The sequence below is a fragment of the Chryseobacterium sp. SSA4.19 genome (genome assembly GCF_022601875.1).
Classification (GTDB): domain Bacteria; phylum Bacteroidota; class Bacteroidia; order Flavobacteriales; family Weeksellaceae; genus Chryseobacterium.
This window is the reverse complement of the sequence record NZ_JAKVIP010000007.1, coordinates 57,672-115,342: the sequence shown is the minus strand read 5'-3', so window position 1 is coordinate 115,342 and position 57,671 is coordinate 57,672. Positions and strand designations below refer to the sequence as shown.

Below are 57,671 nucleotides of genomic sequence, written 5' to 3'. Positions count from 1 at the left end.
AGTTTTATCTTTTGCTGCAACTGTAGGTCTTTTATACGTGGCTTTTATTCCTGAATATATGAATGAATTTTATATTTTCATCGGATTAGGAGTAGCAAGTATTTTAGCGGCAATCGGCTATACGATCGGGAAAAAACCTTACGGATATATGGGATTAGGCGATGTGTTTGTTTTTATCTTTTTCGGACTGGTTTCGGTTTGCGGAAGCTATTTCTTATTTACAAAATCGTTCAGCTGGGACATGCTGCTGCCGGGAACTGCTGTCGGTATGATGAGTATGGCCGTGCTGAACTTAAACAATATGAGAGATATTGAAAGCGACAGGTTATCAGGCAAAAACAGCTTTGCACTGAGAATAGGCTTTAAGAATGCCATGATCTACGAAATGGTTCTGTTGCAGCTTCCTTTGATTTTAATGCTGGTTTTTTTCGGAGTAAACGGATTCTTTCAGACGCAGAACTATTATGTATTCATTGTTATGATTTTACTGCTTCCGTTAATGAAATTAAGAAGACAGATTATGGCAGTAAAAAACCCAAGGGAACTTGATCCGTTTTTAAAGCAGGTTGGAATTATAACTTTTATGATGGCCGTTCTTACAGCTTTCGGACTTAATTATTTTGGATGATCAATTACAAATTAAAGCATTTAAATATTCTTTTTTCCATATTGATTCTGCTTTCTAACATTTATTTTATTTCTAAAACAATAACGTTAATTGAGAAAGATGGAGGACCAATGGGATTTGGATATTTGGTTCTTCCATTTTATTTAATTATAAACTTAGGAATAATTCCTTCATTAATTGTTATTTTAGGAAAACAATATAATAATAAATTACTATTTTTTCTAAACTCCACTAACTCAATTCTAATATTATTTCTACTTTATATTTCTTTATAAAATTTAACTAAATGAAAATACAATACTTAGGACAAAACTGTTTTTTGTTTACCTACAAAGACAAAACAATTTTAAGCGACCCTTTTTACAACTACAAAAAAACAGAATCAGGATTTGATATTTCGGCTCAGAAAATAGATTATATTTTGCTGACCCATGCACATGGAGACCATATTGCAGACGTTGAGGAAGTTTTACGGCATCATCCTGAAGCCACGATCATCGGCCAGCCCGAAATATGTGCCTACTTCAAAAATGCCAAAAATAAAGATGATGTCAACTTGGGCGGATCAGCAAAATTAGGTGACCTGAAAATTTCAATGGTTCCTGCTCACCACACCAGCTCGTTTCCTGACGGAAGCTACGGAGGCGTTCCCGTAGGTTATATTTTTAGGCTTCCTGAAGGCAGAAACTTGTATATGGCAGGAGATACCGGAGTGATGGCAGATATGGAGCTTTTCCCAAAGTTATACGGTAACTTAGATCTTTCGATTCTTCCTATTGGAAGCCATTATACCATGTGCGCGAGAAAAGCAGCTTTTGCAGCATCAGAATTACTGAAGACTCCAAAAGTGATCGGATGTCATTTTGATACATTCCCTGCAATTGAAATCAATCATGAAAATGCACTGAAGCATTTCTCAGATAAAAATGTTGAGCTCGTTTTACCTAAGCTTGGTGAAACTTTCGAATTTTAAATAAACAGTTAAAGGAAGGTAATTTGAAAACTGAAATGATGACGGAATGTATAAAAACAAAAAAAGATAATTCTCAGATTACCTTACTTCAGTTTAAAACAAAAAAAATGGCAAGCTACCTAAATCACACCGCTACGACCGATTACCTTTGCTGCGTTCCCACCCTGGAGGATTCTCAGGAGCTGGTTGTTTAGGACTTGCCGTTGCAAAGATAGGAATATTTTATAAACTTAAAAATATTATGAAAGAAAAATAGGTGAAAAAACGCTGTGATCAAGCTAAAAGGCTGAAATGTAGCGGAATAATTTTTCAACTTTTTCTAAAAAATTAATTATGACAAAAAGTCCATTAACACTAGGAATTATCCTTTTTATCGCTACAATGATTGTTTTTTTTGTAGTATATTATTTTTTCTCAGGAGTCAACTATTTTGACATCTCACTGAAGGCCAATGCTTTTGTTTTACCCGTTTTATATGCGGGTGCCGCTTTCTGGTCGGTAAAAACCTATTGGAATAATCATAGAACCGTCAGTTTCAAAGATGCTTTCAAAAGAGCTTTTGTTCCGATGTTTATCGGTGGGGTACTTTCCATTTTGAGCATTTATGCCTATCTTAATTTTGTAGATACCGATGCAAAAAAACTGCTGAATTATCAGTATGTAACCAGACAGAAAGCAGAACTGGATAAAGAATATGCCTCTGCGAGAAAAATTTTAAAACACCAGAAAGATATTGACGAACTGGACCAGAAATACAAAGAAAGGCTGCCCAGCTTTTCTCCGGAAGCAGTGAAAGGAAAAGATATGCTTACCGCCAGTCATTTTTCAGGATATTTTGCAGCAATTCTTATATTTTACGTAGTTTTGTCATTGTTTTTCGGGGCGTTTTTCAGAACCCGAACCGTCTATCAGGAAATAGAAAACCAAGAATAATTTTTACTGACATTTAAATGAATTTATCCATAGTTATTCCGTTATTAAACGAAGAAGCGTCTTTGGAAGAGCTTTTCTTAAGAATTGATACTGTTTGCCAGGCCAACAGTTTATCATACGAAATATGGTTTGTAGATGACGGAAGCACCGATCTTTCATGGAGCATTATTGAAAACATGAAAGTACAGCATCCGCAGATCCACGCCATTAAATTCTCCAAAAATTACGGAAAATCCCAGGCATTGCATGCCGCTTTCGAAAGAACTAACGGAGACGTTATTATTACCATGGATGCAGATCTGCAGGATTTTCCGGAAGAAATTCCTGAACTCTACAGAATGGTGGTTGAAGACAATTATGACATCGTTTCCGGATGGAAAAAGAAGCGTTTTGATAATGTCATGACGAAAAATGTTCCCTCTAAATTATTCAATGCCGCTGCACGAAAAGTTTCAGGCGTTGAGCTTCACGATTTCAATTGTGGTTTGAAAGCCTATAAAAAACAGGTGGTAAAAACCATTGATGTGTACGGAGATATGCACCGGTATATTCCGGTTCTGGCTGCCAATGCAGGCTTTAGAAGGATTACGGAAAAAGAAGTACAACATCAGGCAAGACCTTACGGAACTTCAAAATTCGGAACCGAAAGATTCATAAGAGGATTTCTTGATTTGGTCACTCTTTGGTTTGTAAGCCGTTTCGGAGGAAGACCGATGCATTTCTTCGGAGCAGTGGGAACTTTGATGTTTATAGTCGGTTTCCTGTCTGCGCTATGGCTAGGACTTTCTAAACTTATTGATGTAGCCAGAGGAATTTACGGACATCTGATTACCAATAATCCTTGGTTCTTCATTGCGTTAACCATGATGCTGATGGGAACATTGCTGTTCATAGCCGGATTCTTGGGCGAAATGATCATCAGAACGAACCGTGAACACAAAAATTATAATATTGACGAAGTGATTTAAATAATGATGAATGATAAAAAATTGCCTAAGATATACTCCAAGCATGCTATTTTAGGCTTTTCAATTTTTTTCTCAACACTTTTCGGCGGTATTTTATTATATCAGAATTTAGTTTCTGCGAAGAAGAAAACGGAAGCTTATATTGTATTAGGTTTTTCTGTAGTATTGACCATCATCACCATCATTATCGGTGGGCTTCAGGAAAATCCTAAAAGCACCTATTCGTATATAAGCGGATTATTGGGAGGCTGCCTGCTTTCTTATTTTTTTGTTCCGAAATACTTTCCTGATGAAGATCAGTATTCTAAAAAATCAATATGGATACCATTATTTGTCGGGTTGGCGATCACTGCAGTTTTTGTATTTTTTATTATTTATTCTACTTCATTTGAAAATGGCTAAAAGAAATTATTATGTATTGGTGTTCGTATCCCTTGTTTTATTTTCCTGCGGGAAAGTTTCACCCAAAGGAACTATTGAAAGAAAGGATGTAGACGTCGAAGAATTTGTCAATCTTGACCTGGAAGGGAAATTCCGGGTATTTTATGCAAGAGGAAACAAGAATTTTGTAGAGATTGAAACCTATCCGAATGTTGCGGATAACCTGAATGTTGATGTGGATGACAAAACCCTGTCTATTAAAGAAAAACGGGGGACAAAAGGCGTTGATTTTTATAACATCACCATTTATTCCAAATATAATCTTGAAAAAGTAACCATTTCCGATTCTGTAGAAATGAACATTTCAAGTGAGATTAAAACCGATAATTTTAAGCTTAATTTAAAAAATTATGCTACATTTATGGGATCGGTCAACACGAGGAAGGCAGAAGTTGAGATGCTTAACCGGAGCAGGGCCAATTTCCTGGGACAGACAAAAAATGCGGTGATAAAGATTGCAGACACAGCAAGTCTGATTGCTCCGTACTGGAAAATAGAAAACCTGAATATTGATTCTAAAAACGGAAACTATGCTGAAGTTAATGTACAAGATTCATTGAAAGGCCATGTTCAGAATACGGCAAAATTTATTTATTATAATGATCCGATCCGGGCTTTTAAAATCGATAAAGATGCCCGTGTTGAAAATAAGAAATTAGAGTAAATTAGAATTCAGATCCCAAATAAATTTAATGAATATAACCATGTTAATTATTGGATGATTCCATTCAAACAGATAAAAAATAATCAGAGCCGGAAGCTGAGAAGTTAAAAGCTGAAAGATTTCTTTCTTCTACTCACTTACCAATCTCCGGTCCAAAGAACAAAATATACTTATGACAACATTAGAAAAAGCAAGACTTTGGTTACACGAATCATTTGATGAAGAAACAAGAAATGCGGTTCAGCTCTTAATAGAGGGCAATTCTCCAGACCTGGAAGACTCTTTCTACCGAGCACTGGAATTCGGAACCGGCGGAATGAGAGGTATTATGGGCGTAGGAACCAATCGTTTAAATAAATATACGTTAGGACAGGCTACACAGGGACTTGCAAATTATATGTTAAAGCAGTTTCCCAATGAAGAAATAAAAGTAGCGATTGCTTATGACGTAAGAAACAATTCAAAAGAGTTCGGAAAACTGGTAGCGGATGTTTTCACGGCGAACGGCATTAAAGTACTGCTTTTTAAAGATCACAGGCCGACTCCGGAATTATCTTTTACGGTCCGTGATAAAAAATGCCATGGGGGAATCGTATTAACAGCCTCTCACAATCCGCCTGAATACAACGGATATAAAGTATACTGGAATGACGGAGCTCAGATTGTTCCGCCGCATGACGAAGCTATCATCAATGAAGTGCTTTCGGTAAAATTTGAGGAAATTAAATTTACGGGAAATGACAGCCTGATCGAATGGATCGGAGAGGAGCAGGATGAAGTGTATATTGATGCCTGTATTGAAAATTCAACCTATCAGAATGTTGGAAAAGAAAATTTAAATATCGTTTTTACATCCATCCACGGAACAACTTACACCACTGTTCCGCAGGCTTTAAAAAAAGCGGGCTTTAAAAAGATTGACCTGGTGACGGAACAGATGATCCCAAGCGGGAATTTCCCGACTGTTGATTCTCCAAATCCTGAAGAACCGGCGGCACTGGAAATGGCAATGGATCTTGCAAAAATAACCAATGCAGACATTGTGATCGGAACAGATCCGGACGGTGACAGGCTGGGAATTGCCGTTAGGAACCTGGACGGAGAAATGCAGCTGCTAAACGGAAACCAATGTAACACGATCCTGACTTATTACATCTTAAACGAATGGAGAAAACAAGATAAGATTACCGGAAAAGAATTTATCGGTTCTACCATTGTAACCTCAGATATTTTCTTTGATATTGCCCAAAAATTCGGTGTCCAGTGTAAAGCGGGACTTACAGGGTTCAAATGGATCGGCAAAATGATCCGTGAAGCGGAAGGAAAGGAAAAATTTGTGTGTGGCGGAGAAGAAAGTTTCGGATTTATGACCGGAGACTTCGTCCGTGATAAAGATTCATGCGGAAGTATCGTTTTAGCCTGTGAAATTGCGGCCTGGTGCAAAGCCAACGGAAGAACAATGTATCAATATCTGATTGAAATTTACCAGGAAACAGGAATGCATTATGAAGGTTTGGTAAATCTGGTAAGAAAAGGAAAAGACGGTGCAGAAGAAATCCTGAATATGATGAAAAATTTCAGGGAAAATCCTCCGAAACAATTGGCCGGTTCAGAGGTGGAAGAAGTAAAAGATTTTAAGGAACAGACTAATTTCATTGTTTCCAGAAATGAAAAACTGGTGATGAATGACATCCCAAAATCGAATGTCCTGATCTATTACACACAGGACGGCACGAAAGTATGCGTTAGGCCTTCCGGAACGGAACCGAAAATCAAATTCTATATCTCGGTAAAAGATTCTCTTGCTTCCGAAGCAGATTTTAAAAACAAATTGCAGTCTTTAGAGGAGAAAATTCTGGAGGTTAGAAAAGACCTGCAATTGATATAATAAGTAAATTATGAGTTGAAAGTCTTATGTTATGAGTGATAGCATTGTTGGAAAGAAGAGTTTTGAGTTTGCGGTACATATTGTAAAATTTTATACAAAGTTCAGTGCCGAAAAAAAATATCCTTTCTAGCACTTATTAAGATCCTGAACTTCTGTCGGTGCTAATATCAGGGAAGCATTAAATGCTCAAAGCAGATTGGATTTTGTTCATAAACTATCTATCTCTCAGGGAGAATGTGATGAAACAATTTATTGGCTTGAACTTTCGTATGCAACAGATTATATATCACAGCAGGAGTTTGAAAGCCTTTAAATCAGGCAAAGGAAGTTTTAAAAATAATTAGAAGTATAATTATTACTACAAAGAATAGGACTCATAATTCATAATTATTAACTTATAACAATAATAAAGTAACAATAAATAAAAGTAAAGTGAAAGTTTCAAAATTAGCGGCGAACCTGATCGGTTCTGAAATTGTAAAAATTGGTAACGAAGTAAATGATTTAAAGGCAAAAGGAGCGGAAATAGCAAACCTTACCATTGGTGACCTGAATTCTAATATTTATCCTATTCCTGCAAAGTTAAAGGAAGAAATTCAGAAAGCTTATCAGAATAATCTGACAAATTATCCGCCGGCTAACGGACTTTTATCTTTAAGAAAAGAAGTTTCAAAAGACCTGAAAACAAGATGGAACCTGGAATATTCACCTAATGACATTTTAATTACAGCAGGTTCAAGACCTTTGATCTATGCAGTATATAAAACCATCGTGGATGAAGGTGATAAAGTAATTTATCCTATCCCTTCTTGGAATAATAATCATTATGCATACCTTACATCTGCTGATGCGGTAGAAGTGAAGACAACCCATGAAAATAATTTCCTTCCTACCGCAGATGATTTGAAGCCCCATTTATCCGGAGCTGTTTTATTGGCACTTTGTTCACCGTTAAACCCTACAGGGACGATGTTTACCAGAGAACAGCTGTCAGAAATCTGTGAACTGGTTATCGCCGAAAACAAACAGAGAGGAGAGGATGAAAAACCATTATATTTAATGTATGACCAGATCTATTCCAATCTGACTTTCGGGGCAGAGCACGTTGATCCGGTTTCTCTTTTCCCTGAAATGAAAGAGTACACCGTTTATATTGACGGTATTTCAAAATGTCTGGCTGCAACAGGTGTTCGGGTAGGATGGGGATTCGGTCCGGCTCATATCATGGATAAGATGAAAGCCCTTCTTACACACGTGGGAGCATGGGCTCCAAAACCGGAACAGGAAGCTACTGCAAAATATTTTGAAAACCCGGATGATGTGAATGCTTTCGTAGAAGATTTCAAAGGGAAACTGGAGACGAGCTTAAAGGTGCTTCATAATGGAATTCAGGATCTGAAAGAAAGAGGTCTTTCCGTTGACAGCATTGAACCCATGGGTGCAATGTATCTTACAATCAAGTTGGAATATATCGGGAAAACCAAACCGGATGGCTCTGTAATTGAAAATTCTTCAGACCTTGTATTTTATCTTATTAATGAAGCCGGAGTAGCACTGGTTCCTTTCTCTGCATTCGGAGAAGCTAAAAACGAACCTTGGTTCCGTGCTTCTGTAGGAGGTTTGGCCACTGAGGAAATTTCTGCAATGATGCCGAAACTGGAAGCTGCCTTGAATGCTTTAAAATAATGATTATATAATATACCAATCTAACAGTGTAACAGTTTATTAATTGTCACACTGTTAGATTTTTAAATTTACCATGCAAAATGAAAATACCTAAAAAATATTTTCTTGAAACTAAAATTTTGAATTATTCAGCATTAATTATCATTGTTTTAGTTATTTTAAGTGTTTGGATTTCCGGTATTCATTCTCATAGGTCTTTATTTCAGAATTCTATTGTGTCAACATCAATTCTGGCTGCTGCATTTTTCCTATTTATAAGTTTAGGACTGTTTTATGGCTTAAAATTAAAAGATAATACCGGGCATATTTTAACAAAAGAAAGAATTAAAAAATTATCAGATAAAACTCCTGAAATAGGAAGTTTTGATTTTGATGGTCCGGCATTGGGAGACGGGATCGGAGGTATTATTTTTTCAGTTATTCTATGGATACTGATTTCAATAGTTTTTGTTTTCCTTTTATATTTTCTGGGAATTTTCTTTTGGGCAACAGTTTTATTTTTTACAGCCATGTTATATTGGATTTTTTTCCGAGCTTTACGTTTGGTATTTAAGAATTCTAAATATTGCAGAAGAAATGCATTAAAAAGTTTTTCTTTTGGGTTTGTATATTCATTTTTATATATTTCCTGGATCTATGGAATAATCTTTTTGGTTCATTATTTACGTTAAATAGAATCATCATTAAATTAAAACTAAACTAAAATGAAAATAATAGCCGTCATTCCTGCACGTTACGAAGCAAGCCGTTTCCCTGCAAAGCTGATGCAGATGCTGGGAGAGAAAACCGTTATTACCACAACCTATCAGAATGTCATGGAAACCGGCTTGTTTGATGAAGTATTCGTGGCCACGGATTCCGAGATCATTTTTGATGAAATCGTAAAGCATGGAGGAAAAGCGGTGATGACCGGCCAACACGAAACCGGAAGTGACAGGATTGCAGAAGCCGTACAGAATATTGACTGTGATATCGTCATCAATGTACAAGGAGATGAACCGTTTCTTAAATTAGAGCCGCTCAAACAGCTGATCCAGGTATTTTATAAAGACGAAAATCAGGAAATTTCTCTGGCCTCTTTAAAAATAAAACTGACAGAAAAAGAAGAAATTGAAAACCCGAATAACGTAAAAGTAATTACTGATAACAACGGTTTTGCACTGTATTTCAGCCGTTCAGTCATTCCTTTTCACCGTGAAATTTCCTATAATGCTGGGTATTTTAAGCATATTGGCGTTTATGCTTTCAGAAAACATGCGCTGATCCAGTTTTCCAAACTGGAAATGAAACCGCTGGAAATTTCGGAAAAGATAGAATGTATCCGGTACCTGGAATACGGAATGAAAATCAAGATGATCGAAACCAATTTCATCGGTGTAGGAATTGATACGCCAGAGGATCTCGAAAAAGCTAGGAACTTATTATCTAATTAACTGGTAAATTGTTAAACTGATACATTGGTAAATTAATAAAACCTTATATTTGAAATTATAAATAAATTGAATGAAGAAGTTGCTTTTAGTTTTCGTCCTGGTACTTTCACAATCTTTTTTTGCCCAGACCGCAAAGGAAATCATCGATAAAAACATAGAACTGTCCGGAGGATTAACAAATTGGAAATTATTAAATTCAGTACTGCTTCAGGGGAAAGTAATTTTAGGGGTTAAAGATGAATACCCGATAAAAATTTATCAGCAGCGTCCGAATCTTACAAAAACCGTAATTACCATAAACGGAAAAGATACGGCTATTGAAGGGTACGACGGATCAAAAGGCTACGCTATGAATTATGCCAACAATAAAGTTCAGGAATATGCAGAATATGTCCCGGAGAGTTTTGATAATGATTTTATTGACTGGGAAAGCAAAGGTTTTGCTGCCAAATATCTGGGAAAAGAAAAGATCGGCAACATTTACTGCCATAAAGTGGAACTGACCAAAAATGTGAACAAGAACATCTATTATTTCGATACCAGAACCTACATGCTTTTAAGAGAAATAAAAAAAGATGAAACACTTGATTATTCAGAGTACAGGAAAATAGGGAGCCTTTCGATGCCTTTCAGGATTGAATCTTCCAGTACTAAGAAAGACGGAGATTATGTGATGCTGATCAACAGGATCGATACCAATAAAGTATTCCCTACCAATACCTTTAAATTTTAAATTAAATAAAAATCATTATGAAAAAGTTATTTATCGTGATGCTTTCTTTTGTCGCATTTCTTAACAGCTGTGCCCAGAAAAAAAGTGATGTATCTAAATCAAAAACTAAAGAACTTATGGGAAAATCAATATACGATTATAAAGTTCCGGCCCTGGAAGAAGGTAAGGAGATTAATTTTGCCGATTTTAAAGGAAAGAAGATTCTTATAGTCAATACGGCTTCCGAATGTGGTTTTACCCCACAATATGCCGATCTGGAAAAAGTTTCCCAGGAATATAAAGATAAACTTGTGGTGGTAGGATTTCCGGCAAACAATTTCGGTGGTCAGGAGCCAGGAACCAATAAAGAAATCGGCGCTTTCTGCCAGAAAAATTTTGGAGTAACATTTCCTTTGGCCGCTAAAGTTTCCGTAAAAGGAAGCGATACGGCTCCAATTTTTAAGTATTTAACGGAAAAAGATTTAAACGGGGTTAAAAACACAACCATCCTTTGGAATTTTACCAAGTTCTTAATTGATGAAAACGGAAAACTGATCGATTCTTTTGTGAGCACAACGAAGCCCACCGATGAAGCGATTACAAAATATTTGAAATAAGTCTTCATTACTATAAATTATCAAGGCTCCATTCAATCAATGAGTGGAGCCTGATTTTTATTAAAGGTATTTTTATTTTAATCATTGCTTTTCTCTGCAAAGGCAAAAATATTTCCCAGTTTTACGCTGGAATAACCATTGCTTTTTATTTTAGAAGAATTGATCATGGCTTTGGCTAAGACATCAGTAGGCAACGGTTTCTGACTTTCAAAAAGGCCTATTTTATTGGCAAATTTTATAATCCTGCTTCCCAATACTTCTCCGGTTCGTTCAGAATCTTTTCTTTCCAGCATGCCCGGCTTAAAAATAGTAATCTTCTCAAAATGCAGTTCTTTCACCGCTGTTTCGAGCTCCCCTTTCATTTTAGAATAAAAAATCTTGGATTTAGGATCAGCTCCGTATGCAGACACTAAGATATAATCGTTTACATTGTTCTCTCTGGCAGCTTTTGCAAATTCATACTGGTAGTTAAAATCTACCTTCCTCTGCGCCTCCTTACTTCCTGCGGCTTTCAGGGTTGTTCCCAAACAGGAAAAAGCAACATCGCCTTTTACTGCATTTTTCCACTCTTCAGGATGATCAAAGTTTATTACATGTACTGCAAGTTTATTATGTTGAATATCAACAGGTTTTCTTACAAAAATATCGACCTGTTCAAAATCTGTGTCGTGAAGCAGCTGCTGAACCAGATCTTTTCCTGTAGCGCCTGTAGCACCGATGACGAGAGCTTTCATAATAATCTTGTTTATGATGTGTTGTTTGCTTCTTAAATTTACTAAATTTGGAGCAATAAATGATTAAAGATTTTGAATTAAAATATTTTCAGAATAATCTTTTTATCATTACTTATTGCTTATAATATGGATATCAACGAAATTTTAGAGTATTGCCTTGCCAAAAAAGGGGTTACAGAAAGTTTTCCTTTTGATAATGAAACTCTTGTCCTGAAAGTGGGAACAAAAATGTTTCTTTTGGTCGCTCTGGAAAAACAGCCGTTGGGTATCAATGTAAAAACCGATCCTGAATGGAGTGCTGAGCTCAGGGAACAATATCCGCAAATTACAGGTGCTTATCATATGAACAAGACCCATTGGAATTCCGTTTTAACCGATGGCTTAAAAAAGGATCTGATTTTGCGACTTATCGATCAGTCGTATGAACTGGTATTTAAATCTTTGACAAAAAAACAAAGAGAAGAAATTGAAAATAATTAAAACACAAATTCTTCCGTAAGTTTTTTATCCTCATCCAGTTTTTCAATCAGTTTCTCAAGACCTTCAAATTTAATTTCGTCATGAAGGAAATCCCTGAAACTTACGGTAATGTCTTCACCATAAATATCATCATTAAAATCAAGAATATAGACTTCAACGGTCAGTTTTTCTCCGTTTACAGTAGGGTTTGTGCCAATGCTCAGCATTCCCTTATATTTTCTGTCTTTTAAGAATACTTCTACAATGTAAGCACCTTTTTTAGGCAGAAGCTTAATGGAATCTGTTTCAATATTGGCCGTAGGATATCCGATGGTTCTCCCGATCTTTTTCCCGTGAACCACAGACCCTGAGACAGAATAAGAATACCCCAGCATTTCGTTGGCCCTTTTGATGTCCCCGGCTAGAAGTGCATTTCTGATTTTGGTAGAGCTGATGTTATTTTCATGGATGTTGATCGCCTCCATCTGTTCCACTTCAAAACCCAGTTCCGCTGACAGTTTTTTCAGCAGTTCAAAGTTGCCGCTTTTGTTCTTTCCGAAAGAATGATCATACCCGATAATTAGATATTTAACATGTAATTTCTCAATCAAAATCTGACGGACAAACTCTTCTCCTGTCAGGTTACGGAACTCTTCATCAAATTCTTTTAGAAATAAATGGTCGATTCCATACTTTTCCAGCAGAAATTTCTTTTCTTCCACCGTATTCAGCAGCTTTAAATCTTCATTCGGATTAAAAACAAACCTCGGATGCGGCCAGAAAGTAAGTACCGCCGTCTCCAAATTATTTTCTGAACCTGTTTTTATCAGCTCATCAATGATACTTTTATGCCCGAGGTGGACACCGTCAAACATTCCTAAAGATAATGCTAAAGGCTTATGGGAAGAATAATCTGAGAAATTTTTGAAAACTTTCAAAGCGGAAAAAATTTGACTGCAAATATAGATATAATGTAGCAAACTAACGTAACAATATAGTAATGTAGCAATTTAACAATATCATGCCAGCTGTTTCTGCCATCAGTAATTTGATTGTAAACCGTTAAATTATTATATTACTGCACTGCTTGAAAAAGTATGATAAAAATCTTTTTTTACCAATTGTAGGTTTATGAAGAATCATTATATTTGCACCAAGAAAAAATTTAGCAATGGCAAACCAAATTAAAGGAAAAATTTCTCAAATTATTGGTCCTGTAATCGATGTAGTCTTTACAAATGTGGAAGCAATTCCGAGCATTTATGACGCATTGGAAATTACAAAAGGAAACGGTGAAAAAGTAGTCTTAGAAGTAGAACAACATATTGGTGAAGATACGGTAAGATGTATCGCAATGGATGCTACAGACGGTCTTCAGAGAGGACAGGATGTAATCGGATTCGGAAATCCTATTACCATGCCGATCGGCGATGCTGTAAACGGAAGACTATTCAACGTTGTTGGTGATGCTATCGATGGGCTTCAAAATATTTCTAAGGAAGGTGGTCTTCCAATTCACAGACCAGCTCCTAAATTTGATCAACTTTCAACTTCTGCAGAAGTTTTATTTACAGGGATTAAAGTAATCGACTTGGTTGAGCCTTATGCAAAAGGAGGTAAAATCGGATTATTTGGTGGTGCCGGTGTAGGTAAAACAGTACTGATTCAGGAATTGATTAACAATATTGCAAAAGGACACGGAGGTCTTTCTGTTTTCGCCGGAGTAGGGGAAAGAACGAGAGAAGGAAATGACCTTTTAAGAGAGATGCTGGAATCAGGTATTATTAAATACGGTGATGATTTCATGCACTCTATGGAAAACGGTGGCTGGGATCTTTCTAAAGTAGATGTAGAAGCTATGAAAGATTCAAAAGCTGCATTCGTTTTCGGACAGATGAACGAGCCGCCTGGAGCAAGAGCAAGAGTAGCCCTTTCAGGTCTTACATTAGCTGAATACTACAGAGACGGTGGAGAAAGCGGACAGGGTAGAGACGTACTTTTCTTCGTAGATAATATCTTCCGTTTTACACAGGCTGGTTCCGAGGTATCTGCACTTCTTGGCCGTATGCCATCCGCGGTAGGTTACCAACCGACACTGGCATCTGAAATGGGTGCGATGCAGGAAAGAATTACTTCAACGAAAAACGGTTCCATTACTTCAGTACAGGCAGTATATGTACCTGCGGATGACTTAACTGACCCTGCACCGGCAACTACATTTGCCCACCTTGATGCAACAACCGTACTTGACAGAAAAATTGCTTCGTTAGGTATTTATCCGGCTGTAGATCCATTGGCATCTACATCAAGAATTTTGGCTCCGGAAATTATAGGTGAAGAACATTATAACTGTGCTCAGAGAGTGAAAGAAATCCTTCAGAGATACAAAGCCCTTCAAGATATCATCGCGATCTTAGGGATGGAAGAACTTTCTGAAGAAGATAAATCAGTGGTTTACCGTGCAAGAAAAGTTCAGAGATTCTTATCTCAGCCTTTCCACGTAGCAGAACAGTTTACAGGGATTCCGGGATCATTGGTAGACATCAAAGATACCATCAAAGGATTCAATATGATTATCGATGGTGAATTAGACCATTTACCGGAAGCTGCTTTCAACCTTAAGGGTACGATCGAAGAAGCGATTGAAGCAGGACAAAAAATGTTGGCTGATAATGCTTAATGAATTAGACATAAGATTTTTAGACCTGAGATGAGAGACATTATTTGTCAAGAATCTTTTAATCTTCAATCTTTTAATCTTTTAATCTAAATTATAAAATGAATATAAAAATTTTAACGCCAGAATACGTTGTTTTTGAAGGAGAAGTAGACTCTGTATTGCTGCCCGGTAAGCATGGTGAATTCCACATCATGACGAACCACGCAGGGATCGTTTCTTCTTTAACCGGAGGTAGTGTAAAATTGTATACGAAATCAATTAACGAAACGTATGCAAAATATTTTACCAAAGAAAATGAGAAAGATTCTGTTTTTTCTTATCCTATCACGAGCGGTGTTGTAGAATTTAATCATAATAAAGGAATTATCCTTTGTGAATAATTAAATGAAGAGCTAAATATATTTTCAAGAAAGTGTAACTTTGTTACACTTTTTTTATTTATGTAAGAATCTGGTTTCATGAAGAGAAGTTTAATCATATTATTTACAGTGTTGGGGCTTGTTTTAAATGCCCAGAATATCAAGACCAAAAGGGGAATTGTAAGCATTGACGGAGTGCATGTGGCTAAAGTTGCCAATAAATCATCCATTTATACTTTTATGGACCTTAAAGAGACCCCGATTTATACCATCGAATTTGTTGATAAAAGTGTTGTCGATTCCGTCCGGGACAGCTATATTAAACTGAACAGGATTTACAATCAGGAGAAATCGATCGAGCTGGATTATATTTCACCTTCAGCATTTTCAGGAGAAGAAAAATCGGCGGTATATACTTCAATAAAAGGGCTTAAAATAATTGATGAGCGGGGAATTAACATCAAGAACCTGGATGATCTTTTTAAAAATAATCCGAAACGAAAGCTGGATACAAAAACCAAAGATGCTTACACCACTAGGACTAAAATTGACAGGCTGAATATTACCGTTAATAATGTAGGGGAAATATTAAGCAACGGAAAACCGGTTGGATATTTTACCAATCTGCCGGTGAGCTTTGGTTCAGAAGATACGGTTAAAGATAAAACTTTTGTAGATATAGAAATTTACGATGCCAAGAGCAAGCTCATTGGACGGTATATCACCACAACAAAGCAATTAAAAACAGCAGGAGGAAAAACCTTTACCCTTTTCAGGGAAATGTCCGGGCGGGCTTCGATATTAAAATTCCCTACCTATAAAGCCATCGCTGAAAGAATGGCTATTATGGATCCGAATTTTATTAAACCTCAGGAAAAATTAACGGTCGGTACTGTTACAAAAGATGGGGTTGAAAAATAAATCATACCGGATTTTGTTTTCTGTGCATTATTTTGCTTACACCTGAAAATTTACAGGCTTAAAATAACTCCATTCTCTCTAAGCTGTTGCATCGGCTTTGAAAACCAGAATAATTCAAAATCTTCCAGAATTTCTTCAAAATTAAGTTTAAGCTGCTGAAGGGTACTTTTTTTCTGGTTCCCGGCAGAATACTCTTTAAACATTTCCATCAGCCATTCCGCCTGTTTCTGTTCCAATTCTATGCTTATAATATTGGTTTTTAAATGAACTGTAATTTTAGTATACGAATAAGTATATTTCTTTTTCGTTTTTACGCGATTCTCAGCGATTACGTTTTTCGTGATGAAAAGGACTTTTGAACTCCCTCTAAACTTAAAGTCTTCCTCTTCCAACAAACAATCATGAATATAATCCGGATGAACGGCCGTTTTCGGAATTTTAAAATCAAACCATTCCTGAAGCGGAATCTCAAAATTAATTCCATGCATATAATTGAACAGGGATTTTTTCAACCCGAAACTAAATTGACTGTGATCGATCCCTGTGGTGTCGGTAAAATCAATATCATTATTGGCAAATAAAATTTCCTGTTTCATCGGGATAACCCCAAATTCTTCCGGATTTAATCCGACAGGAGAGTGGGCAGTCATCGCAAACTGATGCCAGAAACCGCTTTGCAGAATTCCCATTTCAAACATCTGGCGAACCATTTCCAAGGAATCAATCGTTTCCTGGATCGTTTGGGTAGGGTAGCCATACATCAGATAGGCATGGATCATAATTCCCGCTTCAGTAAAATTTCTGGTTACTTTTGCAACCTGTTCTACAGAAATTCCCTTATCAATTAAGTTCAGTAAACGGTCACTTGCCACTTCAAGTCCGCCTGAAACCGCAACACATCCGGAAAGCTTCAGCAGAAAACATAAATCTCTGGTAAAACTTTTTTCAAAACGGATATTGGTCCACCATGTTACCACTAAGTTTCTGCGTAAAATTTCCAGCGCGACTTCTCTCATCAGAGCCGGAGGAGCTGCTTCATCCACAAAATGGAATCCTGTTTCGCCCGTGGTCTGGATAAGTTCTTCCATGCGGTCAACCAAAATCCTGGCAGAAACAGGCTCGTAAATTTTAATATAATCCAATGAAATATCGCAGAACGTACACTTTCCCCAATAGCAGCCGTGTGCCATCGTAAGCTTATTCCACCTTCCGTCGCTCCACAAGCTGTGCATTGGGTTGGCAATTTCAATAACGGAGATATAATGATCTAACTGTAAATCCGTATAATCAGGAGTTCCGATATCTGCCTGCTTGTAATCTGTTCTTTTTGAATTGTTTTTATAAACCACCTGCCGGTTCTCAAGCAAAAAAGTTCTTTTGAACTGAGGTTCTTCGCTTTGCTCAGGATGACTTACATATTCATACAGCAGTTCAAGCGGAAGCTCGCCGTCATCCAGAGTGATAAAATCAAAAAACTCAAATACCCTTTGGTCTTTGACTTCTCTCAATTCCGTATTCGGGAAACCGCCGCCCATTGCCGTTTTAATATGAGGAAACTTTTCTTTAATCAGTTTTGCACATCTGAAAGCAGAATATAAATTTCCGGGAAAAGGAACAGAAAAACAAACCAGCTTAGGCTGTACTGATGCCAGGGTTTCCTGAAGTATATTCAGGGTAAGATCATCAATAAAGGAATGACTTCCCGAAAGTTTCAGATAAAGTTCATCAAAAGAATTGGCACTTTTTCCTAACCTTTCCGCATACCTGCTGAATCCGAAATCAGCATCGATGTGTTCAACAATATAATCAGAAAGGTCTTCCAGGTATAAAGTTGCTAAGTGCTTGGCTTTGTCTTGCAATCCCATGTTTCCGAAGGCGAACTCCATATCATCCAGCTGGTTAAAGCGGGAAGCTTCCGGTAAAAAATTCATGGAACAGATCTGTCTCGCCAGCGTAGGGGTTTTTCCCTGCAGGAAATCAATGACCTGATCAATTGTTTTTATGTACTCGTCTCTCAGCATAAAAATACGCCGGGCATTTTCAGAAAGACTCTGAACTTCGGTTTCTTTATTGAAAATATGGTTCATACCGTTCCTTGAAAACAGTTTCAGGATAACTTCTATTCCTAAATCCATCTGAAAGCTTGAAATATTTTTGGTATTCAGAAATCCTTTGATATAAGCCGTGGCAGGATAAGGAGTATTAAGCTGGGTAAAAGGCGGCGTAATGAGAAGCAGGTCTTTCAAAAGAAAATTTTTGCAAAGTTAATACTTAAAATTTACACTGACTTATTTTAGATTATAAGATGCCTCTATCGGAAAAATGTATAAATTCACGGTATGAAAATTATGGGTAGAAATTTAGGCATTATCTTGTTACTTTTTTCAGCAGGAATGCAGGCACAGGAGATTGAAAACGCAGAAACTTTACAACCTTTTACAGAAAAACTTACCCAGAATAAAGTTTCGCAGATCCTTTTCATGGGAGATTCTCATATCCAGGCAGACTGGCTGACGTCATATCTGAGAAAAAAATTCCAGGACGAATATGGAAATGCGGGACGCGGAATGGTTTTTCCTTATAATGTGGCAAACACCAACGGTTCTGATGACTTCACATCAATAAGCAACAGGACATGGGAAACCTTCAGGCTGGTTCATGAACAAAAAATATTTCCTCAGATCGGAGCCAGTGGCTTTGTGATTGGTAACAGGGAAAACTCATTTGTAGAAATTAGCTTTAAGAACCCCCAAGACAGTTTCGATAAGGTCATTATTTACCATGATGCCAAGATGAACGGAAAAGAAATAACGCTTTATCGTGAACAACAGCCTCTTAAAAATTTTGTTCAAAAAAGAACGGAAAACCTGAATCATAGGGCTCTTGCCGGAGAAACTTTTCATGAAATTGTTTCAAAATACAACAGTACGACAACAAAACTCAAGCAGATGAACGGAAACAGAATTCTCCATCCTGCCGAAGGTGAGAATTTTAGAGTAGAAAGAAATTATCTTATATACAATGCTGATTTTGAAAATTATATAGGCCCTCTTGCCCAACAGAAATTAACAGGATTTAAAACCGAGATCAGCGTGAAGGAACCACAAAATGTATTTTTAATGCGTTCCGATGCTTCTTCTTCCGACGCAAATGTATTTTATGGATTCCAGTTTTTAAAAAAAGCAGAGAAAGGAGTTGTATTCAATACGGTAGGAGTAAATGGTGCTACCTATGCAGACTTTTTAAAATATCCGCTCCAGATTCAGCAACTGGTCACCATGAATCCTGATATTCTGATCATTGCTTTGGGAACAAATGAAGCTTTTGCTCCCATTGACAAAGAAGAATTTCAATCCGCTGTTACAGATGTTATTACAAAATTCCGTGCGCAGAATGCCCAGCTGCCGGTATTGTTAATTTCTCCACCGGACAATCTTCCAAAACAATCGCGTGTTCCTGAAATTGTAAGCTGGATCAGGGAAAGTGCGGCGCAGAACAGGGCTGCTTTTTTTAACTTATATGAAGCCAGTGGCGGTAAAGGATCATTCAAAAAAGCACAAATAAAGAAGGAAGCCAATTCGGACGGAGTACATTTTGTAAAGCCCGGTTATGAAAACCAGGCTGAACTTATATGGAAAGCATTTTCTAAATTACTAAATAAATAAAGATCCTAAAACTGCAGATAAATCGGAAGTACCTGTTCGGCAGATTTAAAATACCCGTACACCAGAAGGAAAGCAAAAAATATCACCACATATACAATCAGGGGAATGCTTCTTCTCTTTGAAATGAATTTTTCTGCTGCATTTTCAGGAATGAGATGAATGGCCATCGCCAAAACGATCATCCCTAATACTTCTTTATAATTATCGTAGAAAGGAGCGAAAGCACCGACATCAAAATTATAGAAGATCTGTTTCAGCATAGAAATTGCCGTATCAAAATTTTCTGCCCTGAAGAAAATCCAGCCGAAGCATACAAAATGGAATGTCACAATTCCCATAATAACCTTGTATATAAAACTGTTGTTAAATCCTGAAAAAGATTTTCCGGTAGTAAGCATCCAGATTTTATGGATGCCCAAACCAATGCCATGGATGGCACCCCAGATGATAAAGTTCCAGCTCGCACCGTGCCAGAAGCCGCCCAAAAGCATGGTTGTAAGCAGGTTGAAATTTGCCGCAATTCCTTTTGAATTTTTTGTGATCACTGCCGGAAGGACAAAAATAACCAGCATCAATGCCGTAATCAGGACAGCATAGAGAGGAGCTAATTTAAACAATCCGACAGACGTAAAATAGGTACCGCATAGGAAGGCCAATACAAAAATAATGGATGCAATCGAAAATTTCCGGTTGCCTCCCAATGGAATATACAAATAGTCTTTGAGCCATGAGGAAAGGGATATGTGCCATCTTCGCCAGAATTCCGTAATATTTTTACTCTGATAGGGGGACATAAAATTCGCAGGAATTTTTACCCCGAGCCAAAGTGCAATCCCGATGGCAATATCACTATAGCCGCTGAAATCACAGTAAATTACCATGGCATAACCATACACGGCAAAAAGATTTTCCAGTCCCACATGCAGGGAGGGATTATCAAAAATATAATTAACCAGATTGAGTGTAATATAATCAGAGATGATCAGTTTTTTAATCAAACCGGAAATAATCAGGTAAAAGCCCATGGCAAAATCACGTTCCGATAAAAAATAAGGCTGATTGATCTGGGGCACAAAATCATGCGCCCGGACAATGGGACCCATCATCAGTTTCGGGAAGAAAGAAAGGAATAACAGATAATCCGTAAACTTCTTGGCCGGCTTAAAATCTCCGCGGTAAACGTCAATGGTATAGCTTAAATTTTCAAACGTAAAAAAAGAGATCCCGATCGGAAGCAGGATATTCAGCGGATGGATTTCTGAGCTGGAAAATTCATTATACAACGTGATGAAAAAGTTGGTATACTTGTAATAGAATAGAAGCCCGAGATTAAAAACAATACTCAGTACAAGAAGCGCTGTCTTCCTGGCTTTTTGAGGACTCCTGTCAATCCCGTTGGAAATTATGTAATTGATAATAGCGGAGACAATAACCAATCCCACAAACCAGCCGCTAGCTTTATAAAAAAAGTACAGTGAAAAGAAAGTGAAAACATATCTTCTGGCTGTAAAATTATTTCTTAAAAGATAAAAAAGGACAATAAACAGTGTGAAAAAGTATACGAAAAACCCGTTATTGAACAAGAGCGGGTTTTTACTATCATACACAAACTGGTGTAAAAAAGTTTTCCAGTCAAAAGTTGAGAATAATGCCTCTAGGTGGTTCATTGTACAGATCTTTTTTTAGCAATATAATTTTTATAATCTTTCATCATGGCATGGTACAGTTTTTCTGCAAGGATATCAGTTCCTCTTCCGTTGGGATGCACATAGTCTTTATTGGCGAGAGGAGGCTCTTTCTGGGCCCATGATACAATAGAATTTTCTCCACCCATTGTTTCAAAAAGATTAAAGAAGGAAAGATTGTTATCATAAGCCATTTTTGCCTGGGTTTCCACCAAATTATGAATTCCTTTCGCACTCTGGAATTCGCCGTTATATCTAAAGGCTCTGTCTGCTGTACTTACCATCAGGATATCGGTTTTTGGAAATGCGCTTTTGAATTTTACCAGATTAGGAGTCATGAGCTTTACGTAATAAGAATAATCGGTATCATCCGGCCTGAATAATAAGTTCACCCCGTACTGCATGACGATAAGATCATAATGGTTTCCTGCCTGAACTGCTTTCAGGAAATCTTCATCTATCTTTTTAAATTCAACTCCTGTAATACCGCGGAAAGAAAAATTATCTACAATAACCCCGTTGTCAGACTCAAAACTGACTCCGTAATAAGGAACTGAAGACGTATTGCTTTTAAAAGAGTAAGACCTTACCGTATCATTGGCAAGCAATTGCCTGTTCACAGTCTGCATGCCGTTAAGCATCATGCTGGCTCCATTATAATTTACAGCAGCATTGCCCTGCGGCTGACCGAAAATCAGGAATTTATTTGTTATAATACCGCTGGCCAAGGTCTTATCTGTAAAATAGCTGGTACCTGTACCGCTGAAACTGAACCCGGAAACATACATGTTTTTAGCGCCTTTATCCATAAAATTAATGGTTTTCCATCCGCCGGCTTTTATTTCCGCTGTCTCTCTTACAGGCGCCACTTTACTCTGAATTGGCAGGTAGCCTACACCATAACCTCCGAATTCACTTTGCAGCAATTTGCGGAGTTTACGCGTAAGCAGATCTCCTTCAATCATACTGTCGCCGAAATAAGCAATTCTTATTTTTCCTTTTTTAGTTTTTTTGAGCTGCGCTAATTTTTCAGAGAAATGCACCAGTGCGGTAATACTGTCGCCTTTCGTAAAATCGGTGATCAGATCCGGTTTTTTATACAATTCAAAATCCTTTGCTCTGTTGGCCTTATCTGCTGCAAGATTCCCCAGGCTGTCTCCCGGCGAGGTGTTATCATGTAATTTTTCAGGATGAATAATTTCTGATAATAAATTTACATTTTGTAAAGGTTTCCATTCAAACTTGAAAACATACATCAGAACCGATGAAAGCAGGTAAATAACAAAGCACAGGGAGAGTAAAACCACTACCCTCCAATTTCTGTTTGGATTCATAAAACGTAAGGAAATTTGTTTGGCTAATTTAATCAGATAAATTAGTCCTGACAATATAAATATGAAAAAAAATAAGCTCCAAAATATTGGAGCTTATCAATTATAAGTTTTGGTCTTTTTGTATGCCTGAAAGGCTGTATTTAGTAAAGATCAGGTTTAATCTTCTCATCCATTCCTTCGGGCGGGTAGAGTAGCCTGCAGATGCAATGGCCTTAATCCACTTAGAAAAATCAGTGCTTCCCTTTAAAGCCGTGTAATAGTTCTTTTTTACGATTAACTTACAGAATGCTTCATAGCATTCTCTTGCTGATGAAAAACTTCTGTATTTAGATTGAGGGTTATTTTTGCCTACAATACCGAAATGATTATTGTAAACTGTGGAACTTTTGCTTGTCCCTCCTCCGGACTCAACAAATGCTATGGAAAGAATAACTGAAACCGGAATTCCGTATTTCATTGAAAGCTCAGATGCAACTGCTTTATTTTTTTCTAAATAGGTATGCGTTTGTGCATTACCGACAATAGAAATTAAACTAAACACTAAACTCAAAATTACAATTCTTAAGTACTTAACATTGTGTTTCATAATTGTATGTTCTGAAATCATGAGGGCAAATTTACCCCTACCATACTTAAGAGCCTAATTTTTAACACAATATAACGTTAAATGAAGAGAATATTCATTATATTAGTTAAAATATGTTAAAAATTTGTATTTGTCAATTGTATTTTATTTGAACTAATTTTTAACAAAAAACAGCTGTTAGTACGCACTAACAGCTGCTTTTTAATTATATTGACAATGGGTTACATTTGTTTGTACTCAATGTTCATTTCTTTTTCCATTTCCCTGTACTTTCCGGAAACTAATTTTTCACGGATACCTTCAAACGCGGCAAGTGTCTCGTTAATCTCAGAATCGGTATGTGAAGCAGTCGGAATTAATCTTAATAAAATCATTCCTTTCGGAATTACAGGGTAAACAACAACAGATGTGAAAACGCCGTAATTTTCTCTTAAATCCTTCGCTAGAAGTGTTGCTTCGATGGTTGTTCCCTCAATGAAAACCGGTGTCACACAGGTGTTTGTATTACCCAGGTTAAAACCTCTCTCTTTAAGTCCGTTTTGAAGCTTATTTACATTTTCCCATAATTTATCTTTAATTTCCGGGCGGGTTCTTAAAAGCTCCAGTCTCTTTAATCCTCCGATGACCATGGGCATGGTTAAAGATTTTGCAAAGATCTGAGAACGCAGATTATATTTTAAAAATCTGATGATCGTTTCATCCCCTGAAAGAAAAGCTCCGAAACCTGCCATAGATTTGGCAAAAGTGGAAAAATAAACATCAATCTGATCCTGGCATCCCTGTTCTTCACCTGCGCCTGCGCCTGTTTTGCCTAAAGTTCCGAAACCATGCGCATCATCTACCAAGAGCCTGAAATTGAATTTTGATTTCAGCTCACAGATTTCTTTCAGTTTTCCCTGCATTCCTCGCATTCCGAAAACCCCTTCGGTAATCACCAGAATTCCGCCTCCGTTTTCTTCTGCTACCTTAGTGGCACGGGCTAAATTTTTCTCTAAGCTCGTTATATCATTATGTTTGAATGTAAAGCTTTTTCCCATATGAAGACGCACCCCGTCTACAATACAGGCATGAGAATCGGCATCATAAACAATTACATCATGTCTTGTTACCAAAGCATCAATGGCAGAAACCATTCCCTGATAACCGAAATTCAACAAATAAGCAGCTTCTTTCTGCGTAAATTCTGCCAATTCTTTTTCCAATTGCTGATGCTGCTGAGTTTCACCTGACATGGCTCTTGCCCCCATCGGATAAAACATCCCGAATTCAGCCGCTGCTTTAGCGTCTGCTTCCAATACTTCCGGATGATTACAAAGACCTAAATAATCGTTTGCACTCCAGAAAATCACATCTTTCCCCTGAAATTTCATTCTTGGGCCGATAGGTCCTTCCAGTTTGGGAAAAACAAAATATCCTTCAGCGTAATCTGCAAATTGCCCGAGAGGTCCTGGGTTTTGTTTTATTCTGTCAAAAATATCCAACATTTTATTACTGTTTTTTTAAGTAAAAAAGCCTTTTGTGATTACAAAAAAGGCTTTATTTGTATAAATTCTTTTATTCTTATTTGATGAATTCGGTTTTAAAAACTTCATCGTAGTTATGAACACAATTGTTGATGAATCCCTGTTCAGCCATCCATTTGTCACTGTACACTTTGGTAATGTATCTTGAACCATGGTCGGGATAAATAAGCACAACCAGATCATTTTCAGAAAACTGGTGGGACTGTGCATACTGGATAAGGGCTTGGGTGACAGCACCTGTCGTATATCCTCCCATAATAGCTTCCTTTAAGGCAATCTCACGGGTCCTGTAAGCGGACATTTCATCATTCACCCTCACAAACTCGTCTACTTTATCAAAAAGCAGGGCAGAAGGAATCAGGTTTTTACCCATTCCTTCGATCTGATAAGGATGCACATCTTCTTTATGGATTTCTCCGGTTTCATGATAGCTTTTCAGGATAGACCCGTCCGCGTCAACACCGATAATTTTAATCTCAGGATTTTTTTCTTTCAGAAATTTAGCAGATCCGGATAGTGTCCCTCCGGTTCCCGTACACGCAAAAAGATGGGTAATCTTTCCTTGGGTCTGTTCCCATATTTCAGGGCCTGTAGACTGGTAATGCGCATCAATATTAAGTTCGTTGAAATATTGATTGATGTAAATAGAGTTAGGCGTTTCCAGCGCTATTCTTTTGGCGACTTCATAGTATGACCTCGGATCACTGGCTGGAACATTGGCCGGGCAAATGTATACCGTAGCTCCCAAAGCTTTAAGATAGGCAATTTTTTCAGGCTTGGTTTTGTCGCTTACTGCAAGGATACATTTATATCCTTTAATAATGCAAACCATTGCAATTGAAAATCCTGTATTTCCTGAGGTAGTTTCTACCACTACGGAATCTTCTTTTAATAAACCTTTTCTTTCAGCGTTCTCTATAATATGAAGTGCGATTCTGTCTTTAGTGGAATGTCCAGGATTATATGATTCTAACTTGGCATAAACGGTTGCAGGAATATCTTTCGTCACAGTGTTAAGCTTCACCATAGGAGTGTTTCCTATTAGGCCAAGTATATTATCGTAAACATTACTCATTATTTGTTATTTTTCCAATAAAAATCTGTCGGCAAAAATACAAAAAAATAAATTGAGTTCTAAACTTTTGTTTGATTTATGCTGTTTAGTACAGATAAATTTATTTTTTGAAGATGCTCTCAAAAATGAAACTTGTCAAAAAACGAGCCAAAACCTTTAAATTTTGTTAAAACCCGGATAAAATCATATAAAAGCCTTATTTTCGCGTAATTGATTTAAAAATATGAAAAATTGGACTTTCAGGCAGTGGAACACCATTCTCGGATGGGTGATTTTCGCCATTGCATTTATTACCTACTTGTCCACTATAGAACCCAATTTCAGCTTTTGGGACTGCGGCGAGTATATTTCCTCAGCGGTAAAACTTGAAGTAACGCATGCTCCCGGCGCGGCATTATTTCAGATTGTGGGTGCCGTGGCAGCCATTTTTGCTTTGGGAAAAGGCGAAAATTATTCTATTGTGATTAACGGGATGTCTGCATTATTCAGTGCATTCACCATCCTCTTCCTGTTCTGGACCATTACGCACTTCGTAAGAAGGCTGCTGCATAAAGATTTTGAAGATGTTACCAAGCATCAGGAAATCTCCATCCTGTTTGCAGGTATTGTAGGAGCATTATGTTTCACTTTTTCAGATACCTTCTGGTTTTCTGCCGTGGAAGGAGAAGTATACTCGATGGCATCTATGTTTATCGCGCTTCTGGTATGGCTGATCACCAAATGGGAAAACGAATATCAGGCGGCAGATAATGAACGTTGGATTATCCTTATATTCTTCATTTTAGGACTTTCCGTAGGGGTACATATGATGTGTATGCTGGCAATTCCTGCGGTTTGCCTGGTTTATTACGCAAGAAAGTATACATTTACATGGAAGAACTTTATTATGGCCAATGTTATTACATTGGTTATTCTGGCCATTGTCTTTAAAGGAATTTTCCCTCTGATCATGACTTTATTCGGAAAACTTGAAATTTTCTTCGTTAACGGATTAGGTCTGCCTTTCCACTCAGGAACGATTGCAGGTTTCATACTAATGATTGCAATCTGCTATTTCCTGATTACCTATTCTCAGAAAATGAAAAGAAACCTTTATCAGACCATTGCTTTATCAGTAGTGTTTATGATGATCGGTTTTTCATGCTGGATGGTGATTCCTATCAGGGCCAATGCCAACCCGCCGATGAACCTTAATGATCCGGATAACGCCATCGGCATGCTGGATTATTATAACAGGGAGCAATATGGAGACTGGCCGACTATTTACGGTCAGAATTATACGGCTTTCCTTACTTCAGACGGGATTGAAAAAAATGAGGACGGAAGTTTCAAAACCACAAAGACAGGGGAAACATATGAAAAGGATGAAAAGACAGGAACGTACAGAAAAACCGGAGACCGTTTTAAATATGTTTTCAATAAAGCACATGTCGGTTTTATGCCGAGAATGTTCAATGAGGATAAAGATGTGATGTCTAATTATATCTCTATGTACGGAGCACCTGATTTTTCATTCAATTATGCTAATGAAGATGTAGCGAACAGTCCGGAGGCCAAACAGATTTTTGATGAACTGAGGCAGAAATATGAAAATAAAACCATTACGGCCGCCGATTATTTAAAAGTTAAACCTTATAACTTAATTACAATCCAGAAGCCTTCTCTTGGGCAGAACTTAGATTATTTCTTTACCTTTCAGAACGGCTATTATTTTGTAAGATATCTGATGTGGAACTATGTGGGACGTCAGAATGATCTTGAAGGAAATATGGAAAGTACAAGAGGGAACTGGATTTCCGGGATTCCTTTTATTGATAATACCATCGTTGGTAATCAGGATAAAATGCCTGCCAAATTCAAGAATGAAAGTACAGTGAAATTCTTCTTTTTACCTTTGCTATTAGGGCTGATCGGATTCTTTTTTCAGCTGAACAGGGATTTTGGAAGGTTCTATGCCATGCTTTCCATCTTTGTACTGATGAGCGTAGGAATTATTTTCTATACCGGTGTAAAACCTTTTGAACCGCGGGAAAGAGATTATGCAATGGTAGGATCATTCTATGTTTTCGCCATCTGGATCGGATTAGGAGCCGGAGCCTTACTTTGGTTTTTGCAGTCAAAAATAAAATCCAATGCAGCTAATATTGTAGCCGGAGTCGTTTTATTGGGCGTTCCTTTTATGATGGGCTTCCAGAATTATAATGTTCATAACAGACACGACAGATATACTTCATATGATTACGGATATTCAGTACTGAAATCACTGCCTAAAAATGATATTCTCTTTGTATACGGTGATAATGATACTTATCCGGTTTGGGCCATCCAGGAGACGGAAAGATTAAGAGACGATGTGAAAGTCGTTAATTTTACTTTAGCATCAACACCATGGAATATCGACCAGATCAAGAGGAGAACATATAACGCTGCACCGGTTCCTGGCGTACTGACTCATGAAGATTACAGAGATGGAGTAAATGACCAGATCTACATGATGAAGAAAGACGACTGGGCAGGAATTTTCTCCATGCTGAAAGAACAGGGAGCTCCGGCAACCGAATTTGCAGAGTTCAGAAAGTATCTTACTCAGGATTCCATAACCATGAAGGAGGCGATAAACTTCCTGAAATATACTTCTCCCGCTAAAAATGAGCTTCTTAAAATGTATTTCGGAGAGGAGAAATATGAGAAGTATAATATTCTACCCGTTAATAAATTTATTTTACCGGTAAATAAAGTAAATGCGGTACAGGCAGGAATCATAAACCAGGCTGATCTTCCAAATGCAGTCAATCAGATTATGATTACCTATAAATCAAATACTTTATATAAAAATAACCTGATCATGCTGGATGTCCTGGCGAATTTCGACTGGAAAAAACCGATCAGCTTCTCTTCAGGAGGAATCTATGACAGTGAAAATATTTTCTATCTTGATGAATATCTTCAGTTTGACGGATTCAGTTACAGGCTGATCCCGATCCATACACCACAGACACCGGACGGAGAGATGGGAAGGGTAGATGCCAATTCTTTATATAATGTTGTGAAAAATTACAAATGGGGCAACTTTAAAGACCTGAGTACCCATTTTGATGAAACGGCAACCTCCAATATTATGAGCTACCGATCATCTGCCAGTAGAGCGGCAGCAGCCTTAGCTGCGGCAGGCCAGAAAGGGAAAGCACTGGAGATGCTGGATTTAGCCTCAAAAGAAATTCCTGCACAAAAATACAATGACCCGCGTTCATTAAGCTCAATGGCCTACGGATACATTGTTTCAGGTCAGGAAGCAAAAGGTCTTCAGCTGGCAGAAGTCCTTAAAAAAGGAATCTTTGAAGAATACGATTATTACATGAGCTTAAGCAAAGCAGACCAGAGCTATCTTAGAAGACAGATCAGGACCAAGCCGATGGAATATTCTTTAGTGGTTTCTGCTGTTACGGATGCCTATAACAAAATAGGGAAGAAGGATAAAGCTTACGATTACCTGGTAAAATCTATAGAGCCGATTGATAAAAAATTCAATACCTTCGTGGAGAACCTTAAAGAAATGGGTAAAGAAAAGGCAATAAACGAGTCTGATCAGGTTCAGAAAATCACGCCGTTCTACCAATATTTATTTGATATTATGGAACCTTTTGATTCTACCTATTCAAAAGAAAAGGAAACTCAGATCACCAATTCGATTATCAAAGCAACTCAATAAATAACATACACTTAAAACGGAACCGAGGTTCCGTTTTTTTTATGGTTGTACTTAAACTTTACAGCCAATTTTAAATCTATTTTTGATTTTTGTGCTCACAGATCTAACAGATTCAGCAGATTTACCCGAACGTATATCGGCGTAATCACCATTATTTGTGGTAAATGATCATTACCCAACTAAATTTTAATAAGTTCTTAAGATGATAAATTCGGACATTCCGAAGCTCAGAACATCCTTTTAATGTTTATATTTACAGCTGATAGTTAAGGTCAATTAAAAACTAAATAACTAATTATATGAGATATTGTGCTTTTCTCCGCGGCGTCAATGTAAAAGGAACCAATATGAAAATGGCAGAGGTCTGCCAGGTTTTTAGCAAGTCAGGAATGCAGGATGTAAATTCCGTGCTGGCTTCAGGGAATATCATTTTCTCTTCAGATCAGGAACCTGATGAATTAAAAAATATACTTGAAAAAACCATGTCAGAACACTTTTCTTATGAAGCATTTTTATTTGTCAGATCGCAAACAGAAGTAAAAGAAATCCAAAATGGGAATCCTTTTGGGAAAAATGAAGAATTGCATGCTTATGCATTTGTAGGAAATGAAGGCATAGAAAATATTCTGATGAAAGAATTTCAAAACAGTATAAAAGCTCAGCAGGAAGAAGCACAAATCACAAACAATAATTTCTATTGGCAGGTTCCGAAAGGAAATACGCTCGATTCATCATTTGGGAAAGTATTAGGCAAGAAAAGTTTAAAAGACCGGTTTACCAGCAGGAATTTAAATACTTTTGAGAAAATTCTGAATAAATTCTGATCAGTCTGTACAATGATAGAGTCAAGCAAAATCATTAAAAATTTCCGATTCCGAAACTTTCTCATTACTTTTACTGAACTTTAATTATATACAATGATTCAGTATTTAGATAACATCCATCACAAAGATTCAAAAAACTTTTTTCTTATTGCAGGGCCTTGTATTATAGAAGGTGAAGATATGGCACTTAAAATTGCTGAAAAAGTAGTGGAACTGACCAATAAATATAATATCCCCTATATTTTCAAAGGAAGTTTCAAAAAAGCAAACAGAAGCAGAGTAGATTCATTCACAACGATTGGCGAAGAAAAATCTCTTGAAATCCTGAAAAAAGTGGGTGAAACTTTTAATATTCCGACCACTACCGATATTCATGAAAATGAACATGCCGCACTCGCCGCACAATATGTAGATGTGCTTCAAATTCCTGCCTTTCTGGTTCGCCAGACAGACCTTTTGGTGGCAGCCGCAAAAACAGGTAAATGTGTTTCTCTGAAAAAAGGACAGTTCCTTTCCCCGGAATCCATGAAATTTGCGGTTCAGAAGATTACAGATTCTGATAATCAGAAAGTAGCCATTATAGAAAGAGGAAATTCTTTCGGATATACGGATCTTATCGTGGATTACAGAGGTATCCCTACCATGAGAGCCTATGCACCGGTAATTCTTGATGTTACCCACTCATTACAGCAGCCTAATCAAAGCTCCGGGGTAACGGGAGGAAGACCTGATCTTATTGAAACGGTAGCAAAAGCCGGAATTGCAGTAGGGGCAGACGGAATTTTCATTGAAACACACCCGACTCCTGAAACGGCATTATCAGACGGAGCCAATATGCTTAGACTTGATCTCCTGGAAGATCTCCTGCAGAAATTAACAAGAATAAGAGAAGCTATTTTATAGTTAAATAGAATTGCCAACAGCTTAATTTCCTTCAACATATCTGTGGTTGTTTACTGGAATTGATAGGTACAGAATTCTAAGGAATATCTGAAAATATTGCTGTTAAATACAAGTGAATAATCCTTAGCCTTCAAACGTTAAATAAATTATAAAAAAGTTAAAATAAAAGTTATATATTCACGTTTGAAATTTTAAAATATTTCTTTTGAAAAAACTAGTTTTACCACTGAGCCTCTTGGTTCCCTCCTTACTCTTTTCTCAGAACAGAAAAAAAGATACCATGAGAACTTCTTCTATTGAAGAAGTTGTTTTCCAGAAAAAAGTAACCGGAAGAACCAATGACCTTACTGCAGTAAAAATTTCAGCAAAAAATGCCCAGAATGTAGCAAGTATTTCCGGAGGTATCGAAGGAATTCTTAAAACACTACCTTCAGTAAACTCCAATACGGAACTTTCTTCACAATATATGGTCCGTGGCGGAAACTATGATGAAAACCTTATTTATATCAATGATATTGAAATTTACAGGCCTTTCCTGATCAGGAACTCCCAACAGGAAGGTCTAAGCATCATTAATCCGGATATGGTTTCTACGGTCAATTTCTCAGCAGGAGGATTTGAGCCGAGATATGGCGACAAAATGTCTTCAGCGTTAAATATTTATTACCGCGAACCTGAAAAATTTGAACTTTCAGGTGAAGGGAGCTTGATCGGAGGAAGGTTAACAGCCGGTTTTGCATCTGGAAAAGATAAGGATGATAACCGGAAATTTACCGCCTTATTTTCCGGAAGATATAGAAATACCAACCTTGTACTTAATACCTTAAAAGAAGATACCGATTTCAATCCTGAATACATGGATTTCCAGACGTATCTGAATTATCATTTCAGTCCGAAATTTTCCGTTTCATTCATCGGGTATTACTCTAAGAATGACTATGAAATGATCCCGAAAGAAAGGGAAGTGGACTTTGGAAGTCTTCAGCAGCCGCTCAAGTTGAATGTAGCCTATGGAGGCCGCGAAGATGATAAATATAAAAATATGATGGGAACGGTTTCCATGAACTTTAAACCGTCCGACAAATGGAGATTTACACTGGATGCTTTTTCATACCAGAACCGTGAAAGGGAATATTATTCCATTGCTTCGGCTTATGTCTTGCAGACTTTTGACCCTGTTACAGGAGAACCTGTGACTTCTTATGATGCAGGCGGGCAGATCGAACATGCCAGAAATGATTTGTTTGTTAAAACCTATGGTGCCCAGTTCAGGACACGTTTCTCACCAAATGTGAATACGGATATTGAATTAGGTTTTAAATATGAAAAAGAAAATCTGCAGGACCTGACCAATGAATGGAAACTGGTAGATTCTGCCGGATACAGCCTTCCACATGAAGAATTTATTGATCCGAGGAATGCAGGAGATCTTAAACTGATGTACAACATATCCGGAAGAAACCACATTCAGCCGACCCGGTTTTCTGCCTATGGACAATATTCCCAGAAGTTTTTCTGGGGGAGTAATAAGATATTTGTGAATGCCGGTGCCAGGGTAGCCCATTGGAGCTTTAACAATGAAACTATTTTTTCGCCAAGAGCACAGTTTGCCGTTAAGCCGGATTGGGATACCGATATGCTGTTCAGGTTGTCGGGAGGGATTTATTACCAGGCTCCTTTTTATAAAGAAATTAAGGATTTGGAAGGTAATTTCAACTCGAATATAAAATCCCAGCGTTCTATTCAGGCGATCTTGGCAAATGACTACGAATTTTATTTTGACGACAGGCCGTTTAAGCTGACCACGGAACTGTACTATAAAAAAATGAATGATCTGATCCCGTATTATATGGATAATGTAAGGATCCGTTATACCGGGAAAAATAATGCATCAGGCTATGCGTACGGAATTGATACCCGGTTATTCGGGGAATTTGTTCCGGGTGTGGATTCCTGGTTATCGGCAAGCTACGCAAGGGTATTTGAAAACATTGACAGAAAAGGAGATATCCCGAGGCCTACCGACCAGAGATTAAGATTTGCCATGTTCTATCAGGATTATATGCCGAAGTTTCCTTCCATGCGTGTGAACCTTACTTTAGTATACGCGATGGGATTACCAACCGGGGCTCCTGTGCTTACGGATCCATACCAATACCAGAGAACATTACCTTCTTATAAAAGGGTAGACATAGGCCTTTCGAAAGTATTCATTGACCGCAAAGAAAATAAAAAAACCTATGGCTTCTGGGGCAATTTCGAAGAGCTTACTTTGGGTGTTCAGGTTTTCAACGCCTTTAATATTAGGAATACGGTAGCCAATCAATGGATTACGGATGCGAATACCACTTTAATGTATCCTGTCCCGGTGCGTTTGACCGGCCGTTTCTTTAATGTAAAACTTGAATTTAAAATTAAGTAGTTTGTTTAAAATTATCTGTATAAACACTTCTGAAATTATCAGGAGTGTTTTTTAGATACAGAATAATCTGTTCTGCTGTTAAAATCAGAATATCTGATACCATATAAAAGTATAAAAATTATGATTATTATGACCATATATTTTTATATTTGCTCCCTTCAAAGACTTATAAATGCCAGTATTTTTATGAGATCTTTTGTCACCGTATAAATAATTGTAAGAAGTAAGAATGAAAAAATATATTTTCACTGCTGTAATAGGTTTATTGAGTGTAGCTTCTGTATCTGCACAATCTAAAAAAAATGCTCAGGTTTCAAAGCTGTATCAGAATTATCTCACCATCAAATCCTCATTGGCTTCAGATGATGCTGAAAAGACGTCAAAAGCGGCAGCCGATTTTATCAAAACATCGTCTTCAATAGATTCTAAAACCATTTCACAAAAAGATCTGAATATCCTGAAAAAAGATGCGTCAGTAATTTCCGAAACAAAAAATATAAGCACCCAGCGAAAATCGTTTTATGAACTTTCAGATTATATGATTGCCCTAACAAAAGAATTCAAAATATCTGAGAATCCTGTGTATGTCCAATATTGCCCAATGGCTCAAGGAAGCTGGCTGAGCAGCGAAAAGAAGATCGTTAATCCTTATTACGGAAGTTCCATGCTTTCCTGCGGAACGGTAAAAGCAGAGATTAAATAATTTCAGGGACCAGCAACCGGATTGAATGACAGGTCATTTTATATCAGAAGCTACATTTCAAGCTGAATGATTTTTTCAGCTAATTTTTGATTGATATGGTCAGGAACAGATTTCATTAGAAAATTCCGCAGAAAGATTGCTCTTTCCCATTGGGAGAATTTTCCGATGTGCCAGCTGGTACTGACTACTTGATCAACTTTCTGTCTTCTGATCTTTTGAAACTTCTCAAAAACCTGTGTAAAATCTTTAGTCTGCTCCAGTAATTTTCCAATGATATAAGCATCTTCAATAGCCTGACAGGCACCCTGACCCAGGTTAGGAGTTGTGGCATGAGCGGCATCACCAATCAGGCACAAATTTTCTGTATACCATTTCGGAATAGGAGAAAGATCAGTAAGATCATTAAGAATAATATGTTCCGGCAGAGTAGTTTCTATCAATTGCCTGATCAGAAGATGGAAACTGCTGAAGTGTTCCGCTACCGTATGATAGCGTTGATACCTGTTCTCATTGACCACTGCATACCAGTATACTTTGCTGGCCGACATTTTTACAAAACCGAAACGTTTTCCTTTTTCCCACATTTCAAAAGCTTCATGGTCGTATTGTTCAGGCAAACTGAAATCAGTCCATCCCCGCCAGCAGATCTGTCCGGCCTTCCGGATCTTACCTGTTTTCAGAACCTGTTTACGGATTCCTGATTTTATGCCGTCTGCCCCAAAAACAATTTTACTTTCAATTTCATTTCCATTTCCGAAACTGAGAATATAGTTTTCTTTTTTCTGAATCCTATGTAAGGAATGATTCAGCTTGATCTGATCCAAACCTATATTTCCAGCCAGAATTCTCTGCAGTTCAGCTCTGTGAATGGCCACATTACAGGAATTGTATTTCTTTTCAAGAGCCAGTACATCAGTTTTGGAAATCAATCTGAAATTTTCATCAGTTATCGAAATCACATGAATTTTATTTCCTGCATATTCAATTTTCTCTTTCAATCCTAACTTGTCAAATACCTGCATTGCATTGACAGCCATCATAATTCCTGCTCCTACAGGTTTTATCTCAGGAGCGGATTCATATAGGGTGAAATCGATATTCTGTTGTTTGAGAATATTTCCAAGCGTAAGACCGCCAATTCCGGCTCCGATGATTGAGATTGAATTCATTATTTTAAACCAAATTCTAGTAATATTTTGCCTTTTTGTGTAATTAAAGCTGTTATTTGATTAAATTCTACCCTTTCCTCTTCTGTTGCATTAAAAGAACCTATTCCTGTTCCTTCTACTAATCCAATATTATAAAGTTGTTCATCTAATGCAAAATAAAATTTACCATCTGTACATGATCTCAGTGAAAGTAAGTCATAATAGAATGTTTTTTCTACTATATCTGCAAATTTTAGAAAAACTGAATATTCAATTTTTTTATCAATAAAGTTTCTAAATAGACGACCTATAATTTTAGGCTTCCCATCTGAATCAATTCTATTTAAAATTTCTATTATTTTTTCACCAACTTTGTGATTATATTTTTCAGAGTCATCTATATATTGAATCTCCTTAAGAATAAGTTCAGAAGAAATATCTTCTAATTCATTTAGAAAATGAATTAACTTATTTGCAAAAATCTTATCACTAACTGAGGTTCCTAAATTATAAATATCTATAAAAGTTTTTAAAACAGGAATTTTTGATATAATATCATTATCAAAATATGAGTCTAATGGAACTTCAATTAAAGATGTTACTATCTTTGTTGCATCAGAATTTATTAATTTATTAAATTTATTATTCATTTTATTTTTTGATAAAAAAACAGGAGTAAAAACTCCTGTTAAATTATTTCGCTGAATTATTTACCCAAATAAGATTTCAAAATCTTACTTCTGGTATTGTGCTTTAACCTCTTGATCGCTTTTTCTTTAATCTGACGGACTCTTTCTCTGGTTAAGTCGAAAGTTTCACCGATTTCTTCAAGCGTCATCGGATGTTTTCCGTTCAACCCGAAATATAATCTTACCAAATCTGCTTCTCTGGGCGTCAGCGTATTCAAAGCTCTTTCGATCTCAATCTGAAGAGATTCCAGCATAAGGTCTTTATCCGGGCTTGGAGATTCTCCTGAACGCAATACGTCATAAAGATTGGAGTCTTCACCTTCTACCAAAGGAGCATCCATCGACAAATGTCTTCCGGAATTCTTCATGGATTCCTTGATATCTTCTTCACTCATATCAAGAACTTCAGCCAGCTCTTCTGGAGAAGGCGGTCTTTCATTTTCCTGCTCAAGGTGGGCGTATGCTTTATTAATTTTGTTGATCGATCCGATCTTGTTCAATGGTAATCTTACAATTCTCGACTGTTCTGCCAAGGCCTGTAAAATCGACTGACGAATCCACCAAACCGCGTAAGAGATAAATTTGAAACCTCTAGTTTCATCATACCTTTTTGCCGCTTTCATCAATCCTAAATTACCTTCATTGATTAAATCCGGTAAAGAAAGACCCTGATTTTGGTACTGTTTGGATACCGATACTACGAAACGAAGGTTGGCTTTAATCAGTTTTTCCAATGCTGCTCTGTCGCCTGCACGGATTTTTTGTGCCAAATCTACCTCTTCGTCTGCCGTAATTAGTTCCACTTTACCAATTTCCTGCAAATACTTGTCTAATGAAGCAGTTTCCCTGTTGGTTACCTGCTTAGTGATTTTTAATTGTCTCATCTATTTTATCCTCAAAAAGAGTTTCTATTATATTATACGTTCGAAAAGGTAAAAAGGTTACACATGGTCCAATAATTTTTTATTTAATTAATTTTAATTTCAGAAAATAATTGTAAATTGTCGCTTTTGCAATTATAGAACAGGCTATTCAATTCTGTACGTGAGCAGATTGTACCTAGAATTTTTCAGATGCTGCGATGCAATTTTTCTCCATTGATTTTAAAGTACGAAATAAAAAAAAGCGAAACCGAAGTTCCGCTATAGGGTTTAAAAATCAAAATTGATTTTAATGTATATCCTTAATAAAGATCATTTAGCAGTTTTGCAAGCCTTAATCCTCCGTAAAGCAGCTGCCTTTCCATAATATCATTGAACTTATACTGGTAGTCATAAGACAGTTTGGAGTCATTCGGTGTCTGTGCATAAATTCTGTTGGCTATTTTATGGGAATCATACAGCCAGTCTTCCAGGGTTCCTGTCTGAATCTGTTTTACTTCATTATCTGTTTTGATATCCAGAAGCTTTGCATATTCTGTATAGCTGTATTTTTGAGAGTCAACCAGCTTTCCGTCCCATACCGAGTGCAGATTGGTTTTCTCACCGAAATACGTAACATTGATTTTGTTTCCGCCCAAATCTTCCGCCCTTCCTACATGTAAAGGCTGGGAAAGATCTCCCATAATATGAATAAGGAAAATCAAAGCAATTTTTCTGTCCTTTTCAGAAGTTTTTGCATCTTTGATCTGACTGGACAAAGTATTTACCTGAGTATATAAGCTGGGCCCTGCCTGAGCTTTCAGTTTTTGTTCGAAAACCTTAAAATCAGTCTGCGGATCAATATTTACATAATGCCATGCTGAAGCCTGCTTCCATGCTCCTGTCGTATCAGATTTAATAAAGTCCGGCCAGTTGGCCCAATATGCCAGACGTTCCCGGCCCATAATTTTTTTGATTTCTCTTCTTGCCTTTCCGGAAAGGTGGTTTTCTGCGATTTCCGCAATAATCCTGTGCCCAGTCAGTCCCCATGCATAAGAATAGAGTGAAGACGCCACAAATGCCAGCATCAGGATTTTAGAATACATACTTTTCATTGTGAATAAAATTTTCAGTTCGCAAAGATACGCTTAATTTCAGGTTAGAAAATAAAGCGAAAGTCATAGTTTTTAAATTTAACGTATTGTTAAAATGCTGTATGTAATGCAGTTCTATAGCTGTCAGTCTTACTATTATGCCTAAGAGACAATTTTTTAGGGAATATCTGAGAGATAATTTTATTTTAATGGCAATTATTTTGTATTTTTAGAATAAAAATTAATAGTTAAAATATTTTTTCAGTCATCTGGATCTATTATTTTTACAAGCCAAAATCATTGTGAATACCATGTATGAGAATAATATTGTAGACATGCATTACAATAAGCTGCAGACCGATTTTAAAGCTGAAGCGGTAGCAGTCAACCTTTTAAAATATCACAGGGCGGTAAGCAATATTTTTATTGACCGGATTGGAATTAACGACCGTGCGTATTTAAAAGACATCAAAAATATTACAAGCAATTATCTGGGTTTTGATGAAGAAGTATTTACGATACATACTTATAGGGAAGGCATTTATGATTATCTTCCCGAAGGACTTTTTCATCCGCCGTCACTAGGAGCTTCAAGGAAAAATGTTGAAACCGTAGTCCGTGAGATCCGCAAGCAGAAAAAAGTGGAAGAAGACGCCAGAAAATTTTTTCAGCCTTTTGAACTGGAAATATTTTTTACTGAAATCAGTGCTTTACTCAAAGAATCGGATTTTGACATATCAAGTGACACCGATTCATTGCTGAATACAGTAAGCGAGCTCTGGCCACTCATTAAAATGATGGATAAACAGAATGCTTATGTCTTCATGTACATTTTACCGTTTTTCCACCAGATCAGAGGCGATAAAAAATGGTTTGAACGCTGCATGAGTGCTTTCCTGCAGGTTCCTGTAGAAGTGACTTTCTCGCCTAATGTCATCGACCGGGTGGAAGAGCAGGACAATTCCATGCTTTTGGGGAATTCGAGGCTGGGAGTAACTTATATTCCAAGCGGAAAACATATGGACGGACAGAGAAACTGGGTCGTGAATATCGGGCCGATTCCTTATAAAGAAATGAAAAAATACATTAAAGGAAATGTATTCCGGAAAGTTCTCCAGGCGATGTATGATTATTTTTTACCGGTAAGCGTAGACGTGGAGGAAAATTTTATCACTGAAAAACAGGAATATTCTTTTGCTTTAGATGATGACGAAAGAAATGCAGGACGTCTGGGTTACTCTACATTCCTGTGAAAAATTTAACTATATTTACATTCACCAATAAAAAATATTAATCCGAAAGAAACATGGAAATTTCTTCAGTAAAAGGAATCTTTTTAAGGTATATTCTGATGCCTTTATTTGCAGTCATCATGATGGTAATATTAGGAGCCATCAGAAGGAACAAGCCTGCCATTAAGATTAAAACCATTATCATTTACGTTCTGCTTTGCAGTCTGTGTCTGGCCATTCCGGGAATCTTCGGTTTTTCCAAGAACCTGTTCAATCCGTATTGGTATCTTATTGCACAGATTATCTATCTTATTTTAGGGATTATCCATGTTAATTTATCCGACAGATATTTTAAGAAGCATTTCACATCGCTTACAAAAAGTATTTTATTTGAATCCATCCTTTCAATCACCTGCATCGGTTTCGGAGGATATCTTTTTTACCTTATTTTTAACTGGATCAGCGGAGGATTAGGATATCCGGTCATGGCTGCAACGAGCATCTTTATTTTTATTGTTCCTCTGGTTTTCCATTATTGCTATATCCAATTGATCAGTATTCCTGTAGATATTTACAAAACATGGAGGTATTCGCCTGAGCAAAGACTTCCTGATTTTGAAGGTGCGGATTTCGATCGATTAATGGTACTGAATGTAGAATTAAGCAAAAATCTGGAAGATGCCAACCGGTTCAGGATAAAAGCGAAAACCCTGCCGACAGGAGTCACTTTCGGAGACTGGTTTTATCGTGTGGTAGATGATTACAACCATAAAAACCCGAATTCGATCATTCATCTGTCTGATCAGATACAGGAACCTTACTATTGGATTTTCTACACGAAGAAATCATTTTTCAGCTTCAGGAAATACATCGATTTCGACCAGGACATTACCCAGAACAGAATTGCCGAAAACGATGTTGTGATCTGTAAAAGAGTGATCCAGCACGAAGAGGAAGGAGTCAGAAGACAACAATCAACCACCGTTTAAAAATATTGAATATGATACAGCCGATCAAGCACTTTGCCATCAATTGGGTTGACGGGATGAAAGTTTCCCAGAGACATCTTAACGATCAGGATAATTTTTTAATAGATACCATCAGAGATTCCAGTTCCCTGGGAATCAATATGTATAATTACGGGCTTCTGCCTATTTCAAAAGAATTCACAGACAGAACGATTTTTGATGTGCACAATACAGCTACCAATGATGTTCAGCTGGTGATCAAGCATTGCAGTGCCATCACGATGGCCGGATACAGAATAGAACTTAATGACAGGAGAGTAAGTGTGAAATCACTGGCCAAGTCTATGGAAGAGGAACAGGCTGACGGAGATTATTATATCTTAATTTCGGTAAATCCTTTTGATAAAGTTCCGTTCGGTGATATTGACCCGGAGGAACTTCCGCCGCGCCATCCGAATACGCAACCGAACCATCATATTGAGCTTCTTGCTGTAACTTCGCTGAACAGCAGTTACTCCGGAGGCAATTACCTGATTATCGGAAAAGTGGATTTCAAAGGAAATATCGCACAGGTCGATGCGAATTTTATTCCGCCCTGTACGTCTGTGCAAAGCCATCCTGCATTAATTGATTATTACAATAGTTTTGCAAAATCTGTGGGAAATCTCCAGCAGTATGCATTCAAGATCATCCAGAAGGCATCACATAAAAACCAGAATACGGCATTGGCTCAAAACGTTAAGTTTTTATGCAATACCATGATTAATACCTTTGGTGATATGTATTTCCAGTTCAGAAATATCACACCGTACCAGCCGCCGGTATTTTTAATTGAATCTTTTTCAAAATTGGCACTCCGTTTATACAATGCTACCCAGGTACTTGTTCCTGCAGAACTGGAAGAAATGCTGAACTACAGTCTTGAATGGAGTGAAATTGCTCCTCATACGCTCCTGAATCAGCTTTCTGTTGTGGCTGAGACCAATTATGACCATCACAACTGCGGAGAACCGCTGCTTTACATTCAGCAGATGCTGAGAAGCCTGGAAATTATTTTCTCTAAACTGAGCGAGCTGGATTACATCGGGCAAAGAAAAGAAAATATTATTGTTAATGAACAGGAAGTTTCTTCAAACAACAATCCAAAAAGAGGCTGGAGTGTTTTAGATTAATTTACATAGACCTAATGATAAATCCCGATTTTAATCAGTCGGGATTTTTATTTTAAAATAAAAAGATATAATCATCAGTTCTACGATTGGCTGATGCTGAATAAAGTATTGAATAATGGACATTTATCAAATAAGAAAAGATACCAGAGGATTATCAGACGGTAAAATATTCCTGAACAATGCCGGCTCATCTCTAATGCCTGATGTTGTAGTCGATTCCATGGCTGACTATTTGCATCAGGAAGAACAGTTTGGAGGCTATGAAGTAGCAGGCAGAAATGCTGAATTACTGGAACAGTTTTACACTGAAACAGCAAAACTGATCAATTGTCAACCCCGCAATGTTGCCTTTATGACAAGTGCTACAGAAGCTTTTGCAAAGGCTCTTTCAAGTATTATCTTTCAGGAAGGGGACTGTATAATCACCACAGTTGATGATTATATTTCCAATCAGATTACTTTCATCTCATTACAGAAAAAATTAAATGTAAAAATCATCAGGATGAAAAATCTTTCAGACCATGAACTGGATCTGGAAGATTTAGAAAACTTAATCAGAACCTACCGTCCAAAGCTGGTGTCAGTAACGCATATTCCTACAAATTCGGGGTTGGTTCAGAATATAGAAGGCGTAGGGAAAGTCTGTCGTAAGCACCATGTATTATATCTGGTAGATGCCTGCCAGTCAGTAGGACAAATGGCAGTGGATGTTGAGAAGATAGGCTGTGATTTTTTAACAGCAACCGGTAGGAAATTTATGCGGGGGCCGAGAGGAAGTGGCTTTTTATATGTTTCTGACCGAGTTTTGGAAGAGGATTACGCACCTATTCTTCTGGATATGAGAGGAGCCAACTGGTCAGAATATGATAATTATGAATTGTTTACTACAGCCAAAAGATTTGAGCATTGGGAGATTTCTTATGCTGCTCTGTTAGGTTTTACAAAAGCAATACAATATGCTAACAGGATCGGGCTGCAGAATATTGAAAGTTATAATAAAAATCTATCGGTTACATTAAGACAGAATCTCCGCAACAGCGGATTTCAGGTTTGGGATTTAGGAAACCACCTGAGCAGCATCATTACGTTTTGCGGCCCTGATGGGGATCTTGAAAAAATTCAAAAGTTTCTGAGAGAACATAATATATTCTTCTCCGTGACGTATAAGAACTCTGCCCTGATTGATTTCACCCATAAAAACATTTCAGGAATTGTAAGATTATCACCGCATTATTTTAATACATTAGAAGAGATCGAAAAGGTATCTTTAATATTGAAAAACAGCCTTCTTCAGTAAGAATACTGTAGTAAAAAATTATTTTTTCACTAAGATTTTATCCGTTGCTTTCCGGCTCAGGATTTCCTGCTTTCCGTCTACTTCAACGGTCATGGATTTGTCAAAACTTTCCAGTTTGATGATCTTTATTTTCTTGTTTAAAAATAAATTACGCTCGGTAAGATAATTAAGAAATGCATCGTCGGAAAGGGTAACAGAAGTGAATACAGCCACATCTCCAAGCTTACATTCGCTTAATTTTTTTAAATCCTGTGCAATAATATTCCCATCCTTATCCGGAATGGGCTCTCCATGGGGATCAAATTTGGGATAATCAAGGATTTCATCCATTTTATCAAAGAAAACAGTAGAGTGGACGTGTTCGAGCTGTTCTGCAATTTCATGCACATTTTCCCAACCGAAATTCATTTTTTTTACCAGAAACATCTCGGTAAGGCGATGTTTCCTTACCACTAATGCGGCCTCTCTTTTTCCTTTTTCTGTGACAATCAATGGTTTATAAGTCTCATAAATCACCCAGTTCTTTTCTGCAAACTTTTTCATCATATTATTGACGCTCGGCATTTTAACAGACAAGAACTTGCTTAGCTCATTAATCGTAACTTTACCTTCCTGATCAATAACATGAAACAGGGCTTTCAGGTAATTTTCTTCGGTAAGGGTTGCTTTCAAGATGTTAGATGTTTTCTATGACAAATCTAACAAAATATTATGAATTATAAATGTTTGTTCTTTCTGCTTTTTTATAATTTTGTCCTATGAAATTTTCATTTAAAAACGATTATTCGGAAGGCTGCCATCCCCATATTTTAGAGGCATTATTGAAATATAACCTTGACCAGCAGGCAGGTTACGGAGAAGATCAATATTCTTTACAGGCTAAAGAACTCATCCGTGAAATAATTAAAAACCATAAGTCTGAAATCTATTTTGTTTCAGGTGGGACTCAGGCGAATTTAATTGTTATTTCTTCGGTTTTAAAACCTTACCAATGTGTTATTTCCGCTGCAACCGGGCATATTCTTAATAATGAGACAGGCGCAATCGAAGCAACCGGGCATAAAGTGCTGGGCATTGAAAAAGAAGACGGCAAACTGACACCTGAAGATATTGTCCCTGTTCTTGAAAGCCATAGGAACATCCCGCACCAGGTCATGCCAAAGCTGGTGTATATTTCCAATTCTACGGAAATGGGAACAATATATACTCTGAAAGAACTTGAAAATCTTTCTACGTTCTGTAAGGAAAACAAATTGTATCTTTTTATGGACGGTGCAAGGCTGGGGCATGGCCTTACTGCTGAGATCAGTGATCTGACCCTGGAAAAAACAGCTGAACTCACTGATATTTTCTATTTGGGCGGCACAAAAAACGGTGCTTTATTGGGAGAGGCCATCATCATTAATCATCCCGATCTGCAGCAGGACTTTGCTTTTAACATCAAACAGAAAGGCGCATTGCTGGCAAAGGGCAGGGTATTGGGTATCCAGTTTTTGGAACTGATGAAAAACGATCTGTATTTCAGCCTGGCAAAGCATGCGAATCAACAGGCAATGAAAATGAAGAAGGCAATGGGAGAGAAGGGAGTACATTTTCTGTCAGATACTTATACCAATCAAATTTTCCCAATCTTAAATAATGATCTCATTGAAAAGTTATCCGTATCCTTTGATTTTTATATCTGGAAAAAGATTAATGCTGATTTTTCCGCGATCCGGCTGATTACTTCATGGAATACCGGCGATGAAGAAGTGAACCGTTTTATAAAAATGATTGAAGAAGAACTGCAATAAAACAAAAACAGCCTGATAAGGCTGTTTTTAGACGGTTTAATCCTTTTAAAAGCTTTTTTCAATGCGCTGTTACTGACAATCTGATTTATTCAGATAATAAGCTTATTTAGCCTCTTTAAAAAATGAAACATGGTATATAAGATTGATTATCAGGAAGTAGGGGAGTCAAAAAAAATTTCAGGACTTTAATCTATTTTATTTTAATGCTTTTGTAACAAGAGCACAGTCAGCTGTTTGAAGTTTCTGTCCATCCTTATAGCTGATTTTATTATCGTTTGCATATTTCATCTGTCCGTTTTCCTCTTTCTGTTCGCCAATTCCTTCTGTTAAAGTATTGCCCTTCTGAATAAAATAGATGTCTCTTTTGCTTTTACTGCCCTCAGACTGGAATTCATAGGTCAGTTTTAAAGTGTCCCCTGATTTAAAACCGGTTATATCACCTTTTGAGCTGTCCTTTTCATTGTTTTTATATCTTAGCTTCCCTGTAATTGTTCCCAGGTTATCATCAATGCTGGCAAAAACGCTATCCTTTCCTGTTACTCCCATATAACAGGAAGATTTGGCATTCATTGTATCCATGTCTGCTTCTTTTGCAGTTGCCGTATCTGCAGACACAGTTTCCGGTACCGGTGCTTCAGCTTTTTTATTGCAATTCAGCAGCAAAACAACAAATGAACTTAATAAGATTACTTTTTTCATATTCCTTAATTTTATGTTTAATGATAAGCTAAAATAGCAATACTATTTTTATAAGAAAATTAATTTAAGGTAAAACTCAGTTATTTCTATTAAATCATCGCAGATATGACCATCCATTTAACATAATATGAGAAGAATATAATTACAGTTAAATTGTAAGGCACCCTCTGAATCCGCGTGCAGTATAATAAGAATCGGCTCCGTTGTGATAAGTGAAAACCGTATTATAGCGACGGTCACAGAAAATGGCACCTCCAAGCTCCCTGATATGGGACGGCGTTTTCACCCAGATTGAAGTTTTAAGATCAAATTGTCCAAAATCCTGAAGCATACGATATTGTTCTTCCGTTAAAAGATCAATACCCATTTCTGCAGCTTTATCAATAACATTATTGTCGGGTTGATTGGCTTTTCTTGATGCCCAAGCCTGATAATCATAACAAAGGCTTCGCCGCTTAGGGCTTTCAGGTGAACAGTCAAAGAAAATATATTCGTCTGTATAGCTCCGGTAAGCAACAACATCCGGTTCACCATCAGTTATTTCCATTTGATATAGCGACCAGAGTTTATCAGGATTTTCTTCAAGCTTAAGTTGTATTGTATTCCAATGCAGACCTTCATGGCGGCTCATGTGATTATCAAAACGAGTTTTCAGTGTCTTTAACAGGCTTTCAGACTGTTTCGGAGTCAATTTCTTTTTGCTCATATTTTATTATTTAAAACTGATTATTCAAACTTTCTGTACAGCCAAATTTAAATGAACCTGTTTAATTGGGCAATCATTTTTTTAATGAGATGATTATATCTACATATTTTTATAAATAAGCTAAACTAATCCCATTATTAGATAATAAAGCCTGTACAAATATTGATTATAAGCTAATTATAAAAAGTCCTATAATTTATATTATGTTAAATTGAATATATTTTACGAATCGGAGCCAAACCATTGTTTTTGCAAAATGTTTTATTTTAACAGACAAAGGCTCATCTTGTAATGAACCCTTGTCTTATTAATTATATAAATTACTGTTTTGAAATACGGAATAATTTCCCTTCATCCGTTACAGCATATAATGCGCTGTCCGTTCCTTGTGTAATATCTCTGAACCGCTGATTCTGGTCAGCGAGTAATCTTTCTTCACCTGTAACCACATTATTATTGATGACCAGCCTTACAATATGTTTTCCGCTCAAAGCCGCTATAAAAAGATTATTTTGCCATTCCGGGATATTATTTCCTTTATAAAAAGTAATCCCGCTCGGTGAAATTACAGGATCCCAGTAATATACGGGCTGTTGCATTCCGGCCTGTTGCTGGATTCCGCTACCGATTACAGCGCCACTGTATTCAATCCCATATGTGATGGTTGGCCATCCGTAGTTGGCACCTCCCTGAACACGGTTGATTTCATCTCCACCTCTCGGCCCGTGTTCACTTTCCCATAAATCACCGGTAACCGGATGAATGGCGAGCCCCTGAGGATTCCTGTGTCCGATACTGTATAATTCCGGTAAAGTTCCTGATTGGGTAAATGTTGGGTTTCCGGATGCAGGCTGCCCGGTTGTGGTAATACGCAAGACTTTTCCTAATGCCGCAGTAACAGACTGTGCCAAAGGTCTTGTAGATAAATCTGAGCGTTCACCTGTACTGATCATCAGGTGTCCGGTATTGTCGAATACAATCCGGCCTCCATAATGTAAGTTTCCTACATTGGCTGCAGGATTTGCCCTGTAAATAACACTGACATTTTCAACTGTTGTTTCTGATGCTGATAATTTTCCTTTGGCAACAGAGGTCTGGTTTCCGCCGGCTACATTCTCAGAAAAGACCCAGTAAATCATACGGTTGGTAGAAAACTGAGGGTCTGCGCATACCCCAAGCAAACCACCCTGCCCTGATGAATTAACAGCAGGAAGACCTGTGATTGGACTGCTTAATGTTCCGGTAGCGGTTGCAATACGCATAGTTCCACCCTTTTCCGTAATCAGCAGTCTTCCGTCAGGTAAGCCTGTGATTCCCCATGGTGAAGATAAGGCCGAGGATAAGACACTGCTTTTATAAGGAGTAGAAGTTTTTACTCCGTTTATTCTGGTCTGCCCAGCAAATGCAGGTGCATAGTTGGTATTGGCCTGATTGGTTTCTACCGGCGGAAGCTTACTTCCTGTTTCAGTTTCAGGATCCGAAAGATTTTCGTCGATAGTTTCCGTACAACCTGCAAACATCATTGATGAAGCAAGCATCATATGAGAGAATCTAATTTTCATATTAAAATATTTTGTAATGTGGTATGTGACTCTATGCAAATTTCCTGCCGCATTAAATTCTACTGAATACCGGAACTTACCCAGACGCTTACTGAAGCTTTATTAACCCAAAACCTGGCATTTCCGTTCTCATCTGCTGTTATTTCATCATGCCTGTGGCCCAGAAAATCCCTGAATGTTTTGCCTGCATTTTCTTTTCCTAAGCTGATATGCTTGTATGCTTCACCGCTATTGGAAATAATCACGATACAGCCCGGTTTTTCTTTATTTCCTTTTCTTATCCATGCGATACAGTTCGGATGATCAAAATAAGTACGTTGTTCTCCGAATGCAAAAAGTTTTCTGGCTTCTAATAATTTCGGCAAAGCATCAACTTTCGGAATTACAATTTTAATTTCTGCATCATTTTTTACATCGGTATATTCAGCTCCGAAGAGATCCGGATAAAAAACGCAGGGATAACCTTGCTTCAAAAGTAAAATAAGAGCATACGCTATAGGCTTAAACCAGCCCTGTACTGAAGATTCCAATGCCTGTAACGGCTGCGTATCATGATTTTCTACAAAAGAGACTGATAATGAAGGTTTTTTTTCCAGTAAACTTCCTTTTAAGATCCGGGAAAGGTCATAAGCACTTCCCTCTTCAGAGGCTTTAAAGAAATTATAATGCAAAGGTGCATCAAAGCAGGAAATCATATCATCCATTTTATCGGAAAAACGGGCTATTTTATCAGGTTCATCTTTCCAGAATTCACCCAATACAAAGCAATCAGGATTCAACTCGGTCTTGATATATGAAATCCATTCTTTAAGAAAATCAGAAGAAAGATGTTTTAGAGCATCCAGCCGTATACCGTCTGCTTTGGTGATATCCATGTACCACTTGATCCAGTCTTTCATTTCCCGGATCACATGAGGATTGCGGTACTCTACATCGGCTCCCATCAGATAATCATAATTGCCAAACTGATGGCTTACTGTTTCAGTCCACTCGGTGCCGCATGTATTATGGATTTTAAAAATCCCATTAAGCTGCTTATTATCTTTTTTAACAATATCGATCCCGCTGAAACAATTGTAATCCCAGATAAAATCTGAATATTTTCCCTGCCGGCCCGGAAAGGTAAATTTAGTGAAGGCCGAAACATGCATGGGTCCGGATATAATTTCATTGCGGTTTTCTCCATTGACTTGGTGTACCGCAATATGTTCTTCTTCATCCGCTCCCATCCTGTGGTTGAGTACCGTAGCGCGTGGGGATGCCGCCTTTCTGATCAAACTCTCCGAGATCATAGAGGTCATATACATCATAGCCTCTTCCCTCTTGGCCTAAATTACATTTGGTAGCCGGAGGTAGCCATGCGGCCGTAAATCCCAGCTTACTTAAATATTCTGCATTGTCAGCAAATTCATTCCAAAGTTTTCCGGTGTGATACCAATGGAAATATTGAATAATTACTCCGTTCATCTTATCAATCATTTATTCTCTATCATACCCTTTAAGTAAAGGGACATTTAAATATTATTAATAATCCCGATTTGGGCTGGTATTTCAAGATATATAATTTGTTTTAATATGAAGCTGATCGCTTCAATTCATTATATAACCGAATTTCGTAAATAAAATTTTTGAAATTTATGATTGCAATCAGCGAATATCCGGTTACTGCTGAAGCAATGTGATCCTGCTCATAAGGATTTTGCCCTGCGTATGTTATCTTTGTTTCAACACCTACAGAAAATAAGCATATGAAACCGAAACAAATCCCGGGAGTTTCTTTACAGAAAGGCGGAGGATTTCATGACAGTGAAAGTACAAAGGAATATCCTGCTTCAGAAATAGATGTAAAGTTCCATATTCTGAGAGACCGTTTTTTTTCTATCAATGAATGGAAAAGCTACTGTAAGAAAGCTTCGGCTGAATTTAAGCATTACGACCATACGGGACAGCCTGCTAATCGGCATCCTGAAAAAGGTGATTTTATAAGGATCGGTATTCCCGGGCCGGGAAGTAAAGAAGCCAGCGGTTATGACTGGGTGGAAATTGTATATCTGTCACACCGTGACACTGAAGGTTCAGAATCTTACCTGATGATATGCAGGCCTTCCAAAGAACCGAATAAATTAAAAGGGCATATCGCCCATTTTTACAGCAGTGCAGCCACATCGAATATTATGATTTCCAAAGAAGGGAATATTCTGAAAGTCGGAGTTTATGGCCGTAATGAAAGACCCAATTTCAATGCTGGTTTCATAGATAAAATCAGAAATTTTTTGATTGCTTTCGGTGGTATGTTCGGAGTATCAAAGATCCAATGGAAGCTGCTAGCCGAAGGTTTGCTGGATTTCAAGTAAATATTTAAAACTATTACATTGACCATTTATACACCACTATACTTTCTATTTTAGAGGCTTTTCCAAAAATGAAAAGCCTCTTTTTTATATAAAATTATTTTTTATCAAGCCATGCACTGATATATTCTTTATTCATCCGGGCAATATTATCAAGAGAAATATTTTTAGGGCATTCCACTTCACAGGCTCCGATCACCGAACAGTTCCCGAACCCTTCCTCATCCATAGCTTTTACCATATTTAAAACCCTGCGTTTCGCTTCCACCCTTCCCTGCGGCAGTAAAGCAAAATGTGATACTTTGGCACCTACAAAAAGCATAGCCGCACCATTCGGGCAACAGGCAACACACGCTCCGCAACTGATACAAGAGGCAGCATCCATAGATTTGTCTGCATCTTCTTTAGGAACGGCAATCGCATTCGCATCCAGTGTACTCCCTGAAGTATTGACGGAAATGAATCCTCCGGCAGCCATAATCCGGTCAAATGCACTCCGGTCTGTGATCAGATCTTTAATCACGGGAAAAGCGATGCTACGCCATGGTTCTATTACAATGGTCTGACCATCTGTAAACATCCGCATATGCAGCTGGCAGGTCGTGATGCCGTTATCAGGGCCATGGGCCCGCCCATTGATATACAAAGAGCATGTTCCGCAAATTCCTTCGCGGCAGTCATGGTCAAAAGCAATCGGTTCTTTATCCTGATTAATCAACTGTTCATTAAGAATATCAAGCATTTCCAGGAATGACGCTCCGGTGGAAATATCGGAAACTACATAAGTCTCAAATTTTCCTTTGGTACTCCTATTCTTCTGTCTCCATATTTTTAAGGTAAGATGTAACGTTTTCTGTGCATTCATGTTAAAAATGATTTGATGTTTTTAAATGTACGCCAAAGAATACTTCATATTTATGAGCGACCGCATAATAAGATAAATTTCGCATACCACAATTTGATAGTTCCAATGATTATGGTCTTATAGTTGCAGATTCTCCAGCAATCAATAATCACTAAAAATATAATTGTTATGGAATCTAAAACACCTGCAAAAAAAACAACAGCCAAGTCCGGCGGCGCAAAAAAAACAGCCGCTAAAGCAGCAGTAAAATCAGCTTCAAAAAAGCCTGCTAAAAAAGGTGCAGCCAAAGAACTGAAAGATCTTTTTGAAGATTCATTGAAAGATATTTATTGGGCAGAAAAAGCGTTGGTAAAGGCATTACCTGCCATGATGAAAAACGCTACCGATAAAAAACTTAAAAATGCTATCGAAAACCATATCGGTGAAACAGAAACGCAGATCGAAAGACTGGAAGCCTGTTTTAAATCATTAGGAAAAAAAGCCCAGGCTAAAAAATGTGATGCCATGCAGGGATTGCTGGATGAAGGTAAAAGCATTATGGAAGAAACAGAAGCCGGAACCGTGCGAGATGCAGGAATTATTGCAGCGGCCCAAAAGGTAGAACATTATGAAATTGCTACTTACGGTACATTGGCAGCATTCGCAAAAATCCTTAAAGAAGAAGAATGCCTGAAATATCTTTTGAAAACATTAAATGAAGAAAAAAAATGTGATCAACTGCTGACGAAAGTAGCGGATACCAACCTTAACAGCAAAGCGAAATAAATTAACAAAGTAAAAGATAAAATAATCTTTTCAATTGGTTCACATTATCGAACAAAAGGCTGTCTTATAGATTGTAAGACAGCCTTTTTTAGTAGTTCAACAGTAGATCCTGTAAATAATCAAACCATTCTTTTAAGAATGGTTTGATTGAATTATTAATCCGGGATAGTTATTTCCTGTACTCGATCATGTTTTTAAACTGATGGTATGAATCTTTAATATGTTTCAGATGTTCAGATACGATATCAAGGCTTTTTTCGGTCAGTTTTCCGCTGTCTATAGCGTTTTGGTAGGCATCAATAGCTGCTTTTTCTCCGAAAACCACATTTTCTAATGTCGATTCTTCCGTATTGCCTATGGTGAAAGAGTTTTTAATATCAATCCATGTCCTGTGAAGTGCTCCTGCGGCGGAGGTTGAATCACTTGGTTTTTCCCCGTCATCCTGGATAAGATTGATCAGTTCATTTTTCATTACAGTGGAAAGAGAATTCATCCGTGCATATTCTGATTTTACATCCGGATAGTTTTCCCATATTTTGCCTTCCACTCTTGCAAATCCTTCTATCCTGTCATTCGTAATGTGCAGCAAATCATTTAATACAGAGGCTTCTTCTTGATTTTTCATAATGTATATTTTGGTGTATTTGTAGCTGTACAAGAATTATACCTTATATCTTAAGGGTTATGATAATTATTACTATTGATTAATGGATTAATGGATTAAAAATAAATTTAAACAAAGCTGTTGATAAGGTATAAAACTTTGTCCGTATTTTTGCTGGAACAAATTCAAATGACAAATTCAAACATGGAACCTATTCATGATCTCACTATAAAAGCTGTATTTTTTGATGTTGACGGGACCCTGATTAGTTTTAAAACCAATTCCATACCGGACTCCACGCAGAACGCCATCAGAAAGCTGCGGGCAAAAGGCATTAAAGTAATTGTAGCAACAGGACGTTCCATTAATTCTCTTGAACATATCAAACATATTGATTTTGACGGGTTCATTACGTTTAACGGCGGATATTGTATGAGCGCTGAAGGAGAAATTATGTTTAAAGAAGCCATTGATCCCTCGGATATCAGAAATTTAATTATGTATTCCAGAAAACATCCTTTAAGTTATTCCCTCATGTACGAAGATAAGGTGGAGATTAACGATGCGACTCCCGAGCTTGTCGGCATGTATGCGCATATCAATCTTCCTGTTCCGCCGGTCCACGATAAAAATCATATTGATACAGATCATGTGCTCCAGGCTAATATTTTTCTTGGTCCTGATGATGAAAAATCTTTTATGGAAAAAGTAATGCCCAATTCTGTAAGTTCCAGATGGACTCCGCTCTTTGCCGATGTCAATCCGGGGAGCATCAGCAAGCAGACCGGTATTGAATATTTCTGCAGGCATTTCGGAATAGACCTTTCGGAAACAATGTCTTTTGGTGATGGCGGGAATGATATATCGATGTTAAAATGTACAAAAATAGGGATTGCTATGGGAAATGCGAATGACCGCGTAAAAGAAATTGCAGATTATATTACAGAAGATGTTGATCATCACGGCATTGAAAAAGCTCTGCTTTACTTTGGCATATTCTGATTTTATTTTAAATATTTTAGATAAAAAGCATTCATATTACATTATGTGGTACATGTTTTATCGGGTTTCCAAAAAAAAGGCACAATATGTGTATAAGACTAATCAAACAACATTAAAATTTTTTAGTCATGAGAAGTATATTATGGTTAGTAGCAGTTATTTGCATTGTAGTATGGCTTTTAGGAATGCTTGGTATTGTTCCGGGAATGAGCACAGGATATTTAGTTCACGTATTGCTTGTTATTGCAATTGTTGTCATTCTTTACAATCTTATATCAGGTAGAAGACCTCTTGATTAGGTACAGGTAAAACTTAAAAATAAAAGCTGGAAACGGGAAGATATACATTCTTAGTTTCCAGCTTTTTACGTATTGGATATGATTATCAATATATTATTGATCTGGTAATATACCCACTCAATAATTTTACAATATGCTTCTTTAAGTAGACTATTTGCCTGCAGGTTTTGAAGCGGTAGCGCCAAGTTTTGATTTTACAGCCGGCGTAATATCTTCACCACCATCCGTATACGCCAGTCCGCTGTTTCCCTGGGAAGCGGCAACATCAAATACATAAGCAAGACCTTTTTCTTTAGCTACGGTAGAAATCATTCCGCTTACCTTTTTCTGGATCGGCGTGAAAAGTTCAGACTGTTTTTTAGAAACCTCCTGAGCTGCCTTGGTACGGGCTGCTTCAATATCTTTACCTAATGTCTGTAATTCAGTCTGTGCGGCCGTTAATTCTTTAATTACCGTTTCTTTATTCGCTTCGCTGATTGTTTTTTCCTTATCCTGAGCTGCTTTAAGTTTAGTTTGGTAGGAAGCGATCATCTTTTCAATTTCACTCTGCTTTGTTTTTGTAAAAGTATCTAATGATGCTTCTGCTGTTTTTGCTTCCGGGAGATTGGTATAGATATCGTCAGAATTAACGTGGCCTATTTTCTGCTGTGCATTCATCAGATTCGAGGTTAGGAATAAACCGGCTGCCAAAGAGCATGCAGTAATTAATTTTTTCATGTTTATTGAATAATTAGTAAGTATTTAAAATTTCAAGCCACAAATATAATAAATATAACTAGCTTGATAGTTATATTATGAAAAGAAGCCCTGAATTAAATCCGGGCTTCTATCGAAAGAATATATAAAAAGAAAAATTATCATTAAAAATTGTACCGCAGTCCAAGCTGAGCCTGAAATCTTGAAGCGAACTGATCTATGGTATAAGGCAGTCCCGGCGTCGTAAAATTATAGACAGGATCTCCTGCTGATGGCTGCCCCGCAGCAATATTCCCCACTTTCGTTAGGCCAACACTTGCTGTTGAATTGAATGTATTGGGTACAAAATATACTTTTCCCCAGTCTTTGTTCAATAAATTGGTCAGATTAATGATACTCAGAGAGATCTGAAGAGTATTTTTTGATTTTTCACTTAGGCGGATTTCATCCATAATTCTGAAATCAGCCTGGATGTTCCATGGTGTGTTGTCTCCGTTACGTTCCGTGAATTTACCTCTGCGGCTGCTTAGGTATTCATTTCCGTTGATGAATTTTTCATAATCCGCAATCTGCTGTGCAGCCGAAACCGTAATATTTCCTGAAGCATCTTTTATCGGAGCGATATATTTAGCCGCTTCTGCCGCATCTTTAAAAATATAGGCTAAACCTGCCGCCTGTCCGCTGTTAGCAATGGTACTGTTTATAAATCCCCATGAAAAAGGATTCCCTGATTGGGCATTAAAATACACATTTGCAGACAATCTGTTAGACTGGGAAAGATTTAAAGAATACCCGAGATTAGCGACCACTCTGTTTTTAATGGCAAAGTTGGAAGTGGTAAGTTGAGGATTATTCGGTGTCAGGGACTGGTTCATCTGCCAGTTGCTTTCCATTGAATTTCTGATTCCGTTCGTGATATCTTTGGCATCTCCATAGGTATAGGCTACAAAAAAGTTTAACCCGAAATTGTAAGCTTTAGCAAGCTGCGCCGTCAGATTATACCGGTAGCCTTCTTTGGTATTGGAAAGCATATAGGCATTGGAGAAATTACTATTGATATTTGAAGAATAGACAGGCATTTCATGATTGGTATCATAACTGAAATACGTTGGATTATCTGATTTATTTACCTGCTGGAATTTTAAATCATATAATACTTTGGTATAAATTCCTTCCAGGGTCAATTTATAGCCTGAAACCGTATAATCCAGTGCCAATGAACTTCTCCAGACCCTCGGCATTTTAAAGTTATTGTCAATAAGATCGACCTGTACTTTGGAAGAGTTCTGCCATTTCGGGAAATTTCCGCTTACTAAAGGATCTCCATTAGCTGCAAGCTGAGCGGCTGTCGGAGCATTATAATCATAGCTTCCGAAACCTACGCCGTCATTGTAATAAGCATATCCCAGCCACGCAAAAGGGATTCTTCCCACAAATACACCTGAGCCTCCTCTCATTACCAGGGACCTGTCTTGGGTAAGATCAATATTAAATCCTAATCTCGGAGAAATGGTAGGTTTGTTAAGATAATCGTTTGTAAGCTGGCTCAAAGGAGTATAATCATAGGTATGTCCATAGTTCGGATCTGCTGGTGAGCTGTTAACTTTCTGGCTTAAAATAGGTTTGTTCGGTAAATCCGTGTAATCAACCCTGACACCCGGCGTCAGTCTCAGCCGTCCTAAATTAATTTCATCCTGAAAGTACATCGATAATAAATTGACCTTATACTGTGCATAAGGATTATCAAATAAATCCTGCCTGTCGGCTCCGTTTAAAGAGTATGTCCCTCTTATCCTTGCCGGGTTGGCGTTATAAAAATCATTTAAGCTTTTATAGGAGATCCTTCCGTTTAGCGCGTTGACAAACCCATAATCAATGTTATATAATTCGTTATGAGTACCCAATAAAAAGGTATGATGCCCTGTTTTATAAGTAAGATTATCGGTGATTTCAAAAGTTTTCTGCTTCATATTGAAAACCGTAGCTTCCCTGTCATTTCCCAATAAAATAGTGCCTCCACTGTAGGCAATCTCCACCTGTGGAAACATCGCATTCTGCGAGCTTGGGTCCCTGTAATCATGAATCGATGAGTAGCCTAGGATCAGATTGTTGTTCCAGCGGTCATTAAAGCGGCTTTTAAGTTCCAGCGTGGTGGTAGAGGCATTGTTTTTCTGAATAAAATCCATCCCTGAAAAACGGAAATTGGCACCGTCTCTTTCCAGATTGGAAGCCTGTGAGAATACCGTATTGTTCTTAATGGATAAGGTATGCCGGTCATTAATCTTCCAGTCTAATTTATTAAACAGTTTGGCACTTTCCGAAAAGTTATTGTACTGATCAGATGTTCCGACATTAAAGTTGTACTTATTTCTTACAAAATCAGAAATCTGCTGTGCAGTGGCTGTATTCAGCAGTGCGCCCTGATCGCCTGCATTATAAAAAACAGGGTCTGTTCTTTTCGTATATTCAATATTACTGAATAAGAAAATTTTATCTTTTACTACAGGCAGTCCTACTCTTCCGCCATATATAAAATCTTCAAAAGAATTCGGCATTTTTGAGTTGTCTCCTATCCTGTTTCTTCCTGTAATCGCAGCATTCCTGCCATACATATACAGTGATCCTTCCACATTATTACTTCCGCTTCTTGTTACGGCGTTAATGCTTCCACCCAGAAAGTTTCCTAATTTTACATCATAGGGAGCAATATATACCTGTACATCCTGTATGGCATCCAGACTGATGGAATTGGAACGGGTACTGCTCCCCGGCATACCCGACGTTCCTGTCTGTCCTCCTAACGACGGACTAAACCCGATCGCATCATTATTGATAGAACCGTCAATCGTCACGTTATTATACCGGAAATTGGTTCCATTAAATGAATTATTGGCACTTTGCGGAACCAGTTTGGTAACATCCTGGATTCCTCTGTTGATATTCGGAAGGCCGGAAATCTGTGCCTGGCTAATCCCCACTCCAAATTTTGCCGCGGTTGTTCTTTTGGACGTGAGTTTCACTTCATCAATAACTTTTTCATGGTTACCAATTTCTACCACCGGAAGATCATTATTTCCCAGAGAAAGCTGAACATTGCTGTTGGAATAGATCACTTTGCTACCATCGATGACTTCAATGGAATAAGGTCCGCCCGGCTGCAGGTTATCAAGGCTGAACTGTCCGTTCTTATTGCTTTTGGTTTCGAATGTACTGTTGGTGGGAATATGGATTACTTTTATGGTCATCTCAGAGGCAGTTCCCCTTAGTCTTCCGAAAATCTTAGAGCTTGTCTCCTGTGAAAAAACAAAACTGAAAGATATTAATGCAATGGCACAGATTACTTT

Annotated in this window: 54 protein-coding genes and 1 other RNA gene (2 of these 55 cut by a window edge); 32 read left to right on the top strand and 23 right to left on the bottom strand. The window is 37.5% G+C overall.

Going from position 1 to position 57,671, the window contains the following annotated elements; all coding sequences use genetic code 11:
• Window positions 1–628, top strand: partial view of a 1,4-dihydroxy-2-naphthoate octaprenyltransferase gene (gene menA, locus MKJ01_RS06820; protein WP_241612827.1) — the 3' portion only. Its footprint begins 302 nt before the window's first position; 628 of the gene's 930 nt are visible here — the last part of the coding sequence; its start codon lies off the left edge, out of view; its stop codon occupies window positions 626–628.
• A 286-nt stretch (window positions 629–914) separates the two neighbouring features.
• On the top strand, window positions 915–1,601 hold the full coding sequence (locus tag MKJ01_RS06815; RefSeq protein WP_241612825.1) for a metal-dependent hydrolase: 687 nt from the start codon (window positions 915–917) through the stop codon (window positions 1,599–1,601).
• A 105-nt stretch (window positions 1,602–1,706) separates the two neighbouring features.
• On the opposite strand, the gene ffs is transcribed toward MKJ01_RS06815, so the two are convergent.
• An RNA gene (gene ffs, locus MKJ01_RS06810) (signal recognition particle sRNA small type) lies at window positions 1,707–1,804 on the bottom strand.
• A 130-nt stretch (window positions 1,805–1,934) separates the two neighbouring features.
• On the opposite strand from ffs, the gene MKJ01_RS06805 reads away from it, so the two are divergent.
• The 11 genes from MKJ01_RS06805 to MKJ01_RS06755 all read left to right on the top strand — a co-directional run bounded on the left by MKJ01_RS06805 (window position 1,935) and on the right by MKJ01_RS06755 (window position 10,943).
• The gene (locus MKJ01_RS06805; protein ID WP_241612823.1) at window positions 1,935–2,534 is read left to right on the top strand and encodes a DUF4199 domain-containing protein; all 600 of its coding nucleotides are present in this window, start codon (window positions 1,935–1,937) and stop codon (window positions 2,532–2,534) included.
• Between the two features lie 17 nt (window positions 2,535–2,551).
• Window positions 2,552–3,502 carry a glycosyltransferase family 2 protein gene (locus MKJ01_RS06800; RefSeq protein ID WP_241612822.1) on the top strand — a complete coding sequence of 317 codons (951 nt, stop codon included), beginning with the start codon at window positions 2,552–2,554 and terminating at the stop codon, window positions 3,500–3,502.
• A 3-nt stretch (window positions 3,503–3,505) separates the two neighbouring features.
• Window positions 3,506–3,904, top strand: coding sequence for a hypothetical protein (locus tag MKJ01_RS06795; RefSeq protein ID WP_241612820.1), 399 nt, complete (start codon window positions 3,506–3,508; stop codon window positions 3,902–3,904).
• Window positions 3,897–4,607: a DUF2807 domain-containing protein gene (locus MKJ01_RS06790; protein WP_241612818.1), complete on the top strand. Its 711-nt coding sequence runs from the start codon at window positions 3,897–3,899 to the stop codon at window positions 4,605–4,607. The genes MKJ01_RS06795 and MKJ01_RS06790 overlap by 8 nt, the downstream gene beginning before the upstream one ends.
• A 172-nt stretch (window positions 4,608–4,779) precedes the next feature.
• Complete coding sequence (locus MKJ01_RS06785; RefSeq protein ID WP_241612816.1) at window positions 4,780–6,495, top strand: phospho-sugar mutase; 1,716 nt, start codon at window positions 4,780–4,782, stop codon at window positions 6,493–6,495.
• 196 nt (window positions 6,496–6,691) lie between these two features.
• Window positions 6,692–6,808, top strand: a complete 117-nt coding sequence (locus tag MKJ01_RS06780; protein WP_241632545.1) for a four helix bundle protein — start codon at window positions 6,692–6,694, stop codon at window positions 6,806–6,808.
• 119 nt (window positions 6,809–6,927) lie between these two features.
• Complete coding sequence (locus tag MKJ01_RS06775; RefSeq protein ID WP_241612814.1) at window positions 6,928–8,181, top strand: aminotransferase class I/II-fold pyridoxal phosphate-dependent enzyme; 1,254 nt, start codon at window positions 6,928–6,930, stop codon at window positions 8,179–8,181.
• A 215-nt stretch (window positions 8,182–8,396) separates the two neighbouring features.
• A complete protein-coding gene (locus MKJ01_RS06770) occupies window positions 8,397–8,852 on the top strand; it encodes a hypothetical protein (protein ID WP_241632543.1) in 456 nt (151 codons plus the stop codon).
• Window positions 8,853–8,885: 33 nt separating this feature from the next.
• Complete coding sequence (kdsB, locus tag MKJ01_RS06765; protein ID WP_241612810.1) at window positions 8,886–9,614, top strand: 3-deoxy-manno-octulosonate cytidylyltransferase; 729 nt, start codon at window positions 8,886–8,888, stop codon at window positions 9,612–9,614.
• Window positions 9,615–9,684: 70 nt separating this feature from the next.
• A complete protein-coding gene (locus MKJ01_RS06760; protein ID WP_241612808.1) occupies window positions 9,685–10,347 on the top strand; it encodes an outer membrane lipoprotein-sorting protein in 663 nt (220 codons plus the stop codon).
• A gap of 17 nt (window positions 10,348–10,364) precedes the next feature.
• Complete coding sequence (locus tag MKJ01_RS06755) at window positions 10,365–10,943, top strand: glutathione peroxidase (protein ID WP_241612806.1); 579 nt, start codon at window positions 10,365–10,367, stop codon at window positions 10,941–10,943.
• 77 nt (window positions 10,944–11,020) lie between these two features.
• On the opposite strand, the gene MKJ01_RS06750 is transcribed toward MKJ01_RS06755, so the two are convergent.
• Entirely contained in the window at window positions 11,021–11,677 is a 657-nt protein-coding gene (locus MKJ01_RS06750; protein WP_241612804.1) for an NAD(P)H-binding protein, read from the bottom strand.
• A gap of 126 nt (window positions 11,678–11,803) precedes the next feature.
• Here MKJ01_RS06750 and MKJ01_RS06745 point away from each other — a divergent pair, with 126 nt between their 5' ends.
• Window positions 11,804–12,157 (top strand): MmcQ/YjbR family DNA-binding protein, encoded by a 354-nt coding sequence (locus MKJ01_RS06745; RefSeq protein WP_241612801.1) that lies wholly within the window; start codon window positions 11,804–11,806, stop codon window positions 12,155–12,157.
• On the opposite strand, the gene MKJ01_RS06740 is transcribed toward MKJ01_RS06745, so the two are convergent.
• Complete coding sequence (locus MKJ01_RS06740) at window positions 12,154–13,074, bottom strand: bifunctional riboflavin kinase/FAD synthetase (protein ID WP_241612799.1); 921 nt, start codon at window positions 13,072–13,074, stop codon at window positions 12,154–12,156. The genes MKJ01_RS06745 and MKJ01_RS06740 overlap by 4 nt on opposite strands.
• Window positions 13,075–13,307: 233 nt before the next feature.
• On the opposite strand from MKJ01_RS06740, the gene atpD reads away from it, so the two are divergent.
• The 3 genes from atpD (at window position 13,308) to MKJ01_RS06725 (ending at window position 16,096) form a co-directional block, all read left to right on the top strand.
• Window positions 13,308–14,816 (top strand): F0F1 ATP synthase subunit beta, encoded by a 1,509-nt coding sequence (gene atpD / locus MKJ01_RS06735; protein WP_241612797.1) that lies wholly within the window; start codon window positions 13,308–13,310, stop codon window positions 14,814–14,816.
• 98 nt (window positions 14,817–14,914) lie between these two features.
• Window positions 14,915–15,196, top strand: coding sequence for a F0F1 ATP synthase subunit epsilon (locus MKJ01_RS06730; RefSeq protein WP_241612795.1), 282 nt, complete (start codon window positions 14,915–14,917; stop codon window positions 15,194–15,196).
• A gap of 78 nt (window positions 15,197–15,274) precedes the next feature.
• Window positions 15,275–16,096 carry a hypothetical protein gene (locus MKJ01_RS06725; RefSeq protein WP_241612793.1) on the top strand — a complete coding sequence of 274 codons (822 nt, stop codon included), beginning with the start codon at window positions 15,275–15,277 and terminating at the stop codon, window positions 16,094–16,096.
• Window positions 16,097–16,146: 50 nt separating this feature from the next.
• Here MKJ01_RS06725 and MKJ01_RS06720 read toward each other — a convergent pair whose 3' ends face one another.
• Window positions 16,147–18,342 carry a radical SAM protein gene (locus MKJ01_RS06720; RefSeq protein WP_241612791.1) on the bottom strand — a complete coding sequence of 732 codons (2,196 nt, stop codon included), beginning with the start codon at window positions 18,340–18,342 and terminating at the stop codon, window positions 16,147–16,149.
• Between the two features lie 102 nt (window positions 18,343–18,444).
• On the opposite strand from MKJ01_RS06720, the gene MKJ01_RS06715 reads away from it, so the two are divergent.
• Entirely contained in the window at window positions 18,445–19,761 is a 1,317-nt protein-coding gene (locus tag MKJ01_RS06715) for a GDSL-type esterase/lipase family protein (RefSeq protein ID WP_241612790.1), read from the top strand.
• A 5-nt stretch (window positions 19,762–19,766) separates the two neighbouring features.
• Here MKJ01_RS06715 and MKJ01_RS06710 read toward each other — a convergent pair whose 3' ends face one another.
• The 5 genes from MKJ01_RS06710 to MKJ01_RS06690 all read right to left on the bottom strand — a co-directional run bounded on the left by MKJ01_RS06710 (window position 19,767) and on the right by MKJ01_RS06690 (window position 25,964).
• Window positions 19,767–21,428: an MBOAT family protein gene (locus MKJ01_RS06710; protein ID WP_241612789.1), complete on the bottom strand. Its 1,662-nt coding sequence runs from the start codon at window positions 21,426–21,428 to the stop codon at window positions 19,767–19,769.
• Window positions 21,425–22,780, bottom strand: a complete 1,356-nt coding sequence (locus MKJ01_RS06705; protein WP_241612788.1) for a hypothetical protein — start codon at window positions 22,778–22,780, stop codon at window positions 21,425–21,427. Before MKJ01_RS06705 ends, MKJ01_RS06710 begins: the two co-directional genes overlap by 4 nt.
• A gap of 100 nt (window positions 22,781–22,880) precedes the next feature.
• Window positions 22,881–23,366, bottom strand: a complete 486-nt coding sequence (locus MKJ01_RS06700) for a glucosaminidase domain-containing protein (RefSeq protein WP_241632541.1) — start codon at window positions 23,364–23,366, stop codon at window positions 22,881–22,883.
• 221 nt (window positions 23,367–23,587) lie between these two features.
• Window positions 23,588–24,847: a pyridoxal phosphate-dependent aminotransferase family protein gene (locus MKJ01_RS06695; RefSeq protein WP_241632549.1), complete on the bottom strand. Its 1,260-nt coding sequence runs from the start codon at window positions 24,845–24,847 to the stop codon at window positions 23,588–23,590.
• 79 nt (window positions 24,848–24,926) lie between these two features.
• The gene (locus MKJ01_RS06690) at window positions 24,927–25,964 is read right to left on the bottom strand and encodes a PLP-dependent cysteine synthase family protein (protein ID WP_241612786.1); all 1,038 of its coding nucleotides are present in this window, start codon (window positions 25,962–25,964) and stop codon (window positions 24,927–24,929) included.
• Between the two features lie 223 nt (window positions 25,965–26,187).
• Here MKJ01_RS06690 and MKJ01_RS06685 point away from each other — a divergent pair, with 223 nt between their 5' ends.
• The 5 genes from MKJ01_RS06685 to MKJ01_RS06665 all read left to right on the top strand — a co-directional run bounded on the left by MKJ01_RS06685 (window position 26,188) and on the right by MKJ01_RS06665 (window position 34,525).
• Window positions 26,188–29,673: a DUF2723 domain-containing protein gene (locus MKJ01_RS06685; RefSeq protein WP_241612785.1), complete on the top strand. Its 3,486-nt coding sequence runs from the start codon at window positions 26,188–26,190 to the stop codon at window positions 29,671–29,673.
• 299 nt (window positions 29,674–29,972) lie between these two features.
• Complete coding sequence (locus MKJ01_RS06680) at window positions 29,973–30,497, top strand: DUF1697 domain-containing protein (protein WP_241612784.1); 525 nt, start codon at window positions 29,973–29,975, stop codon at window positions 30,495–30,497.
• A 93-nt stretch (window positions 30,498–30,590) separates the two neighbouring features.
• Entirely contained in the window at window positions 30,591–31,400 is an 810-nt protein-coding gene (kdsA, locus tag MKJ01_RS06675; protein WP_241612783.1) for a 3-deoxy-8-phosphooctulonate synthase, read from the top strand.
• A 205-nt stretch (window positions 31,401–31,605) separates the two neighbouring features.
• Window positions 31,606–33,822: a TonB-dependent siderophore receptor gene (locus MKJ01_RS06670; RefSeq protein ID WP_241612781.1), complete on the top strand. Its 2,217-nt coding sequence runs from the start codon at window positions 31,606–31,608 to the stop codon at window positions 33,820–33,822.
• A gap of 229 nt (window positions 33,823–34,051) precedes the next feature.
• The gene (locus MKJ01_RS06665) at window positions 34,052–34,525 is read left to right on the top strand and encodes a DUF3347 domain-containing protein (protein ID WP_241612779.1); all 474 of its coding nucleotides are present in this window, start codon (window positions 34,052–34,054) and stop codon (window positions 34,523–34,525) included.
• A gap of 50 nt (window positions 34,526–34,575) precedes the next feature.
• On the opposite strand, the gene MKJ01_RS06660 is transcribed toward MKJ01_RS06665, so the two are convergent.
• From MKJ01_RS06660 to MKJ01_RS06645, 4 genes are all read right to left on the bottom strand, one after another.
• Window positions 34,576–35,694 carry an FAD-dependent monooxygenase gene (locus tag MKJ01_RS06660; RefSeq protein ID WP_241612777.1) on the bottom strand — a complete coding sequence of 373 codons (1,119 nt, stop codon included), beginning with the start codon at window positions 35,692–35,694 and terminating at the stop codon, window positions 34,576–34,578.
• On the bottom strand, window positions 35,694–36,323 hold the full coding sequence (locus tag MKJ01_RS06655; protein ID WP_241612776.1) for a sister chromatid cohesion protein PDS5: 630 nt from the start codon (window positions 36,321–36,323) through the stop codon (window positions 35,694–35,696). Before MKJ01_RS06655 ends, MKJ01_RS06660 begins: the two co-directional genes overlap by 1 nt.
• Window positions 36,324–36,379: 56 nt before the next feature.
• Window positions 36,380–37,246 (bottom strand): RNA polymerase sigma factor RpoD/SigA, encoded by an 867-nt coding sequence (locus tag MKJ01_RS06650; RefSeq protein WP_055859010.1) that lies wholly within the window; start codon window positions 37,244–37,246, stop codon window positions 36,380–36,382.
• A gap of 299 nt (window positions 37,247–37,545) precedes the next feature.
• Window positions 37,546–38,337: a S1/P1 nuclease gene (locus MKJ01_RS06645; protein ID WP_241612774.1), complete on the bottom strand. Its 792-nt coding sequence runs from the start codon at window positions 38,335–38,337 to the stop codon at window positions 37,546–37,548.
• Between the two features lie 290 nt (window positions 38,338–38,627).
• On the opposite strand from MKJ01_RS06645, the gene MKJ01_RS06640 reads away from it, so the two are divergent.
• The 4 genes from MKJ01_RS06640 to MKJ01_RS06625 all read left to right on the top strand — a co-directional run bounded on the left by MKJ01_RS06640 (window position 38,628) and on the right by MKJ01_RS06625 (window position 42,985).
• Window positions 38,628–39,569, top strand: a complete 942-nt coding sequence (locus tag MKJ01_RS06640) for a type VI secretion system baseplate subunit TssG (RefSeq protein ID WP_241612772.1) — start codon at window positions 38,628–38,630, stop codon at window positions 39,567–39,569.
• Between the two features lie 53 nt (window positions 39,570–39,622).
• The gene (locus MKJ01_RS06635) at window positions 39,623–40,537 is read left to right on the top strand and encodes a TssN family type VI secretion system protein (RefSeq protein WP_241612770.1); all 915 of its coding nucleotides are present in this window, start codon (window positions 39,623–39,625) and stop codon (window positions 40,535–40,537) included.
• Between the two features lie 11 nt (window positions 40,538–40,548).
• Window positions 40,549–41,688, top strand: a complete 1,140-nt coding sequence (locus MKJ01_RS06630; RefSeq protein ID WP_241612768.1) for a hypothetical protein — start codon at window positions 40,549–40,551, stop codon at window positions 41,686–41,688.
• A 115-nt stretch (window positions 41,689–41,803) separates the two neighbouring features.
• Entirely contained in the window at window positions 41,804–42,985 is a 1,182-nt protein-coding gene (locus tag MKJ01_RS06625; protein WP_241612767.1) for an aminotransferase class V-fold PLP-dependent enzyme, read from the top strand.
• Window positions 42,986–43,003: 18 nt separating this feature from the next.
• Here the strand turns inward: MKJ01_RS06625 and MKJ01_RS06620 are convergent, their stop codons facing one another.
• Complete coding sequence (locus MKJ01_RS06620) at window positions 43,004–43,657, bottom strand: metal-dependent transcriptional regulator (RefSeq protein ID WP_241612766.1); 654 nt, start codon at window positions 43,655–43,657, stop codon at window positions 43,004–43,006.
• 86 nt (window positions 43,658–43,743) lie between these two features.
• On the opposite strand from MKJ01_RS06620, the gene MKJ01_RS06615 reads away from it, so the two are divergent.
• Window positions 43,744–44,778, top strand: coding sequence for a low specificity L-threonine aldolase (locus tag MKJ01_RS06615; RefSeq protein ID WP_241612765.1), 1,035 nt, complete (start codon window positions 43,744–43,746; stop codon window positions 44,776–44,778).
• Between the two features lie 195 nt (window positions 44,779–44,973).
• Here the strand turns inward: MKJ01_RS06615 and MKJ01_RS06610 are convergent, their stop codons facing one another.
• From MKJ01_RS06610 to MKJ01_RS06590, 5 genes are all read right to left on the bottom strand, one after another.
• A complete protein-coding gene (locus MKJ01_RS06610; RefSeq protein WP_241612764.1) occupies window positions 44,974–45,477 on the bottom strand; it encodes a hypothetical protein in 504 nt (167 codons plus the stop codon).
• A 148-nt stretch (window positions 45,478–45,625) separates the two neighbouring features.
• A complete protein-coding gene (locus tag MKJ01_RS06605; protein ID WP_241612763.1) occupies window positions 45,626–46,183 on the bottom strand; it encodes a DUF4256 domain-containing protein in 558 nt (185 codons plus the stop codon).
• Between the two features lie 320 nt (window positions 46,184–46,503).
• Window positions 46,504–47,745 carry a PQQ-dependent sugar dehydrogenase gene (locus MKJ01_RS06600; protein WP_241612762.1) on the bottom strand — a complete coding sequence of 414 codons (1,242 nt, stop codon included), beginning with the start codon at window positions 47,743–47,745 and terminating at the stop codon, window positions 46,504–46,506.
• Between the two features lie 59 nt (window positions 47,746–47,804).
• The gene (gene amyA, locus MKJ01_RS06595) at window positions 47,805–49,022 is read right to left on the bottom strand and encodes an alpha-amylase (RefSeq protein ID WP_241612760.1); all 1,218 of its coding nucleotides are present in this window, start codon (window positions 49,020–49,022) and stop codon (window positions 47,805–47,807) included.
• Window positions 48,961–49,212, bottom strand: coding sequence for an alpha-amylase family glycosyl hydrolase (locus tag MKJ01_RS06590; protein WP_241612758.1), 252 nt, complete (start codon window positions 49,210–49,212; stop codon window positions 48,961–48,963). Before MKJ01_RS06590 ends, amyA begins: the two co-directional genes overlap by 62 nt.
• Before the next feature lie 281 nt (window positions 49,213–49,493).
• Here MKJ01_RS06590 and MKJ01_RS06585 point away from each other — a divergent pair, with 281 nt between their 5' ends.
• Window positions 49,494–50,099, top strand: a complete 606-nt coding sequence (locus MKJ01_RS06585; RefSeq protein WP_241612756.1) for a hypothetical protein — start codon at window positions 49,494–49,496, stop codon at window positions 50,097–50,099.
• A gap of 94 nt (window positions 50,100–50,193) precedes the next feature.
• Here MKJ01_RS06585 and MKJ01_RS06580 read toward each other — a convergent pair whose 3' ends face one another.
• A complete protein-coding gene (locus MKJ01_RS06580; RefSeq protein ID WP_241612754.1) occupies window positions 50,194–50,961 on the bottom strand; it encodes a succinate dehydrogenase/fumarate reductase iron-sulfur subunit in 768 nt (255 codons plus the stop codon).
• Between the two features lie 168 nt (window positions 50,962–51,129).
• Here MKJ01_RS06580 and MKJ01_RS06575 point away from each other — a divergent pair, with 168 nt between their 5' ends.
• Window positions 51,130–51,726 carry a ferritin-like domain-containing protein gene (locus tag MKJ01_RS06575; RefSeq protein ID WP_241612751.1) on the top strand — a complete coding sequence of 199 codons (597 nt, stop codon included), beginning with the start codon at window positions 51,130–51,132 and terminating at the stop codon, window positions 51,724–51,726.
• Window positions 51,727–51,895: 169 nt separating this feature from the next.
• Here the strand turns inward: MKJ01_RS06575 and MKJ01_RS06570 are convergent, their stop codons facing one another.
• Entirely contained in the window at window positions 51,896–52,351 is a 456-nt protein-coding gene (locus MKJ01_RS06570) for a PA2169 family four-helix-bundle protein (protein WP_241612750.1), read from the bottom strand.
• A gap of 183 nt (window positions 52,352–52,534) precedes the next feature.
• Between MKJ01_RS06570 and MKJ01_RS06565 the strand changes: the two genes are divergently transcribed.
• Complete coding sequence (locus MKJ01_RS06565; RefSeq protein ID WP_241612748.1) at window positions 52,535–53,332, top strand: Cof-type HAD-IIB family hydrolase; 798 nt, start codon at window positions 52,535–52,537, stop codon at window positions 53,330–53,332.
• A 128-nt stretch (window positions 53,333–53,460) separates the two neighbouring features.
• Window positions 53,461–53,631 carry a lmo0937 family membrane protein gene (locus MKJ01_RS06560; protein ID WP_241612746.1) on the top strand — a complete coding sequence of 57 codons (171 nt, stop codon included), beginning with the start codon at window positions 53,461–53,463 and terminating at the stop codon, window positions 53,629–53,631.
• A gap of 150 nt (window positions 53,632–53,781) precedes the next feature.
• Here the strand turns inward: MKJ01_RS06560 and MKJ01_RS06555 are convergent, their stop codons facing one another.
• Both MKJ01_RS06555 and MKJ01_RS06550 read right to left on the bottom strand, forming a co-directional pair.
• Window positions 53,782–54,348, bottom strand: a complete 567-nt coding sequence (locus tag MKJ01_RS06555) for an OmpH family outer membrane protein (protein WP_241612744.1) — start codon at window positions 54,346–54,348, stop codon at window positions 53,782–53,784.
• 143 nt (window positions 54,349–54,491) lie between these two features.
• Window positions 54,492–57,671, bottom strand: partial view of a TonB-dependent receptor gene (locus tag MKJ01_RS06550; protein WP_241612742.1) — the 3' portion only. 6 nt of this gene lie beyond the right edge of the window; the window shows 3,180 of its 3,186 coding nt (coding positions 7–3,186); the start codon falls outside the window, past its right edge — the gene reads right to left on this strand; it ends in the stop codon at window positions 54,492–54,494.

Excerpts from the sequence above, each read along its gene's own strand:
- MKJ01_RS06815 (WP_241612825.1), top strand. The coding sequence starts at position 915 with ATGAAAATACAATACTTAGGACAAAACTGTTTTTTGTTTACCTACAAA.
- MKJ01_RS06805 (WP_241612823.1), top strand. The coding sequence starts at position 1,935 with ATGACAAAAAGTCCATTAACACTAGGAATTATCCTTTTTATCGCTACA.
- MKJ01_RS06800 (WP_241612822.1), top strand. The coding sequence starts at position 2,552 with ATGAATTTATCCATAGTTATTCCGTTATTAAACGAAGAAGCGTCTTTG.
- MKJ01_RS06795 (WP_241612820.1), top strand. The coding sequence starts at position 3,506 with ATGATGAATGATAAAAAATTGCCTAAGATATACTCCAAGCATGCTATT.
- MKJ01_RS06790 (WP_241612818.1), top strand. The coding sequence starts at position 3,897 with ATGGCTAAAAGAAATTATTATGTATTGGTGTTCGTATCCCTTGTTTTA.
- MKJ01_RS06785 (WP_241612816.1), top strand. The coding sequence starts at position 4,780 with ATGACAACATTAGAAAAAGCAAGACTTTGGTTACACGAATCATTTGAT.
- kdsB (WP_241612810.1), top strand. The coding sequence starts at position 8,886 with ATGAAAATAATAGCCGTCATTCCTGCACGTTACGAAGCAAGCCGTTTC.
- MKJ01_RS06760 (WP_241612808.1), top strand. The coding sequence starts at position 9,685 with ATGAAGAAGTTGCTTTTAGTTTTCGTCCTGGTACTTTCACAATCTTTT.
- MKJ01_RS06755 (WP_241612806.1), top strand. The coding sequence starts at position 10,365 with ATGAAAAAGTTATTTATCGTGATGCTTTCTTTTGTCGCATTTCTTAAC.
- MKJ01_RS06750 (WP_241612804.1), bottom strand. The coding sequence starts at position 11,677 with ATGAAAGCTCTCGTCATCGGTGCTACAGGCGCTACAGGAAAAGATCTG.
- MKJ01_RS06745 (WP_241612801.1), top strand. The coding sequence starts at position 11,804 with ATGGATATCAACGAAATTTTAGAGTATTGCCTTGCCAAAAAAGGGGTT.
- atpD (WP_241612797.1), top strand. The coding sequence starts at position 13,308 with ATGGCAAACCAAATTAAAGGAAAAATTTCTCAAATTATTGGTCCTGTA.
- MKJ01_RS06730 (WP_241612795.1), top strand. The coding sequence starts at position 14,915 with ATGAATATAAAAATTTTAACGCCAGAATACGTTGTTTTTGAAGGAGAA.
- MKJ01_RS06725 (WP_241612793.1), top strand. The coding sequence starts at position 15,275 with ATGAAGAGAAGTTTAATCATATTATTTACAGTGTTGGGGCTTGTTTTA.
- MKJ01_RS06715 (WP_241612790.1), top strand. The coding sequence starts at position 18,445 with ATGGGTAGAAATTTAGGCATTATCTTGTTACTTTTTTCAGCAGGAATG.
- MKJ01_RS06710 (WP_241612789.1), bottom strand. The coding sequence starts at position 21,428 with ATGAACCACCTAGAGGCATTATTCTCAACTTTTGACTGGAAAACTTTT.
- MKJ01_RS06705 (WP_241612788.1), bottom strand. The coding sequence starts at position 22,780 with ATGAATCCAAACAGAAATTGGAGGGTAGTGGTTTTACTCTCCCTGTGC.
- MKJ01_RS06700 (WP_241632541.1), bottom strand. The coding sequence starts at position 23,366 with ATGAAACACAATGTTAAGTACTTAAGAATTGTAATTTTGAGTTTAGTG.
- MKJ01_RS06690 (WP_241612786.1), bottom strand. The coding sequence starts at position 25,964 with ATGAGTAATGTTTACGATAATATACTTGGCCTAATAGGAAACACTCCT.
- MKJ01_RS06685 (WP_241612785.1), top strand. The coding sequence starts at position 26,188 with ATGAAAAATTGGACTTTCAGGCAGTGGAACACCATTCTCGGATGGGTG.
- MKJ01_RS06680 (WP_241612784.1), top strand. The coding sequence starts at position 29,973 with ATGAGATATTGTGCTTTTCTCCGCGGCGTCAATGTAAAAGGAACCAAT.
- kdsA (WP_241612783.1), top strand. The coding sequence starts at position 30,591 with ATGATTCAGTATTTAGATAACATCCATCACAAAGATTCAAAAAACTTT.
- MKJ01_RS06665 (WP_241612779.1), top strand. The coding sequence starts at position 34,052 with ATGAAAAAATATATTTTCACTGCTGTAATAGGTTTATTGAGTGTAGCT.
- MKJ01_RS06660 (WP_241612777.1), bottom strand. The coding sequence starts at position 35,694 with ATGAATTCAATCTCAATCATCGGAGCCGGAATTGGCGGTCTTACGCTT.
- MKJ01_RS06655 (WP_241612776.1), bottom strand. The coding sequence starts at position 36,323 with ATGAATAATAAATTTAATAAATTAATAAATTCTGATGCAACAAAGATA.
- MKJ01_RS06650 (WP_055859010.1), bottom strand. The coding sequence starts at position 37,246 with ATGAGACAATTAAAAATCACTAAGCAGGTAACCAACAGGGAAACTGCT.
- MKJ01_RS06645 (WP_241612774.1), bottom strand. The coding sequence starts at position 38,337 with ATGAAAAGTATGTATTCTAAAATCCTGATGCTGGCATTTGTGGCGTCT.
- MKJ01_RS06640 (WP_241612772.1), top strand. The coding sequence starts at position 38,628 with ATGTATGAGAATAATATTGTAGACATGCATTACAATAAGCTGCAGACC.
- MKJ01_RS06635 (WP_241612770.1), top strand. The coding sequence starts at position 39,623 with ATGGAAATTTCTTCAGTAAAAGGAATCTTTTTAAGGTATATTCTGATG.
- MKJ01_RS06630 (WP_241612768.1), top strand. The coding sequence starts at position 40,549 with ATGATACAGCCGATCAAGCACTTTGCCATCAATTGGGTTGACGGGATG.
- MKJ01_RS06625 (WP_241612767.1), top strand. The coding sequence starts at position 41,804 with ATGGACATTTATCAAATAAGAAAAGATACCAGAGGATTATCAGACGGT.
- MKJ01_RS06615 (WP_241612765.1), top strand. The coding sequence starts at position 43,744 with ATGAAATTTTCATTTAAAAACGATTATTCGGAAGGCTGCCATCCCCAT.
- MKJ01_RS06610 (WP_241612764.1), bottom strand. The coding sequence starts at position 45,477 with ATGAAAAAAGTAATCTTATTAAGTTCATTTGTTGTTTTGCTGCTGAAT.
- MKJ01_RS06605 (WP_241612763.1), bottom strand. The coding sequence starts at position 46,183 with ATGAGCAAAAAGAAATTGACTCCGAAACAGTCTGAAAGCCTGTTAAAG.
- MKJ01_RS06600 (WP_241612762.1), bottom strand. The coding sequence starts at position 47,745 with ATGAAAATTAGATTCTCTCATATGATGCTTGCTTCATCAATGATGTTT.
- MKJ01_RS06590 (WP_241612758.1), bottom strand. The coding sequence starts at position 49,212 with ATGAACGGAGTAATTATTCAATATTTCCATTGGTATCACACCGGAAAA.
- MKJ01_RS06585 (WP_241612756.1), top strand. The coding sequence starts at position 49,494 with ATGAAACCGAAACAAATCCCGGGAGTTTCTTTACAGAAAGGCGGAGGA.
- MKJ01_RS06580 (WP_241612754.1), bottom strand. The coding sequence starts at position 50,961 with ATGAATGCACAGAAAACGTTACATCTTACCTTAAAAATATGGAGACAG.
- MKJ01_RS06575 (WP_241612751.1), top strand. The coding sequence starts at position 51,130 with ATGGAATCTAAAACACCTGCAAAAAAAACAACAGCCAAGTCCGGCGGC.
- MKJ01_RS06570 (WP_241612750.1), bottom strand. The coding sequence starts at position 52,351 with ATGAAAAATCAAGAAGAAGCCTCTGTATTAAATGATTTGCTGCACATT.
- MKJ01_RS06565 (WP_241612748.1), top strand. The coding sequence starts at position 52,535 with ATGGAACCTATTCATGATCTCACTATAAAAGCTGTATTTTTTGATGTT.
- MKJ01_RS06560 (WP_241612746.1), top strand. The coding sequence starts at position 53,461 with ATGAGAAGTATATTATGGTTAGTAGCAGTTATTTGCATTGTAGTATGG.
- MKJ01_RS06555 (WP_241612744.1), bottom strand. The coding sequence starts at position 54,348 with ATGAAAAAATTAATTACTGCATGCTCTTTGGCAGCCGGTTTATTCCTA.